Genomic DNA, 57,671 nt, shown 5'->3' with positions numbered 1-57,671 from the left:
TTTCGCACGCTGCCAACGTGCTGCAACAAAACCATATTCGGGTCGTTAACTTCTCCTTAGAAAGCGCGGTTCCGGAAACGATTTTCGAAAAGGTTTCATTTGATGAGTACTTTAAAAATCAGTAGTTATGCCAGACAGGGTTACACCATTTTCTTTCCTTTGTTTCTGTTTTTTAGTGCTATTTTTTGCGTATCAACTCGCGCAAATAACCTTCTTCATTTATCCATTTTGCTGTTTTTGCTTTCACAGCTGAACACAGACAACCGCCGGGCATTAGCGGAGAACCTGCGCCAGCAGTGGCCGGTCTATGGTCTGCTGGTCGTATTCTGCGTGTACTATGCGCTGAGCAATATTTGGGGCCAGACGCCGCAGCATATCGATTCCCCTCTGACCCACGGCACCTATACCATTTTCTATCTTCTGCTGCTGACAACGCTACTTGGTCATTCTCGCACCCGGCATCTGACGCTGCTGAGCATCGTGGCCGGGATCACGGTGCTGTCTATCTGGACGATGGTTATCGACTTCACCCTGGTCCTCAAGGAGCGCCTGGTGTCGCCGGATAATCCCGGCCCGACCAACGTTATCGACCTGGCGGGTTATTGCGGTATTGGGGTTCTTATTTGCGCCATGCTGCTGAAAGAAAAAGGCAGCCACCTTCTGTATGTGCCGATGGCTATCATGCTGGTGATGCTATTTCTGACCCAAAGCCGCGGCCCGATTATCGCCCTACTGGTGGCGTTTGTTTGCACCCTGCATCTGCACGTCTTTACCCGCCGTAATATCTTGATTGTCGCCGCGTTAGCGATGATTCTGGGACTGCTTTTCTTCTTCACCCCCACCGGAGACCTGCTACTGGCGCGCTTTGAGGAGCTGGGGACGCAAAGCGGTTTGCGCATCAGCATCTGGCATCATACGATCGAGGAAGTGGCCAGCCAGCCGTGGCTGGGGCGAGGTTTTGACTACGAGCTGAACTTTACCAACTACAGCGGCGAACATATCACCACCACCCACAGCGTCTATCTTGGCGCCCTGCTGAAAGGCGGCATCATTGGTCTGGCGCTGCTGTTGGCGGTGATTGCCGGAGGGCTATGGCAGGCATGGCGCAAACAGCAGGATGGCCGCTACGGACTGGCGATTTTTATCTATGCGCTGATTTTTATGGCTTCGCAGGGCATGTTTATCATCAGCAATCCTCGCGAAACCTGGCCGCTGTTTTGGCTACCGCTGGGTATTGCGCTGAGCGGCAGCCTGAAGGCGAAACGCTAAGCAAAGGGCCCGTTACGGGCCTTTTTTATGTCTGCTCGCGAGAGGCAACCAGGTCGTCCGCCTGCGCTTTAATCACCGGCCAGACGGCGTCAATCGTCATGTCGGCGACGTGGGTCTCTTCACAGACAATCTGTCTGGCCTTGTCATAACCCGGCGCCCAAATAGTATAGCCCGGCAAACCGGTATCTTTGAGCTTACGTTTGTTGTAAACCGCCACCATGGGCTTGTCGAACGCGCGGGCAATATGCACGATGGCGGTATCCGCCGTAATCACCAGATCGCACTGGCGAACGATCTCTACCGCTGAATTAATATTGCTATCAGGCAGATATAGCGCTTTATCCAGATTTAGCTGGCGAATTTTTTCGCTATGCCCAACCATGACGACGCTCACGGCATACGGAAGCGTATGCAGGCGGTCAATCAGAGTCGCCACCTGGTGATGACAAAAGTCTTTATCCGTTGAAGCGGTAAACGGGTTGATCGCAATACAGAGCGCGCGCGCTTTTTCCTGATTAAGTAAAAGCTTAACCCTTTCCCGTTCGTGAAGATCGCCGGGCAGATGATAGTGGTAACGATCGTGTTCTATACCAAATAGCCTGGCCACTTCTTTGTAGCGGGCGGAAATATGCCTGGCGCTGTCAAAAAAAGGGATGGAGTGATCGTAAAGCTTATATTCTTGTTTATTAAAACCAATAACGCAGCCAGGCCGCAAATCAGAGAGCAGTTTAAAACGTTCGTAGGTTTTAACATCATCAAAATCAACGACCGCGTCAAATCCCACCGCACGCAGCGCATTTAAGGGCATCCGCGGCTGATATAAATAGACCTGCTCAAGAAAATCCGCACCGGCAAGCATCTGTTTACAGACAGGCCCGGTAAGAACAGACACCTTATAGCCCCGGTCGGCCAAAAGCTTTGCGCAGCCGGTCGTCACGACCATATCCCCGACTTTGTCATCCAGGCGCAATAATAAAACATGCTGAATCTTCGCGGGATTAAAAGGCTGGCGTGCGCTTTTATTTCTGTAACGATAGTTAATCAAATTAAATTTAATTTCGCGGAAGAAGGCATTTTTCTTCCGCGTGAACTGCTTCACGATACGCATACGGTACCTGGTTGTGATCTTTTATCGCTGTGCGCGTTTCTGTTGGTAATATTCCGCCAACGTCATTCCCTTCACCTGCGGTGCCAGCCAGCTGAAAAAAGCGTCCAGATCGGCATATAAGCGCTCAATATCCTGCTCGTTTTTAAACGTCGGGCTGCCGCCAGGCATATACTCAGAAGAGTGGAGCATATATTCGACGTAGTCATTACCCTGAGTCAACGTTTGTTCGACCACTTTTTTCATCGTCTCCACGTTGCCGCCCATCGGACGCAGCCAGTGTACCGACGGCGAGCGGACTTTGCCGCGCAGGCGATCGTAACCCTGCTTCAGGCTATTCATCCACGCAGAATGCTTGTACTGAATGCTCATTGGCACTTCCAGCAGCGACGACTGGCCTTCACGACGAATATCGTTCTCGTCGAGAAAGTAGGCGTGCTGCGGGAAGTGACGATAATCGGTACCGCCGTCGCCCTGCGGCGCGCCTTTCGCCGTTTTCCAGTTCACCCTGGGAGTAACCGAGCAATCGACCAGATAGCCATACTCCACCAGCAGACGCGCGTAGCGCTCGTCAAACGCCCAGCGTCCGGCGCGATGGCTGACCATTTTAGTCTGGAAGGTATCCTCCAGCAGACGGGTCATATAGTCGACTTTGGCACGCATCGCCGCATCGCTGTACTCGATCAGATACGGTTTATGCCGCCAGTCGTCATCGGTAAGCGGGTCGGTCGGTGGGCTGTTCCAGGCATGCAGATGCATGCCGATTTCCGCCGTCCCCCGGGCAATCACATCTTTGGCGAATTCGATATAAACCGGGTCGATGGCCATTTCATAGTTGGTCAAATAAACCGGTTTGAAGCCATACTTTTCGCAAAGCTGCTGAAAACGCGGTAAATAGCGCGCATTCTCGGTGGTGATGCTGTCATGTTTTTGCCAGAGGTTATCGCCCTCTGTATCAATCGTGATGAGAAATGCGGGTTTGTGCACGAAAACGTCCTCAGGCCATACGTATCGGGTCATGGTAGAGCAAGACAAGGCTTCTCTCAATCTATCTGATCCCCTAGAATCGGAGCCCTGACCCTGAATGAAGAACAGAGAATGACGCCTGAAACCCGCACTTCCGGCCGCGTGAACCCGGCGCGAATCCTGGTTATTAAGCTTCGCCATCATGGCGATATGTTATTGATAACGCCGCTTATTCACTCGCTAAAACAGCAATACCCCGCCGCCTGCGTGGATGTGCTGCTTTATGAAGAAACCCGGGATATGCTCGCAGCGAATACTGAGATCCGCCATATTTATGGTATCGATCGGCGCTGGAAAAAACAGGGCACCGGCCATCAGCTCAAGATGGAATGGCAGCTGATCCGTACGCTCCGCCAGCAGCGCTACGATATGGTGCTCAATCTTGCCGATCAGTGGCCCAGCGCGATTATCACTAAACTGACCGGGGCGACCACCCGCATCGGCTTTGACTTTCCGAAGCGTCGTCATCCGGCCTGGCGTTTTTGCCATACCGCCCTCGCCTCAACCGAGCTGCACAACCAGCTGCATACCGTACAGCAGAATCTGTCGATTCTGGCGCCGCTTGGGCTGGATATTGATGATGCGCCGGCAACGATGGGCTACAGCGAACAGGACTGGCTCGCCAGCCGCGCGCTGCTGCCGGAAGGATTTCAGGACAACTATATCGTCATTCAGCCGACCTCCCGCTGGTTCTTTAAATGCTGGCGCGAAGCGCGGATGAGCGCCCTGATAAACGCGCTTTCTGAGGCAGGCTATCCGGTCGTGCTGACCTCCGGCCCCGACGCCAAAGAGAAGCAGATGATCGACGCGATTATGACGGGCTGTCCCAATGCTCGCCTGTACTCCCTCGCCGGGCAGCTCACCCTGCGCCAGCTGGCGTCTCTCATCGACCATGCCCGCCTGTTTATCGGCGTCGACTCCGTGCCGATGCATATGGCCGCCGCGCTGGGCACACCGCTGGTGGCGCTATTCGGCCCCTCCAAGCTCACTTTCTGGCGTCCATGGCAGGCGCAGGGTGAGGTAATTTGGGCGGGTGATTTCGGCTCGATTCCCGATCCTGACGACATAGATACCAACACCGAGGAACGCTATCTCGATTTAATCCCCACCGACGCGGTTATCGCGGCGGCGAAAAAGGTACTGGCATGAGTAAATTCAGGCTGGCTCTGGTACGCCAGAAGTATCGCCCGGACGGCGGTGCGGAACGATTTGTCTCCCGCGCGCTGGAGGCCCTCGACGACAGCGACCTTGAGCTGAACGTCATCACCCGCGAGTGGCAGGGGCCGGTGAAGCCCGAGTGGAACATCCACATCTGCAACCCGCGCAAGTGGGGACGGATCAGCCGCGAGCGTGGGTTTGCCGACGCCGCCCGCCAGCTGTGGCAGCGCGAAGCCTTCGATCTGGTACAAAGCCATGAGCGTATCCCCGGCTGCGACCTGTACCGCGCCGGAGACGGCGTACACCGCCGCTGGCTGCAGCAGCGCTCGCGCATTTTGCCCGGCTGGAAAAGCCGCCTGCTGTTTGCCGACCGCTACCATCGCTATGTAATGCAGGCCGAGCGCGAAATGTACCAGGACTCGCACCTGCGCGGCGTTATCTGCAACGCGGAGATGATTAAACGCGAGATTATTGCAGACTTCGGCCTGCCGGCGGAAAAAATCCACGTTATCTATAACGCCATCGATAACCAGCGTTTTCTGCCGCCGACGGAAGCGGCCTTTGTCGCGCTGCGTACCAAATGGAATCTGCCGCTCCAGGCGACCTGCCTGATTTACGTCGGCTCCGGCTTTGAGCGCAAGGGGCTGGATGCGGCGATCCGCGCCATTGCGCCGACCAACCGCTACCTGCTGGTAGTGGGCAAAGATAAAGAGCAAAGTCGTTATCAGCAGCTGGCGAAAACGCTGAACTGCGAGGAGCGGGTGCGCTTTTTCGGCATGCAGTCGGAAACCCTGCCGTTCTATCAGATGGCCGACGGCCTGCTGCTGCCGACGCTGTACGACCCGTTCCCCAACGTTATTCTCGAAGCGATGGCCTGCGGCCTGCCGGTCATTACCACTACCGGCTGCGGCGGCGCGGAGTTTATTGTTCAGGGCAGCAATGGCTACGTTTGCGATGCGCTGGATATCCAGGCGCTGCAGGAGTCGGTTAGCGCCCTTCCCGCCCGGGCGTTAGGCTCCGCGGAAGGCGAACGCGCCCGCGAGCGCATCATGGCCTGCACCAGCGAACGCCTCTCGGCGCAGCTGCTCTCCCTTTATCAGGATTTGGTGAAATAACGATGCGCATATTGTTTGTTATCGACGGCCTGCCCGGCGGCGGCGCGGAAAAAGTCGTGCTGACGCTGGCGGCGCACTTTCTCAGCCAGGGGGAACAGGTATCGCTTTTTTCCCTGCGCGACGTCTGCGATTATCCGCTGCCGGAAGGACTGGATTATCAGGTCATCGCCGACCGCTGCCGCAAACCGTGGCGCAAACTGACGGAACTCTCCCGGCGCGCGCGCCAGCTTGATGCGGCCATCGATAGCGCAGAACGGCAGGGCCGCTTCGATCTGGTGCTCTCGAATCTGCATAAAACTGACCGCATTGTCTCCCGCAGCCGCCTGCTGAACGGGCGAAACGTCTGGTATTGCCTGCACGGCGTATTCTCTACTTCCTATCTCGGCCATCGCACCGGTTTTGACCGCTGGCTGAAGCAGCAGAAGATCGGACGCGTTTACCAGGGACGCAACGTCGTCTCCGTCTCCGATGCGGTAGGTCAAGATCTGGTCGAGCAGTTCGCCATTCGCCCGGCCCAGCTGAAAACCATCTATAACCCGTTTGATATCGCCGCGCTGCGCGCAGCGGCTGAAGAGCCCAGCCAGCGACCCGACGGCGACTATATTATTCACGTGGGCCGCTTTCATCCCGGTAAACGCCACGACCGCCTGATTGAGGCGTATGCGCAAAGCGGTATCGATGCGCCGCTGGTACTGCTGGGACAGGGAAAACCGGAACAAGAGCAGCGCCTGCGCCAGCTGGCGCAGCAGCTACAGGTTGCCGATCGCGTCCTGTTTAAAGGCTTCCAGAAAAATCCGCTGCCGTGGATCAAAGGCGCGCGGATGCTGGTCCTGAGCTCCGATAGCGAAGGTTTTGGCAACGTGGTGGTTGAAGCGCTGCTGCTGGATACGCCGGTCGCCAGCACCCGCTGCCCGGGCGGCGTGACCGAGATCCTCACCGGCGAGCTGTCGCGCGGCCTGGCCGATCTCAACAGCCCGGCGCTGGCTCAGACGATGCAAAGCATTTACCATAGCCCCCCAGCCATCGACGCCTCGGCGCTGGAGAAATTCAGCGTGGCATCGATTTGTCAGCAGTATCGTCAGCTGCGCAGCGCCTGACGCCGTTATTCAACCAGGATCGAATGATTTATGAGTCAAACGCCTTTACTAAGCATCGTAGCCGCCGTCTATAACGGCGAAAAATTCCTTGCGCAATTCTTTGAGTGCCTTGAGCAACAGCAGCTGGAAAGCTATGAACTGATCCTGGTGAACGACGGGTCGACGGACGGTAGCCTTGCGGTTATCGACCAGTGGAAAGAGCGCCTGCAAAACGTGCTCGTACTGGAACAGGAAAACCAGGGCGTGTCGGTGGCGCGCAATACCGGGCTCGCCGCGGCGACCGGTAAATACCTGACCTTTCCGGATATCGACGATAAGCTTTACCCGGGCATGTACCGTACGCTTCTGGAAATGGCGGAAAAGGGCAATCTTGACGTCGCCACCTGCAACGGCCGCTACGTCTACGAGACGAAAAAAGATATCCATCCTATTTTCCCGCTGGACCGGCTACAGTCGACCGGCGTTTTGCCCGGCCACGTCTGGTTAAAACAGGCGCTGGATTCTCGTAAGTTCCTGCATGTCACCTGGCTCAATATTTACCGCCGCGAGTTTATCGCGGATCACCGCTTCCATTTTGAGCCGGGCCTGCGTCATCAGGATATTCCCTGGACCACGGAAGTGCTGCTGGCGGCAGAACGCGTGCAGTACACCAGCGAGCAGTTCTACGATTACTACATCCATTCGGAATCGGTGTCGCATAAGCCGGACAATGACGATACGCTGATGCGTTCAGCGCGCCACTATATGAAGATTCTTGAGATGCTGGACGCCATCAACCAGCGCTATCCGGACAAGGTTCGCAATATTTCCGCCTGCCGCTGGCAGATCGCTAAAGAGGGGCTGGGAATTATTCATACCTTCGATAGCATGAAAGATGAGTCAAAAAAGCATATTATCATTAAAGAGTTCTTTGACCGCGGTATCTGGAGCCTGATCTGGAAAAATGCCCATACGTTCCGTCTACGCTGGCGTCTTGGACGCCGCTATCTGCGCATCAAGCGCTATCGCGACGCGGCTTAATACTGAATCCCTTAGTTTCCGCCAAAGAGATAGCTTTACGCGGGTTAAATGCTTAGAATTTGCCCGCAAAAACATAAATACGGATAAATCGCTTGGAATTGCTTTATACCGCCCTACTTTACCTCATTCAGCCGCTGGTGTGGCTGCGACTGCTGTTACGCAGCCGTAAGGCCCCTGCCTATCGTAAACGCTGGAAGGAACGTTATGGCTTCTGCCAGAACAAGGTAGAACCGGGTGGCATCCTGCTGCATTCCGTTTCCGTGGGTGAAACGCTGGCGGCTATCCCGCTGGTGCGCGCGCTACGCCACCGCTACCCCTATCTGCCGATCACCGTCACGACCATGACGCCAACCGGCTCCGAACGCGCGATGTCCGCTTTCGGTAAAGACGTCCATCACGTCTATCTGCCTTACGATCTTCCCGGCGCAATGAACCGCTTCTTCAATACCGTTCAGCCAAAGCTGGTTATCGTCATGGAAACCGAACTGTGGCCGAACATGGTCGCCACGCTGCATAAACGCAAAATTCCGCTGGTTATCGCCAACGCCCGGCTGTCCGAACGCTCGGCGAAAGGCTATGCCAAACTGGGCAAATTTATGCGTCGGCTGCTGAGCCGCATTACCCTTATCGCCGCACAGAATGAAGAAGACGCCAGCCGCTTTATCGCCCTTGGCCTGAAACGCAATCAACTGGCGGTCACCGGCAGCCTGAAGTTTGATATTTCAGTCACGCCGGAGCTGGCCGCTCGCGCTATCACCCTGCGTCGCCAGTGGGCGCCGCACCGCCAGGTATGGATTGCCACCAGCACCCACGACGGCGAAGAGCAAGTCATTCTTCAGGCGCATAAAAAGCTGCTGGAGCGCTTCCCCAACCTGCTGCTGATCCTTGTCCCGCGCCACCCGGAGCGCTTCGGCGACGCCCGCGAGATGGTGCAGAAAGCGGGAATGAGCTACACCCTGCGCAGTACCGGCGAAATCCCGTCGAACAGTACCCAGGTGGTGATTGGCGATACCATGGGTGAGCTGATGCTGCTGTACGGCATTGCCGACCTCGCGTTTGTCGGCGGTAGCCTGGTGGAGCGCGGCGGTCATAACCCGCTGGAGCCCGCTGCTCATGCGATACCGGTACTGATGGGCCCGCACACCTTTAACTTCAAAGATATCTGCGCCAAGCTGCAGCAGGACGATGGACTGATTACCGTCACCGACGCCGACTCGCTGGTGACGGAGGTGTCAAACCTGCTGACCGATGAAGATTACCGTCTGTGGTATGGTCGTCACGCGGTGGAAGTCCTGCACCAAAACCAGGGCGCGCTCTCCCGTCTGCTACAGTTACTCCAACCCTATCTGCCGCAGCGGAGCCACTAATGTCGCCTCGACTCTCGGTCGTGATGATCGCCAAAAACGCGGCGGATCTGCTGCCTGATTGTCTGGCGTCGGTAAGCTGGGCCGATGAGATAGTGCTGCTGGATTCCGGCAGCAGCGACAACACCGTAGAATTAGCCCGCAGCATGGGCGTTCAGGTGCATGTCAATCGCGACTGGCAGGGCTACGGTATTCAACGCCAGCGCGCCCAGGACTACGCCACCTGCGATTACGTGCTGATGATCGATACCGACGAGCGCGTCACTCCGGAGCTTGCGCAGTCTATCCGCAGCGTGCTGGCCGCGCCGCAAACCGGCGCAATATACAGCATTGCCCGGCGCAACTATTTTCTTGGCCGCTTTATGCGCCACAGCGGCTGGTATCCCGATCGCGTGATGCGCTTGTACGAACGCGGCCGCTACCGCTATAACGATAATCTGGTCCACGAATCTCTCGATGCCCGAGGCGCGCCGGTTATCGAGCTCGCGGGCGATCTGCTGCATCTGACCTGCCGTGATTTCTCCGGCTTTCAGCAAAAGCAGCTGGCCTACGCCGCCGCCTGGGCGCAGGAGCGCCATCAGAGAGGCAAAAAGACCTCGCTGGCCGCTATCTTCGGCCATACGCTGGGCGCCTTTGTGAAAACGCTGCTGCTGCGCGGCGGCATTCTGGATGGGAAACAAGGCTGGCTACTGGCGGTGGTCAACGCGCAATACACGTTTAATAAATACACCGAGCTGTGGGCCCTGAGCCGCGGCTACTCGGAGAAAGTGTCATTATGAGCACAAAAGCGATCTATCCGGGAACCTTCGACCCTATCACCAACGGCCATATCGATATCGTCACTCGCGCGGCCAGCATGTTCGATAAGGTGCTGTTGGCTATCGCCGCCAGCCCGAGCAAAAAGCCGATGTTCACTCTCGACGAGCGCATCGCGCTGGCCACCCAGGCAACGGCGCATCTGGTCAACGTTGAGGTTATTGGCTTCAGCGATTTAATGGCCAATTTTGCCCGCGCGCAGCAGGCGAACATTTTAATTCGCGGCCTGCGGGCGGTGGCGGATTTTGAATATGAGATGCAGCTGGCCCATATGAACCGTCATTTAATGCCGACGCTGGAGAGCGTGTTTCTGATGCCGTGCAAAGAGTGGTCGTTTATCTCCTCTTCGCTGGTAAAAGAAGTGGCGCGCCACCAGGGCGACGTCTCCCACTTTCTGCCGGCAAACGTTCACCAGGCGCTGCTGAAGAAGCTGTAATCCTGCGCCATCGGGTCTCTTCCCGCAGGCGATGCTGCGCATCTGTCCGGGCTACCCAATCAAATCGCACGGACGCGTAGCCCGGCTAAGCGCAGCGCGAGCCGGGTTCACCGCAACCACCGCATATTATTTCTGGCACTGGCGACAATAAAACGTCGCCCGCTGGGCGTGTTTACTGCCGATAACCGGCGTCCCGCAAATGCGGCACGGCTCGCCCTTGCGGCCATACACCTGCAGCTCCTGGGCAAAATAACCCGGTTTACCGTCGCTTTGCAGGAAATCTTTCAGCGTCGTCCCACCCTGTTCAATGGAGCGCAGCAGGACCAGCTTAATCACTTTCACCAGCTGTTCGCACTCCTCGCGCGACAGCGAAGAGGCCAGCCTGTCGGGGTGAATACCCGCCGAAAATAGCGATTCGCTGGCGTAGATATTACCCACGCCGACCACCAGCTTGTTATCCATTAGCCAGGGCTTGATCGCAGTTTTCTTCTTCGCGCATTTCTGCTGGAGATAATCGGCGTTGAACTCATCGCTCAGCGGCTCCGGCCCCAGATGCGCCAGCACCGGATGCCCTTCCAGCTCTTTAGTCCACAGCCAGGCGCCAAAGCGTCGCGGATCGGTATAGCGCAGGACCTTGCCGTTACTCATCACCAGGTCCACGTGGTCGTGTTTTTCCGCCGGCAGATCTCCGCTGAGGATACGCAGGCTTCCCGACATGCCGAGATGGACGATAATCCAGCCGTCGGGCAGTTCGAGCAGCAGATATTTAGCGCGGCGGCGCACGCTGAGCACAGGAACGTCGCTCAGGCGATAGATCTCTTCGGAAACCGGCCAGCGCAGGCGCCCGTTGCGCACAACGGCGTGCAGGATGGTCGCACCAACCAGGTGAGGCTCAATGCCGCGGCGGCTGGTTTCTACTTCAGGTAATTCAGGCATTTTTTTCTCGAACAAAAACGGCTGGATGCTCTATCTTACCGCGTTCAGCGACGAGGTTCAGGGCAATTATTGTTCAGCTTGCTCTTCCGCCTGCCACAGGAGGGCTAAACTCCCGCCAGCGCCGACGGTGGCGTCGTTTTAATAACAAAAAACCCCGCCGAGGCGGGGTTTTTCTTTACAAGGAACCTAAAATTATTTGATTTTAGCTTCTTTGTATAAAACGTGCTGACGGACAACTGGATCGAACTTTTTCAGTTCCAGTTTTTCCGGCTTAGTACGCTTGTTCTTCGTGGTGGTATAGAAGTGACCAGTACCAGCAGAAGAAACCAGCTTGATTTTCTCACGAATACCTTTAGCCATGATTTATTTCCTCTAAGTACTTAGTACTTTTCGCCACGGGCACGCAGTTCGGACAGAACTGTATCGATGCCTTTCTTATCAATAACACGCATACCTTTAGCAGATACGCGCAGGGTGACAAAACGCTTCTCGCTCTCAACCCAGAAACGGTGAGAGTGCAGGTTCGGCAGGAAACGGCGTTTAGTCGCGTTCAGTGCGTGGGAACGGTTGTTACCGGTCACCGGACGCTTGCCAGTAACTTGGCAGACTCGGGACATGTCTATTCTCCAAAAATCAAATTAGCTCGAGCTTCGTATGGGGTATTGGCGCCTCGTCAGGCTTTACAGCCCGGTCATCGCATAGTTCTATTGAACTCTCGATTGCCAGGCCCAAATGCCAAACCCGAGATTCTCAAAGGTGGCGTAGTATACGCTGACTCTGCGATGTGCTCAAGTCCCGAACAGACAAAGATCCCGATGGATCGCATGATCGGGGCTAAATCCAGCCGCGTTCAGCAAAAGATACGTACGCTCCGCGGCCGATAACAAGGTGATCGAGCACACGTATATCCATGAATCGACAACATTTTATCACTCTTTCGGTAATCAATCTGTCGGCCTTACTCGGCTCAGGACTTCCGGATGGATGATTATGTGCCAGGATCACCGCGGCGGCGTTCACTTTGATGGCTTCGCGTACGATTTCTCGCGGATGCACCTCAACGTGGCTAAGAGTACCAGAAAAAAGTCGGCTATGTTTCAATACCCGGTTCTGATTGTCTAAAAAGATCACCATGAAGATCTCGCGCTCTTCGTCGGCCAGCTGGCTTTGCAGAAACTCCCGCGTCATCGACGGGGTGACCAATGAGGGCTCTTCCGTCATCCGCAGGCTGAAATAGCGTCGCGCCAGTTCAGCAATCCCTTTTAGCTGCGCATATTTCGCCAGACCAATGCCTTCAATCTCAGCGAACTGTGACTCTTCCGCCGAAAGCAGGCCGTACAGCGAGCCAAATCGCTGCAGCAGCTCTCGCGAAAATGTCATCACGTCCTGCGTGCGCGTACCGGTACGTAAAAACAGCGCTAACAGCTCGATATCCGATAAAACTTCGATACCGTAACGCTGCATCTTTTCCCTCGGCATGAGGGTTTCCTGTATCTCCATCGCGGCCTCTCCTTCCCACTCCCCGCTATCCTGACACAGCCTTTTTGCGCCGCCGACAGGCAAGTTTTATCCCTGCGTAGCGCCTCGCAAAGTGGATCGCCACCAGGCACACGATGCCGTGAGGATTGTGATAAGATGCGCGAATTCTGGTGTACCGCAACAGGAAAAAATCATGATGAGTCTGGCTGGTAAAAAGATCGTTCTCGGCGTGAGCGGCGGCATTGCTGCCTATAAAACGCCGGAACTGGTGCGCCGCCTGCGCGACCGCGGCGCGGATGTCCGCGTCGCCATGACGGAAGCCGCTAAAGCCTTCATTACGCCATTAAGTTTACAGGCGGTATCGGGTTATCCGGTTTCCGACAGCCTGCTCGACCCGGCCGCCGAAGCCGCAATGGGCCACATTGAGCTGGGGAAATGGGCCGATCTGGTTATTCTCGCTCCGGCGACCGCCGATTTAATCGCCCGAGTCGCGGCAGGCATGGCTAACGATCTCGTCTCGACGATTTGCCTGGCGACGCCGTCGCCCGTCGCGGTCGTGCCCGCCATGAATCAGCAAATGTATCGCGCCGCCGCCACCCAGCATAATCTTGAGGTGATTGCCTCGCGCGGTTTGCTGGTCTGGGGCCCGGACAGCGGCAGCCAGGCCTGCGGCGATGTTGGGCCGGGGCGGATGCTGGACCCGCTGACCATTGTGGATATGGCCGCGCAGCACTTCTCTCCTGTCAAAGATTTGCAACATCTCAGCATCATGATTACCGCGGGCCCAACCCGCGAGCCGCTGGATCCGGTGCGTTATATCACTAACCACAGTTCTGGTAAGATGGGCTTCGCGATTGCCGCCGCCGCCGCGCGTCGCGGGGCAAACGTCACGCTGGTAAGCGGCCCGGTTTCTCTACCTACGCCGCCGTTTGTACAAAGAATTGATGTCACCACGGCGCTGGAAATGGAAGCCGCGGTGCAAAACGGCGCCTCACGGCAGCATATTTTTATTGGCTGCGCAGCGGTCGCCGACTACCGTGCGGTCACCATTGCCGAAGAAAAAATCAAAAAACAAGGTGATGAACTCACCCTGAAAATGGTTAAAAATCCGGATATCGTCGCAGGGGTCGCCGCGCTTAAGGCCAACCGCCCTTACGTCGTTGGGTTTGCCGCCGAAACGAATAATGTGGAAGAATACGCACGGCAAAAGCGAGCCCGCAAAAATCTTGATCTGATCTGCGCTAATGATGTTTCACAGCCAAATCAGGGATTTAACAGCGACAGCAATGCATTACACCTTTTCTGGCAGGAGGGAGATAAGCGCTTACCACTTGAGCGCAAGGAACTCCTGGGCCAATTATTACTCGACGAGATCGTGACCCGTTATGATGAAAAAAATCGACGTTAAGATTCTGGACCCGCGCGTTGGTCAGCAATTTCCGCTGCCGACCTATGCCACCTCCGGTTCCGCCGGACTTGACCTGCGAGCCTGTCTCGATGACGCCGTAGAGCTGGCGCCTGGCGCTACGCTCCTCGTGCCAACTGGCCTGGCGATTCATATTGCCGATCCGTCTCTGGCAGCAGTGATTCTCCCGCGCTCCGGGCTGGGTCATAAACACGGCGTCGTCCTGGGTAACCTGGTCGGCCTGATTGATTCCGACTATCAGGGTCAGCTGATGGTTTCCGTCTGGAACCGCGGTCAGCAGAGCTTCACCATCGAACCCGGCGAGCGTCTCGCGCAAATGGTGTTCGTGCCCGTTGTACAGGCGGAATTTAACCTGGTGGAAGAGTTTGACGCCACCGATCGCGGCGAAGGCGGCTTCGGTCACTCAGGGCGTAAATAAGCCCGGCAATAGACAAAAATCTTCGGGGCGTCGCCGATTAACGGGCAGTCCCAAAGATGAAGTGGAACCTGCATCGCAAAGCGCACTAATGCAATAACATCACCGCAGGCAACAGCTTGCGGTCGCTTTGTGGATGCCTGCCTGACAAGTGCTTTTTTTCAGGGGTATTTTAAAACATGGCAGAAAAACAAACTGCGAAAAGGAATCGTCGCGAAGAAATACTTCAATCTCTGGCGCTAATGCTCGAATCCAGCGACGGGAGTCAGCGTATCACCACGGCGAAGCTGGCGGCCTCCGTTGGCGTATCCGAAGCGGCTCTGTATCGGCATTTCCCGAGCAAGACCCGCATGTTTGATAGCCTGATTGAGTTTATCGAAGACAGCCTGATTACGCGCATCAATTTGATTTTAAAAGATGAAAAAGACACCACCGCGCGCCTGCGTCTGATTGTGTTGTTGATTCTGGGGTTTGGCGAGCGTAATCCTGGGCTGACAAGAATTCTGACCGGCCACGCGCTGATGTTTGAACAGGACCGGCTTCAGGATCGCATAAACCAGCTTTTCGAGCGTATTGAAGTCCAGCTGCGTCAGGTGATGCGTGAAAAGAAAATGCGTGAAGGTGAAGGCTACTCCGTCGATGAAGCCCTGCTGGCCAGCCAGCTGTTGGCATTCTGCGAAGGGATGCTGTCGCGCTTTGTGCGCAGCGAGTTTAAATATCGCCCGACGGACGATTTTGACGCCCGCTGGCCGCTGGTCGCCGCCCAGCTGAAGTAACCCTCTCCTGTCTCTATGCAGCCCGAAAGGCTGCATCTCTCTTTTTTGATTATTCTGGGATAACGCCCAGAACAATTCGTAGAACTGCCAGATGTTTTCGGCTCTCGCTCTCTCATACCATCCTTTGATTGTATCTTTGCAATGGATAAGGAGAGGGCTGATGGCGACATCACGACGGGAATTGCTCAAACTGGGCGGTCTGGCAACCGCATCACTCGTGCTTAGTCAAAAAAGCTTCGCGGCCTGGGCGCCATCTGCACGTTATCCCGATCCGCGTATTATGGCGGTGGATGATAGCTTTCGCCGCTATATGCTTGCCAGCGCAAAAGTGGAGCAGATCGCCACCGGCTTTCGTTGGGCGGAAGGGCCGGTATGGTTTGGCGATACGCGTATGCTGCTCTGGAGCGATATTCCTGACAACGTCATTATGCGCTGGGATGAGGCCACCGGCGCTACCAGCGTATTTCGCCAACCGGCAAACTACGCGAACGGCCACGCCCGCGATCGGCAGGGACGGCTCATCAGCTGCGAACACGATACCCGACGAATTACCCGCACTGAATATGACGGTAGCATCACCGTACTGGCGGATAACTTCGAAGGCAAACCGCTGAACTCGCCAAACGACATCGTCGTGAGGTCAGACGGCAGCATCTGGTTCACCGATCCGCCTTTCGGTATCAGCGGATTCTATGAAGGGCATAAGGCCACGCCGCAGCTGCCGCAAAACGTTTATCGACTGGACCCGGAAAGCCGTAAACTGAGCGTCGTGCTGGGCGACGTCAAGGGGCCAAACGGCCTCTGTTTTTCCGCCGATGAAAAAACGCTCTACGTGGTGGAAAGCCGCGCTACCCCAAACCGGCTTATCCTGGCGTGGGATGTTGTCGATAACACATTGAAAAACAAAAGAGTGCATATTGACTGCGGTAACGGAACCGCTGACGGCATCGCCTGCGACATGGACGGGAACCTGTGGTGCGGGTGGGGTACGGGCAGCGAAGAGCTGGACGGCGTCCGCGTCTTCAATCCGCAGGGGAAAAACATCGGTATTATTCAGTTACCGGAACGCTGCGCCAACCTGTGCTTCGGCGGTGAACAGCGCAACCGCCTGTTTATGGCATCCAGCACGTCCATCTATTCGCTCTACGTCAATGCGCAAGGCGCAAAGCTGGTCTGAAAATATGCCCGGCGGACGTTGCCGGCCGGGCTGATATTTACACCCCGTACGCTTCGCGATAGGCGCGAACGGCTGCCAGATGTTCAGCCATTTCCGGCTTCTCTTCCAGATAGCTGATCAGGTCTTTCAGCGTCACGATGGAAATCACTTTACAGCTGTAGTCGCGCTCAACTTCCTGAATCGCTGAGATTTCGCCGCGTCCGCGTTCCTGACGATCCAGAGAGATCAGTACGCCGGCTAACTCGGCGCCGTTGGCCTGAATAATTTCCATCGATTCCCGAATCGCGGTGCCTGCGGTGATAACATCATCTACCAGCATCACGCGGCCCTGCAGCGCGCTCCCCACCAGATTTCCACCTTCGCCGTGGGTCTTTGCCTCTTTGCGGTTAAAGCAGTAAGGCAGATCGCGGTCATGATGTTCCGCCAGCGCGACCGCCGTGGTAGTGGCGATAGGGATGCCTTTGTAGGCCGGGCCAAACAGCAGGTCAAAATCAATCCCGGAATCCACCAGCGCTTCGGCATAAAAACGGCCTAACAGTGCCAGATCGCGCCCGGTATTAAACAGGCCGGCGTTGAAGAAATAGGGACTCTTGCGCCCGGATTTCAGCGTAAACTCGCCAAACTTAAGTACCTGCTTGTTAAGCGCAAACTCAATAAACTGGCGCTGATACGGTTTCATGGATTCGCTCCTCATCTTACTTTTCTACGGACAAAAAAAAGGCGACTTCTCAGTCGCCTTAAAAACTAGTTTTGCAACGCCGCCTTCTGCGTCGTGACAATGGATTCGATGCCCCCTCGGGCCAATGCCAGCAGGGTAAGGAGCTCTTCATGGGTGAACGGTTCGCCTTCTGCCGTACCCTGCACCTCAATGATGCGACCATCTTCGGTCATCACCACGTTCATATCGGTTTCCGCCGCGGAATCCTCAACGTATTCCAGATCGCAAATCGCTTCGCCATTCACGATCCCTACGGAGACTGCCGCCACCATTCCTTTCATCGGGTTAGTTTTCAGCTTACCGGCCGCAACCAGCTTATTCAGCGCATCCGCCAGCGCCACGCAGGCTCCGGTAATCGATGCAGTACGGGTGCCGCCGTCGGCCTGCAGCACGTCGCAGTCCAGAGTAATGGTGAATTCGCCCAGCGCTTTCAGGTCAACTGCCGCGCGCAGCGCACGCGCGATCAGGCGCTGGATTTCCATGGTGCGGCCGCCCTGTTTACCTTTGGCGGCTTCACGCGCGTTACGCGTGTGTGTAGAACGCGGCAGCATGCCGTATTCGGCAGTGATCCATCCCTGCCCCTGGCCTTTCAGAAAGCGCGGCACGCCTTCATCAATAGAAGCGGTGCACAATACTTTCGTGTCACCAAATTCGACCAGCACGGAGCCTTCTGCGTGTTTTGTGTAGTTACGGGTCAGGGTTACTGGACGCACTTGATTAGCGCTACGGCCTGCTGGACGCATGATGTTCTCCGGCTTGAAACGAATGTGGCTGCGCATTATACGGATAATGCGCGCTTATTCCTATCCTGATAAGGTCGCGAAAGCTATAATCCACCCCACTCTCCTTTAAAAACAGGAACGTCTATGATCCGCAGTATGACCGCCTACGCCCGGCGTGAAATCAAGGGTGAATGGGGTAGCGCCGCGTGGGAACTGCGCTCGGTAAACCAACGATATCTGGAAACTTACTTCCGCCTGCCGGAGCAGTTCCGTAGCCTGGAGCCCGTGGTGCGTGAACGTATTCGCTCCCGTCTGACCCGCGGTAAAGTCGAATGCACCCTGCGTTTTGAGCAGGACCCGAGCGCACAGGGCGAGCTGATTCTCAACGAAAAGCTGGCAAAGCAGCTGGTTAATGCCGCCAACTGGGTAAAAATGCAGAGCGACGAGGGCGAAATTAATCCGGTGGATATTCTGCGCTGGCCCGGCGTAATGTCGGCTCATGAGCAGGATCTGGACGCCATTGCCGCCGAAATCCTGGGCGCGTTGAACGGCGCGCTGGACGACTTTATCGTCGCCCGTGAAACCGAAGGCCAGGCGTTGAAAGCGCTTATTGAGCAGCGCCTGGACGGGGTCACCGCCGAAGTGGCTAAAGTACGCGCCCACATGCCGGAAATTTTACAGTGGCAGCGCGAGCGTCTGGTTTCCAAACTGGAAGACGCCGAAGTGCAGCTGGAAAATAACCGCCTTGAGCAGGAGCTGGTGCTGATGGCGCAGCGTATTGACGTTGCCGAGGAGCTGGATCGCCTGGAAGCGCATGTGAAAGAGACGTGGAATATCCTGAAGAAGAAAGAAGCGGTCGGTCGCCGCCTCGACTTTATGATGCAGGAGTTCAACCGCGAGTCGAACACGCTGGCGTCTAAATCGATTAATGCCGAAGTGACGAACTCCGCCATTGAACTGAAAGTGCTAATCGAACAAATGCGCGAGCAGATCCAAAATATCGAGTAACGATGACTCGCCCCCGCAAATCGTTTTTGAACAAAAGGTCATGGTAAATCATGGCCTTTTATTTTCGCTGCGTTTCAGAAGGAATCGTTCTTATCCAATATCCGGCAGGTTAAAAATGCCCCTGCCGCGCACAGCAGCGTGGGGGCCAGATAGCTGTGATCCATATGGGTGAATTCCATCACCAGCGCCACCGCCGTTATCGGCATCTGCATGGATGCGGCGAGAAACGCCGCCGCGCCAACCAGCGCAAAACTGCCGTAATCTCCGCCGGGAAGCAGCTGTTGCCAGAGCATACACAGCAGCAGGCTGGCCAAGCCGCCTACCGCCAGCCCCGGCGTCAGCAGGCCGCCTTCCGCACCGCCGCGCAGCACCGCCAGAATCACCACCATCTTCAGCACCAGCAGCATCGCCGCCCCGGGGAAACCCAGTGCATCGCTGAGAGCCAGCTGCATAGGTCCTTTACCGTTTCCCGGAAGCTGGGGGAAATAGAGGCTGAGGGCGGCAAGCAGAGAAAACGCCAGCAGACAGAAAACCGGCATCTGCCAGTTGCTTCGGACGTGCGAACGAGCGGTACTGGTCGCTTTGCGAAAGAGCCAGGCCCCGGCGCCGAGAATGGGGCCAGAGATAATCGCCCACCAGAGAAATGAATGCGGCAGGATGTCGGAAGTAAAATGGTATTGCGACTCATCGCCTAAGCCGAGGGTAGCCGTCCACGCGGCAATCGCCGATGTGATGATAGCCGCCAGCGTTTTTTCCCAGCTAAACGACAGCAGCATCACCTCAAGGCTGAATAACGCGCCGGCCAGCGGGACGTTATACACCGCCGCCAGACCCGCACCTGCGCCGCAGGCAATCAGCGTTCGGCTTTCATCTTCCAGCAGACCCAGCTTACGCGCCACCATCCCTGCCCCCAGCGCGCCCATTTCCCGCGGCGCGACTTCGCGACCAAGGGGTGAGCCCAGCGCCACGGTGACGATCTGCAACAGGGCATGAATCGTGGTGGTACCCGCAGGCATTGGCACGGAAGGATTGGCCACCGCTGACGCAATTGAAACCCGCTTCTGCCCATATCGCCCAAGCAGCCACCAGCCAAACCCGGCGACTGCACCGCCGGCGACGATTGCCATGATCCGACGCGACCAGGACGAATCCGTGACGCCCTGTAAAAATGACTCTGAGCCAACGAGCTGGCCGTGGCTGTAGCCAAACGCCAGGTGCTGAATCGCGTGTAAAATCAGCGCCAGAACCATGCCTGACAGGCCAGCCAGTATCCCCGTCAGCACAACGGCAAGCAGGCGGATGAGATAGTTTTTATTGTCAGCGGCGGCAGTCATTTTCTCAGACCTTGAAGGAGGAAACTAAAAGGATAAAAGCCCAGAGTTAAACATTAAGTATTCATACCGCTTTCAATATAGATGCGCATAAAAGGTTTAGTCATTATTTTTTCTAATCAATGGATGAAGAAACAGCAATTAAATAACCATTAAATAAAGCCAATATAAGCACATCTCGCATTAGTTTAATCTGGTTAAATGCGAATGCTTTAGAAAATCTCAGTCGTGATCCTGAGCACAAATCGTTAACCTTCCGCCATCATCGTGGGGGATTTATGCTGCTTCATATTCTTTATCTGATTGGGATCACGGCGGAAGCTATGACCGGCGCGCTGGCTGCCGGGCGCCGCCGTATGGATACGTTTGGCGTGATTATCATTGCGACAGCGACCGCCCTCGGAGGCGGTTCGGTGCGCGATATTCTGCTTGGTCACTATCCGCTTGGCTGGGTACAACACCCCGAGTACGTCATTATTGTTGCCGTTGCTGCGGTCCTCACCACGATTGCCGCGCCGGTCATGCCGCACCTGCGCCGTCTGTTTCTGGTACTTGATGCGCTCGGCCTGGTGGTGTTCTCAATTATTGGCGCCCAGATCGCGCTGGATATGGGCCAGGGCCCGGTAATCGCCTCCATTGCCGCGGTCATCACCGGCGTCTTTGGCGGCGTGCTGCGTGATATGTTCTGCAAGCGTATCCCGCTGGTGTTCCAGAAAGAGCTGTACGCCGGAGTATCGTTCGCTGCCGCGATTTTATATATCGCGCTTCAGCATTACGTCAGCAGTCACGATGTAGTCGTCATTTCCACCCTGCTGTTCGGCTTTACTGCTCGTATGCTGGCGCTGCGCTGGAAGCTGGGCCTGCCGGTATTTAACTACAACCACAGCGCGCATTAATACTTTCAGAACCCCGGAATGCGTTGCCCGCTCAGCCACTTCGCCAGCGCGGCAACATCCGGGTGATGTAAGAACGTCACCAGCTGCCGCGCCCTTTCAGCCCCGACGCCCGGCAGCCGTTGCCACTGCTCTTCGTTTCGATCCTGCATCTGCCGCCAGCTGTCCTCCTCCAGTCTGACAAAAGCCGTCTTCGGTATGGGCACTCCCATCGCCTGGATCCAGCGTAGAAAAGGCCGTTCGCGCGCAAGATTGAACTGATGCCACAGCCGCTGCCCGCGCTGCGCGGAGATACCTGGTATGGCTTGCAGCTGTTCCGGCGTAAAAGCCAGCCATGAAAAGAGATGCTCCATGCCGCGGGCATCGTGCAGTGTCCGCCACAGCGTCTCTCCCGCCCCGTCAATGTTGAGAATCGATCGGGATGAGAGCCAGACCAGCCGCGAGAGAAACTGCTCCGCGCACTCTGGCGTGGCGAAATAGCAGGTTAAGGCATTGTACCGTGCCGCCGGCGGCTGGGGTTTATTACGCTGCGCCGTGCGCCAGACGACCGAATCGATGCGCGGAATTCCCTGCCCGGCAAGGCTGATTTGCAGCTGATCGCCAATACCGATATCCAGAGTGGACCAGCGGGATACCGAGCCGACGTTCACCCGCTGCACGCGCTTATCGTCCAGCAGCTGCGGCTCCAGATGCGCCACTACCGCTATTTTACCGCTACGCCCGATGCTGAAGCTGATACCGCGAACCTCCATAACCCGTGAGGCAGGAGGATATTTCCAGGCGATAACCCAATCACCCTGTCCCGGTACCCAGAAGCGCCCGGCTGACTCTTTTCCCCGCCGCACCACTACGCCATCGCTGGCAAAAGGCAGCGGCGAAGTAAACCAACGCTGGCGCCACTGTTCCACCTGCTGCGCATTCGCGACAGGATGCGAAAAGCGCGCGCTGTAAACAAAGCCGCCCTGCCGCAGCAGCGCCAGCCGCTGTTGCATCTCCTGCGGACCATCGGGCCATGCCCAGATAAAGATGCCCAGTTGATTAAGTTCCGCCGCAGCCTGCTGGCGCATCATCATGCCGGCCACCTTTGCGCGCGCGTTCATGCCCCCCATCTGCTTTTGCACATGCCCCGCGCGAAGCAGGAACAGTTCTCCCTGCAGAACGCTATTGGCCAGTGCACCGTCAGAGACTTTAGGCACTGAGGGGATCTGTAAAACCCTGGCCGTCCAGTCTTCTCCGGCCAGACCATTCCCCCGGCTTATTGCCTGCACCAGGCGCCCCTGTCGATAGACCAGAGTCACTGCGACGCCATCGACTTTAGGCTGTACCCACAGGCCGGATTGACCGCGCATCCAGCGCGCCACCGCAGCGCGGTCCGGCAGTTTACGCACGCCGGTGTGCGCCACCGGATGCCTGACATCCCCCCTCAGCGGCGGAAGAGCATCGTGAGCGGGAGCCTCGCCGGTGAAGCAGCGCCGCCAGAACGCCAGCCGCTCCGCCAGTTGGTCATAGACTTCATCGCTAACCGCACTGTTCCCCTGCTGCCAGTAGGCGTTTTTCCATTCCGTTATCTGCTGGCTGAGGCGTTCCATTTCCTGTTCGGCCCTCGCCTGCGGCCACGCGGGGCAGGCTGCCTGCGCGTATCCCACCAGCATCCACAGCACCAGCGCCTGGATTCCTTTTTGCATCGCGATGCCCTCCTGATTATTCGCCGGGAATTGTGCCGCAGGCGTATTTTCATCGGCGATAGGGGATTTTTAAGGCTGCGAGCAGACGTCCAGGTTTTCTATGTTGTTTCTGCAATGCCCGGAGAAATCAGGGAAACGGCAAGCAAAATGAAAGAAAAAATGCAAAAAGTGTGACAGGGACTGCGTCACGCAGCGGCGGCGTGTATAATAGGCTCGTATGTAAGCTCTATTTCGACCATCACATACAAAAGACACTCATGGCTCAAGGCACGCTTTATATTGTTTCCGCCCCTAGCGGCGCGGGTAAATCCAGCCTGATTCAGGCTTTATTAAAAACCCAACCGTTGTACGACTCTCAGGTTTCTGTTTCGCATACCACACGCGCTCCGCGCCCGGGTGAAGTGCACGGTGAACACTATTTCTTTGTCAATCACGACGAATTCAGGACGATGATTGGCGAAGACGCTTTTCTTGAACATGCAGAAGTCTTTGGCAACTATTACGGCACCTCGCGCGAAGCTATCGAGCAGGTACTGGCGACCGGCGTCGACGTCTTCCTTGATATCGACTGGCAGGGCGCACAGCAAATCCGCAACAGAATGCCCGGCGCACGCAGCATTTTTATTCTGCCGCCGTCAAAAGATGAGCTTGATCGTCGCCTGCGCGGCCGCGGTCAGGATAGCGAAGAGGTTATCGCGAAACGTATGGCGCAGGCAGTTGCAGAAATGAGCCATTACGCGGAATATGATTACCTGATTGTGAATGATGATTTTGATACCGCGCTGAGCGATCTGAAAATTATTATTCGCGCCGAACGTCTGCGCATGAGCCGCCAAAAGCAGCGACATGGCGCTTTAATCACCAAACTGTTGGCAGACTGAACCCACATTCAGTATCATGCCCAGTCATTTCTTCACCTGTGGAGCATTTTAAGTATGGCACGCGTAACTGTTCAGGACGCTGTAGAGAAAATTGGTAACCGTTTTGACCTGGTACTGGTCGCCGCGCGTCGCGCTCGTCAGATGCAGGTAGGCGGAAAGGATCCGCTGGTACCGGAAGAAAACGATAAAACTACCGTTATCGCACTGCGCGAAATCGAAGAAGGTCTGATCAACAACAAGATCCTCGACGTTCGCGAGCGCCAGGAACAGCAAGAGCAGGAAGCCGCTGAATTACAAGCCGTTACCGCTATTGCTGAAGGTCGTCGTTAATCACACAGCGGGTCGCCCTTGTATCTGTTTGAAAGCCTGAATCAGCTGATTCAAAACTACCTGCCCGAAGAGCAAATCAAACGCCTTCGGCAGGCTTATCTCGTTGCACGTGACGCTCACGAGGGCCAGACACGTTCAAGCGGTGAACCCTATATCACGCACCCGGTAGCGGTAGCCTGTATCCTGGCCGAGATGAAGCTCGACCATGAAACGCTGATGGCTGCCCTGCTGCACGACGTGATAGAAGATACCCCCGCCACCTATCAGGATATGGAGCAGCTTTTTGGCAAAAGCGTTGCAGAACTGGTAGAGGGGGTGTCAAAACTTGATAAGCTAAAGTTTCGCGACAAGAAAGAGGCTCAGGCCGAAAACTTTCGCAAAATGATTATGGCGATGGTGCAGGATATTCGCGTCATCCTTATCAAGCTCGCTGACCGCACCCACAACATGCGTACGCTGGGCTCATTGCGCCCGGATAAGCGCCGCCGCATCGCCCGCGAAACGCTGGAAATCTACAGCCCTCTGGCGCACCGTTTAGGTATTCATCACATCAAAACCGAGCTCGAAGAGCTGGGCTTTGAGGCGCTGTATCCTAACCGCTACCGCGTTATTAAAGAGGTAGTTAAAGCGGCGCGCGGCAACCGTAAAGAGATGATTCAAAAAATCCTCTCCGAAATCGAAGGGCGTTTGCAGGAAGCGGGAATACCCTGTCGCGTTAGCGGTCGCGAAAAGCATTTGTACTCCATCTACTGCAAGATGGTGCTCAAAGAGCAGCGTTTTCACTCGATTATGGATATCTACGCCTTCCGCGTGATTGTCCATGATTCTGACACCTGCTATCGCGTGCTAGGCCAGATGCACAGCCTTTACAAGCCGCGTCCAGGCCGCGTCAAAGACTACATTGCCATTCCAAAGGCGAACGGCTATCAATCTTTGCACACCTCGATGATCGGCCCGCACGGCGTCCCGGTTGAGGTACAAATTCGTACCGAAGACATGGACCAGATGGCGGAAATGGGGGTTGCGGCGCACTGGGCTTATAAAGAGCACGGCGGCGAAAGCAGTACCACGGCGCAAATCCGCGCTCAGCGCTGGATGCAGAGTCTGCTGGAGCTCCAGCAGAGCGCCGGTAGCTCATTTGAATTTATTGAGAGCGTGAAATCCGATCTGTTCCCGGATGAGATTTACGTTTTCACCCCGGAAGGGCGCATCGTCGAACTGCCCGCTGGCGCGACGCCGGTGGACTTCGCCTACGCGGTGCATACCGATATCGGCCATGCCTGCGTCGGCGCGCGCGTCGACCGCCAGCCATATCCCCTGTCGCAGTCGCTCTCCAGCGGCCAGACGGTGGAGATCATCACCGCGCCGGGCGCTCGTCCGAACGCCGCGTGGCTGAACTTTGTCGTCAGCTCTAAAGCGCGCGCCAAAATTCGCCAACTGCTGAAAAACCTCAAGCGCGACGATTCCGTTAGCCTCGGGCGACGCCTGCTTAATCACGCGCTCGGCGGCAGCCGCAAGCTGGCCGAAATTCCGCCAGAGAACATTCAGCGCGAACTTGACCGTATGAAGCTGGCAACGCTTGACGATCTGCTGGCCGAAATTGGCCTCGGTAACGCCATGAGCGTCGTCGTAGCAAAAAACCTGCAGCAGGGTGAAACCACAGCCGTGCCTGTACAGCCGGCGCCTGTCGGCCATAACCATCTGCCGATTAAAGGCGCGGATGGCGTGCTGATCACCTTTGCCAAGTGCTGCCGTCCGATTCCCGGCGACCCGATTATTGCGCACGTCAGCCCGGGCAAAGGCCTGGTTATTCACCACGAGTCCTGTCGTAACATTCGCGGTTACCAGAAAGAGCCGGAGAAATTTATGGCGGTTGAGTGGGACAAAGAGACGGCGCAGGAATTTATCACCGAAATTAAGGTGGATATGTTCAACCATCAGGGTGCCCTGGCGAATCTTACCGCCGCAATCAACACCGCCTCTTCCAATATTCAAAGCCTGAATACGGAAGAGAAAGATGGCCGCGTTTACAGCGCCTTTATTCGCCTCACCGCGCGCGACCGCGTGCATCTGGCGAATATTATGCGCAAAATTCGCGTCATGCCGGATGTGATAAAAGTCACCCGTAACCGAAATTAGCTCTGACACAAAATCATTCGAATTGCATCAAGGCGGCAAGCGAATGACAAATCTGCCAGGAGCAGATTTGAACGCTGCTTACAGCGGCCCCGTAAGGGGCGAGGCCCAGGGATGGGCCGAGTAATCCGCAGCGATTAAAGAGTCATTCGAAGGATGAAGTGTAATGAATTTACAGCGTTATGCGCGTATCTGCGAGATGCTCGCCAGGCGTCAGCCTGACCTGACGGTCTGCATGGAGCAGGTCCATAAGCCTCATAACGTCTCTGCGATTATTCGTACCGCAGACGCCGTTGGCGTGCATGAAGTGCACGCCATCTGGCCCGGTAGCCGTATGCGTACCATGGCCTCCGCAGCCGCGGGCAGCAATAGCTGGGTGCAGGTGAAAACCCATCGTACTATTGGCGATGCCGTCACGCATTTAAAAGGCCAGGGCATGCAGATTCTGGCAACCCATCTCTCTGATAACGCCGTTGATTTTCGTGAAATCGACTATACCCGCCCCACCTGTATCCTGATGGGCCAGGAGAAAACCGGCATTACTCAGGAAGCGCTGGACCTGGCGGATCAGGACATCATTATTCCGATGATTGGCATGGTGCAGTCGCTGAACGTTTCCGTCGCCTCGGCGCTTATTCTGTATGAAGCCCAGCGCCAGCGGCAGAACGCCGGCATGTATCTGCGCGACAACAGCATGCTGCCGAAAGAAGACCAGCAGCGTCTGCTGTTTGAAGGCGGCTATCCGGTGCTGGCGAAGGTCGCAAAACGTAAAGGTCTACCCTACCCCCACGTCAACGAGCTGGGCGAAGTCGAAGCCGATGCCACGTGGTGGGCCACTATGCAGGCTGCAGGATAAAAACGATGCAAGGTCGCCTGTTAGATGCCGTCCCCCTTAATACCCTAACCGGCGTTGGCGCGGCACAGAGCAGCCGACTGGCGAAAATCGGCCTGCACACGGTGCAGGATCTGCTTCTGCACCTGCCGCTACGCTACGAAGACCGCACCCATCTGTATCAAATCGGTGAACTGCTGCCCGGCGTTTACGCCACCGTTGAAGGCGAAGTTCTTAACTGCAATATCACTTTCGGCGGCCGCCGGATGATGACCTGCCAGATAAGCGACGGCTCCGGCATCCTCACCATGCGCTTTTTTAACTTCAGCGCAGCGATGAAAAATAGCCTGGCAACCGGGCGTCGCGTGCTGGCCTACGGAGAGGCTAAGCGCGGTAAGCACGGGGCGGAGATGATCCACCCGGAATATCGGGTTCAGGGTGATATGAGTACCCCTGATTTACAGGAAACGCTGACCCCGGTTTATCCCACCACCGAAGGCATCAAGCAGGCTACGCTGCGTAAGCTCACCGACCAGGCGCTGGAGCTGCTTGAAACCTGCGCTATCGCCGAGCTGCTGCCGCCGGAGCTGGCGCAGGGGATGATGAGCCTGCCTGACGCCTTGCGCACGCTGCATCGCCCGCCGCCCTCTTTACAGCTTAGCGAGCTGGAAAGCGGCAAACATCCGGCTCAGCGACGCTTAATCCTGGAAGAGCTGCTGGCGCATAACCTCAGCATGCTGGCGCTGCGGGCAGGCGCTCAGCGCTACCACGCTCTCTCGCTCAGCGCTAACGACACGCTAAAAGACAAGCTGCTGGCCTCTCTCCCCTTTACGCCGACCGGCGCGCAGGCGCGCGTCACGGCTGAAATCGAGCGCGATATGGCGCTGGACGTGCCGATGATGCGTCTGGTGCAGGGGGATGTTGGCTCCGGTAAAACCCTGGTTGCCGCGCTGGCCGCCCTGCGCGCCATCGCGCACGGCAAGCAGGTGGCGCTGATGGCGCCGACAGAACTGCTGGCTGAGCAGCATGCCAATAACTTCCGCAGCTGGTTTGAACCGCTGGGCGTTGAAGTAGGCTGGCTGGCGGGCAAACAAAAAGGCAAAGCGCGCCTGGCGCAGCAGGAGGCTATCGCCAGCGGACAGGTGCAGATGGTGGTCGGTACCCACGCCATCTTTCAGGAACAGGTCCAGTTTAACGGCCTCGCGTTGGTGATTATCGACGAACAGCATCGTTTCGGCGTCCATCAGCGGCTGGCGCTATGGGAGAAAGGCCAACAGCAGGGCTTTCACCCGCACCAGCTGATTATGACCGCGACGCCGATTCCGCGGACCCTGGCGATGACCGCTTATGCCGATCTCGACACCTCGGTCATCGATGAACTGCCGCCGGGCCGTACGCCGGTTACGACGGTAGCCATCCCGGATACCCGCCGCAGCGATATTATCGACCGGGTACGGAACGCCTGTACTCACGAGGGTCGCCAGGCCTACTGGGTTTGTACGCTGATTGAAGAGTCGGATCTGCTGGAGGCCCAGGCGGCGGAAGCCACCTGGGAAGAGCTGAAGCTGGCGCTGCCGGAGCTGAATATCGGCCTGGTGCACGGGCGCATGAAATCTGCCGAGAAACAGGCGGTCATGAGCGCGTTCAAGCAGGGCGAGCTGCATCTACTGGTCGCCACCACGGTAATTGAGGTCGGCGTGGACGTGCCTAATTCCAGCCTGATGATCATCGAAAACCCTGAGCGTCTGGGGCTGGCTCAGCTGCACCAGCTCAGAGGGCGCGTCGGGCGCGGTGCGGTGGCCTCACACTGCGTGCTGCTCTATAAATCGCCGCTTTCTAAAACCGCGCAGAAGCGCCTGCAGGTTCTGCGCGATAGCAACGACGGCTTCGTCATTGCCCAGAAAGACCTGGAAATTCGCGGTCCCGGCGAGCTGCTCGGCACGCGCCAGACCGGCAACGCTGAATTCAAAGTCGCAGATTTAATGCGCGATCAGGCCATGATCCCCGAAGTTCAGCGCATCGCCCGTCATATACACGAAAGATATCCTCAGCAGGCCCAGGCGCTTATCGAGCGCTGGATGCCGGAAACCGAACGCTATTCCAACGCGTAGCGCGCACGTTATCCGCCACGCTGCGCATAATTTTTTATTCAGATGAGTGGATTATGAAACGAGAACTGGCCATCGAATTTTCGCGCGTCACCGAAGCCGCCGCGCTGGCAGGCTATAAATGGTTAGGCCGTGGTGATAAAAACACCGCCGACGGCGCCGCCGTCAACGCCATGCGCATTATGCTCAACCTGATCAATATCGACGGTACTATCGTGATTGGCGAAGGCGAAATCGACGAAGCGCCGATGCTGTATATAGGCGAACGCGTCGGTACCGGCAACGGTGATGCGGTAGACATCGCCGTCGATCCCATTGAAGGCACCCGCATGACGGCGATGGGCCAGGCCAACGCGCTGGCGGTGATGGCGGTAGGCGATAAAGGCTGTTTCCTGAACGCACCGGATATGTACATGGAAAAGCTGATTGTCGGTCCGGGCGCGAAAGGCACCATCGATCTGAACCTGCCGCTGGCGGAAAACTTGCAAAACATCGCCCGCGCGCTGAATAAGCCACTAAGTGAATTAACCGTTACCATCTTAGCCAAGCCGCGCCATGACGAGGTCATCGTTGAGCTGCAAAAACTGGGCGTGCGCGTATTTGCTATTCCCGACGGCGACGTTGCCGCCTCTATTCTGACCTGCATGCCGGATAGCGAAGTTGACGTTATGTACGGTATCGGCGGTGCCCCGGAAGGGGTCGTTTCAGCGGCGGTGATCCGCGCGCTGGACGGCGATATGCACGGTCGTCTGCTGGCGCGCCACCACGTTAAGGGCGACAGTGAAGAGAACCGCCGCATCGGCGAGAACGAGCTGGCACGCTGTCAGGCCATGGGCATCGAAGCAGGCAAAGTGCTGCGTCTGGACGATATGGCGCGCAGCGACAACGTCGTTTTCTCGGCGACGGGCATCACCAAAGGCGATCTGCTGGACGGTATTACCCGTAAAGGTAATATGGCCACCACCGAAACCCTACTGATCCGCGGTAAATCCCGCACTATCCGCCGAATTCAGTCGATTCATTATCTCGATCGCAAAGACCCGGATATCCAGCTACACATCCTGTAAAACATTTGATCAATAGAGCTTTCCAGCCTTTTCGGGCTGGAAATCTGCTCTCGTCGCGGTGAAGATACGCTAACAGGATTGAGAGGAGAGACGCTATGGCAAACTGGGTTACAGGCAAAGTCGTAAAAGTTCAAAACTGGACGGATGCACTGTTTAGCCTCATCGTTCACGCACCGGTTGAACCGTTCACCGCAGGGCAGTTTGCCAAACTGGGGCTGGATGTCGACGGTGAACGCGTGCAGCGCGCCTATTCCTACGTCAATGCTCCCAGTAATCCCGATCTTGAGTTCTACCTGGTGACGGTTCCGGAAGGCAAACTTAGCCCACGGCTGGCGGCGCTGAAGCCGGGCGATGAAGTGCAGGTGGTCAGCGAAGCGGCCGGCTTCTTCGTGCTCGAAGAGGTGCCGGATTGCGACACCCTGTGGATGCTCGCCACCGGCACGGCGATTGGCCCGTATCTGTCAATTCTCGAAGAAGGGAAGGACCTGGATCGTTTTAAAAATCTCGTACTGGTGCACGCCGCGCGCTATGCCGCGGATCTCAGCTATCTGCCGCAGATGCAGGCGCTGGAAGCGCGCTATGCGGGCAAGCTGCGCATCCAGTCGGTCGTCAGTCGGGAAACCGCGCCGGGCATGCTCACGGGACGTATCCCGTTCCTGATTGAAACCGGCGCGCTGGAAGAGGCCGTCGGCCTGCCAATGAACGCCGAGAGTAGCCACGTCATGCTGTGCGGTAACCCGCAGATGGTGCGCGACACTCAGCAGCTGCTGAAAGAGACCCGGCAGATGAGCAAGCATCTGCGCCGCCGACCGGGTCATATGACCGCCGAACACTACTGGTAATCAGGGCTCCGCTTTCCAGCGCACGTCCAGCGTCTCTTTGCCAAACTTATTTGCCCCCTGGGTGCCGACAAACGCCCCCAGGTCGATAAGCATCATCACGATAATCAGCGTCGGTATAAAACGCCCGACGCCCCACTGCCAGACGCCCGGCAACATCGACCAGTTACCCGCCAGCAGCATCCACGCCAGAATCATCAGCAGCGCCCAGAGGCCGGATTTCCCCCGGTCGTGCAGACGTTTAATGGTCACCGCCGCCGTCGGCCACAGCAGGCATACCAGAATAAACGCCGCGGTCTGTAAGTTGAGTAGGTTGCTGCCAGCCAGCGTGAACAGCGCGCTCATGGTCGCAATCCAGATAGCAATCCAGATCCAGAAGTCGCGACGTCCAATCCGCCCTTTAATTGAGAATAGCCACTGCTGTAGGGTCATGTTTTATTCCTTATCATCATCACCGACGTAGTTTACCCTGAAGGCGTGACTTTTTGACAAGCGTGACGGTTCTCGTTTTAATCGTCGGCAGACAAAAAAAGGAAAGATGGGCATGAAGAAGTGGGCAACTTTATATTTAATTGGGCTGACGGCGCTATCCGTCGGCCAAAATGCGTTGTCCGCCGAGCCTGACTCCGCCGCTACGGCGCCCTATCTTCTCTCCGGCGCGCCGGTGTTTGATATCTCCATCAGCGCGTTTCGGGAAAAATTCAATACCGATAACCCGAAGCTTTTGCTCAATGAGTTTCGCGCCGTCACCTCCAGTAAAGACCAGGCGAATTTGACCCGCGCCGCCACCAGGATCAACGACAATCTTTATGCCTCGACCGCGCTTGAGCGCGGTACGCTTAAAATTAAATCGATGCAGATAACCTGGCTGCCGATTCAGGGGCCGCAGCAGAAAGCGGCGAAAGCCCGGGCCCTCGAGTATATGAGCGCCGTCATGCGCGCGTTCGTGCCGACGCTCAGCCAGGCGCAGAGCCAACAGAAGCTACAAAAGCTGCTGGCCGCCGGAAAAGGCAAACGGTACTTTTCGGAAACCGAAGGCGCGGTGCGCTATGTGGTGGCGGACAACGGCGAAAAGGGGCTGACCTTCGCTGTTGAACCGATTAAGCTGGCGCTATCTGAAACGCTGGAAAACAACAATAAATGACAAAAAGCAAAGCCTTTCCAGTGATGAATCTCTATACTGTTTCACAGACCATGCTGCCCGCGGGGGCGGCTATATTCCTTAATTCGCTTTAAAGCGTGGAGAATAAAAATGCGACATCCTTTAGTGATGGGTAACTGGAAACTGAACGGCAGCCGCCACATGGTAAACGAACTGGTCGCGAACCTGCGTACCGAACTGGCAGGCGTTACCGGCTGTGCAGTTGCCATTGCTCCGCCTGAGATGTACATCGACCTGGCTAAACAAGCCGCTGCCGGCAGCCACATTCACCTGGGCGCGCAGAACGTTGATCTGAACCTGTCCGGCGCATTCACCGGCGAAACCTCTGCCGAAATGCTGAAAGACATCGGCGCTGAATACATCATCATCGGCCACTCCGAGCGTCGTACCTACCACAAAGAGTCCGACGAGTTTATCGCTAAGAAATTCGCGGTACTGAAAGAGCAGGGCCTGATCCCGGTACTGTGCATCGGTGAAACCGAAGCGGAAAACGAAGCGGGCAAAACCGAAGAAGTGTGCGCACGTCAGATCGACGCCGTTCTGAAAACCCAGGGCGCGGCGGCGTTCGAAGGCGCGGTTATCGCTTACGAACCGGTATGGGCGATCGGTACCGGCAAATCCGCTACCCCGGCTCAGGCTCAGGCAGTACACAAATTCATCCGCGATCACATCGCGAAAGCCGATGCGAAAGTGGCTGAACAAGTCATTATCCAGTACGGCGGTTCCGTTAACGCGGGCAACGCAGCAGAACTGTTCACCCAGCCGGACATCGACGGCGCGCTGGTTGGCGGCGCATCCCTGAAAGCGGACGCTTTCGCGGTAATCGTTAAAGCAGCAGAAGCCGCGAAAAAAGCGTAATTCGCTTTACAGGCTCTCCCCGGTCTCGCTTCGCAACCGGGGAGAGCCTGGTAGCCCGGACAGGTGCGCAGCGCCGCCTCCGGCAAAATCCCCGAACGAAACAGGCTACAGTTTGCCCAACGCCTGATACCACAGATAGTCCAGCGGCAGCAGAATTAAATAGCTCACCGCCGCCAGCGCAATACACAGCAGCATTCCCGCCCGTGCAGGTACTTTCCCTAGCCCCATCGCCACTACAATCGGTGACGCCTGATACGGCAACAGCGGCGTGGAGTATCCCAGCACCTGAATCATAATCACGCTCAGCAGCGGGAAGCCGGTCGCATCGGAGAAGCTCTGTGCGAAAGTGGTATACAGCGCCGGTACGCCGTTCGCGGTCATAATAAAGTTTAGCGCGCTGGTAATACCGGTCAGCGCGAGAAAGCTGGTAAACGGGCTCTCTTTATCCAGCGGCATAATCTGCAGCAGGGCATTCCCCACCACACCGCCGATCCCGGTCTGGGTCACGGTGATAGCCAGCCCCAAAATTCCGGCGACGTAAATACAGGTGCGGATGTTCACGCCGCTGGAAAACTCCTCGCCGCTGATAAAACCGACTCGCGGCAGCAGCGTTATCACCGCCGCCGCCAGCCCCGTCCAGGCTGGCCCTATGCCGTGCCAGCTCTCCGTCACCCAGAGCGTCAGCACCACGACCAGCAGCCAGGCAAGGCGCTTCTCATCGCGGCTCATCGGCGGCAGCGGCGACAGATCGCGCGGCGGATGCGGTTTCCCCGGGAACAGCCAGCATATCAGCACGATCAGCGCCGCCCCCTTGAGCCAGCCGAGCACCGGCGTATGCAGCAGTAAATAGGGCAGATAATTCAGATGGATACCGTACGATCCCTCCGCCGCGCCGCTCATCACCAGATTCGGGACGTTCGCCGGTAAAATAGTGGCAGACAGCTGGAAGGTACCGAACCCCACCGCCAGCGCCAGGCCAAACCAGGGGCGCGTTCCCTCTTCAATACCGGCACGCCTGGCCATTGCCGCCACAATCGGCATCAGCAGCGCGATGCGCCCCATATTGGACGGCATCACAAACGCCAGCGCATAGCTGAGCAGCACCACGCTGCCGACCATCAGCGGCCAGGAATCCGTCAGACGCGACGAAAGCGCCCGTGCCGCCCTGTCCGCCAGCCCGGTTTTGCGGATAGCGATCCCCAGCACAAAGCCGCTGAACACCAGCCAGAATGCCGACGACGCGAAGCCGCCGAAAATCACCTCCGGCGGCGCGATTTTAGCGATCATCGCTGCGGCAAAAAACAGCAGCGCGGTCATAAACTCCGGCAGGAGCGATGTCGCCCAAAGCAGGATAGTGAGGCCAACGATAATTGAAGGAAGGAACAGAGGATGGGACAACCAGAGCGACATACCTGTCTCCTGTCGGTTTTTTCAGCAAGAATACGACGGACAACAGGGCAGGTAAACGCCAGATATAGTGGGGGTTATGACAACTCTGGTGCGGGCAGATTAGTGATAATGAATTTCGCCAAAGTATTCCGACAGCACGTAATAGCGGCAATATTCGAAAGGGCTGTTATGCCCGGCCTGAAACGTCTGTCTGGCGACGGATAATAGTGGTTTATTCGCCGCAATCTGCAGCTTTTCGCACAGGTCGGCGGAAGGTAAGATCGCCTCCACCTTTTCAGTCGCCGAGTCACTGGTGACGTTTAATAGCGAATAAAGCGACGTATGTTCCAGCGCCTCTGGCGTGAGCTGCAGATTGGGAAAGAAGCTAAGATCGAGATAGATCTTTTCATGGTTAAACGGGCGATTGTTCAGGCAACGAATACGCGAGATATAGAGATAATGATGATGGGCGGGCAGGCTCAAACCATCTGCCTGAGCGTCACGCGCGCGACGCGGCGCGATCTCAAGAATACGGTTCTCTATCTCGACGCTGGCATCCTGAAGATCGCTGGTAATGCCGCGAAACGTGTGGCCGTAGCTTACTCCCTCCGGCACAGAGCACACTACCGATCCGCTTCCGCGCTGGGACGAAATAATGCCCGCATTGATTAATTCGCTCCAGGCCTGTTTAACCACGATGAGCGAGACGTTATAGGCTCTGGCAACCTCTTTTTGCGTCGGCAGCTGGCTGCCTAACGGCAAGGACCCATTCTGAATCTGCTGACAGATGATAAAAAATAGTTGCTTATAAAGCGGAGTAAAGCTCGTTTTATCAACCTGCAAACTGCGCACCTCACGTCTTCGCCAGCAGGGGACGTTTTACCGTCCCCGGCAGGGTGAATTCGCTACCCTGCGATTTGCCTGGCCAGTTGTGCCAAATCGAAATGATTCATACGATCCACGGTCGTTAAATAATCGGCGGGAAAAGCCTCCACGCCATGGAATGCGCCGGAAATCGCTCCAACCATGGTAGCGACAGTATCAGTATCATTGCCGATATTAACGCCGGAGATAATAGCATCTACGGCAGAATTCGGACAACACGCGAACAGGCCAAAGGCCGCCGGTACGGCTTCACTGACGTGCAGCCCGGAACCAATAATATCGGCAAGTTCCACCACCGCCGTTTCCCAATGACGATGCCGTTGACCGATAGCCACGGCCAGTTCGATGCGTCGGGCAACGGATGGGCCTGCCACCATCATCGCCCCTTGATCCTGCGCCAGCAGATAGCCTCTTTGCGCGCCATAAATACCGGCGGCAATAATGGTGTCCGCATTGGTCTGCGATCGTAACGCTTCGCTGGTTGCCGCCGCCATCGCCGCTGCGCCGGACATCGCCAGCACGTTATTATGCGTAAAGCGGCAAATCTGCAGCGCGCAGTGAATCGCCGCATCAATATCTCCCGGATGCAGTACCGCCGCAGGCCAAATCTTCATGGCGGCGCCGTTGGTGGCTTCCGCGTTTCCCTTATTAATAATCTGTACCGACTGCTTTTCGCCTTCAAGATCACCCTGCAAGGAGGCGCGATGGTCATTGAATATCGCTTTCATTGCCGCACGCGTTGTCGGGCCGGTAAAGTTGGCGTAGTAAGGGTAATCCAGCCACTGCTGGAAGGCCTCGCGCATCGCCTCATCGCTGACCTGGCGCTGGTGGCGCAGCAGCGCGTCCATAATGTATTTCGCCTGAATAAAATCATCCGTGCACATACCCGCTTCGTTACAGCGACCAAACGTATCCGCTGGCGGTTTTTGAAAGGTCGTCACCCAGCCGCCGAAATAGTCCTTAATTTGCTGCTGAGTCCGTACTTCCGTCGCCGCGCCCATCGCGTCCGCGGCGGCGGCACCCACCAGGCATCCCAGTATTTTGTTTTGATCAACGTGCATGATGACTCCTTATTTCACGGTCATGGCTTGTGCCAGCGAACGGCTGGACAGAAAAGTATTGAGCTGGTCGGGAAACGGCAGAGCAGTCATTGCCCCTTTTGCCGTCACCGCCATCGCTCCGCAGGCGTTGGCATTGCTGATCGCCTCCGCCAGCAGGGCATGATTCCAGTGGTTTTCGCGGGAAAGCGTGAACAGCAGGCCGCCAACAAAGGCATCACCGGCTCCGGTGGTATCGACGACCTCCACGCGCGGGGCAGGAAAAAGGAACTCTCCCTCGGCGGTGATAAGCAACGCTCCTTCGGCCCCCAACGAAATGATGGTGGTCTCGCAGCCCAGATCGCGCATGTAATACCGCGCATCCTGCCAGTGGCTGGCGCCGCTCAGCTGACACAGCTCATCTGCCGAGACTTTGCAGATAGACGCCAGCGCAGCGGAGCGGGCGATCAGCTCAGGGATCTCAGCGGCATTGCGCCACATCTTGCTGCGCAAGTTGACATCAAACAGAACGTAGCCGCCGGCCTCCCGCATTCTTCGCGCGCCCTCAAGGCATGCCTCGCGAGCGGGGCTGTCGGTGAGACCAATGGAGCTAAAGTAAAACCATTCGTATTTTCTGAACGTCGGCAGATCCTGAGGTGAAACGAAGGTATCAGCCCCCGGATGTACCAGATAGGTAAAGCTGCGCTCGCCGTCAGCCGTCAGATTGACGATCAGTACCGCGCTGGTCAGGCTCGCATCCAGCCGCAGCGAAGAGACATCGACGCCGTTATCCTGAAAAACCTGGCGCAGGAAACGCCCGGCGTCATCGTCGCCAAGGCAGCCGATAAAACCGCACGTTCCGCCCAGCCTGGCAACGCAGACCCCCACGTTCGCCGAAGCGCCTCCGGGACATTTCAGGTAGCTGTTCTGTTTTTCCGGTACGAGGTCTACGGAGGCGTCGCCGATCGCCCAAACCTTATTCATGGCATTCATTTACGCCTCCTTATGCCTGTTTTTGCGCAAGGGCTAGCTGAATATCACGATAATATTCGTTATTAATCAGATACTTTTTCATAAGCAGCCCAACCGCAAGATGGAAAAGGGCCGGAATGAGCGTCATCATCAGCGCAATACCGGTGAGCGAACGCGCGCTCTGTTCAACGTCGGCCTGATAGCCAAAGTGGCTCAGCAGAAATCCCAGTACGCCCCCCGCGATCCCCATACCAAACTTCTGGAAGAAGAGGATGCCGCCAAACGCGAGGCCGGATACCCGCAGCCCGGTTTTCTTTTCGCCATAATCCACCGCTTCGGCGATAGAGGACCAGAACACCGGCATTTGCATATCGCAGAAGAAATTAATAAGAAAATAGAACGTAAATGCCAGGATAAGATTTTCACGCCCGACGAAGAAATACATCAGCGCGCTTAGTACAAAGGTAATAATCTGGGTGTAGCGGAACATCTTAATCTTATCCCAGAATTTAGTTATCCAGGTGGTGGCGATCATCGCCAGAATAGAGGCGACAACACCGGTAGTCAGAAAAGGTGAAATCAGGCTATCGCCGCCATTAAGATAATATTTGGCATAATAGGCCGCGACGGAACCGCGAATAACGTAACCGCACATCAGCAGTAAAATAACAACCCCAAGAATAATCCACTGATCGTTACGTAACAGATACTTAAACTGCTTCCCTACCGATAGCGAAGTAATTTCCGGCTCGCTACGTTCACGAGTGGTGAGAAAACAGAAGATAAACAGCAGGGCCCCCATCGCGCCCATTAGCCCCATAGAAAACTGGTAACCCAGGGCCTTGTTGCCCTGCCCAAGCCAGACGGCAAGCATCGGGACGACAATAGTCACCAGAAAAGCGGCAATTTTGGTCATCACAAAGCGATAGCCGTTTGCGCTTAGCCGTTCCACGGGATCGCTGGTAATCACGCCAATCATCGAGATATAGGGAATAGTGATAGCGGTATAGACCAGGGTCATCAGAATATAGGTGCCATAGGCCCACGCCAGCTTAGCCATATAAACCATATCAGGCGTGATAAACATTAAATAAACGGCGAAGCCAAAAGGGATGGCAAACCACAGCAGCCACGGGCGATAGCGTCCCCAGCGCGTATTCAGCTTATCGGTAAGGACGCCCATGGCCGGATCGATAATGGCATCGATCATCCGCACAACCACGAAAAGTACGCCAACATCAGCGGCGCTCAGGCCGTAGATATCGGTATAAAAATAGGCGAGAAGCAGCTGCATGGCGATGATCACAACGTTTATCGCCATATCTCCTGCGCCGAAGCCGATTTTTTCCACGATAGAAAGTTTCATGTTGATATTCCTTTACGCTTAGCCGCGCAAATAGAGGAAACAATTAATGATGTCACTACATGAAATAAAAACGTTTTTATAAATAAGCCGCCTGTCCGACACGCAATGGAGGCTATGAAGAGAGTGTAACCATCCTCAAAAAGATATAAAGGTATACCTTTATATCTTTTGATCGGTTTCACATATTTTTATGCACCCGATCCTACCCCGGCGTTAAACCGGGATAAGAATCAAGGAGATAATGAATGGCGGGAACGTAAAGAAAATTAACGGGATGTCAGAATGGCGCAGCTATGGTCCTGAACCTCTTCTGCCGATGCGCGATTCAGCGTCAGCAGGTTACGCTCGGTTGCCAGCAGCAGCAGCGAGCCGTCGCTCTGCTTCGCCATCGCCAGCGCGAAACGGCCCATATGGTCTCGCGCTTCCGGCACCTCTTCAGCCAGCATCAGGAACGGACTGCGCTGCGCCAGTTCGGTTTCGGTTACGCGGCGCGCCAGATATTCATGGCCCATGAGCCCACCGGGCAGCGGTAACCAGCGGCTGCTGATAGCGGCAGCCTGGCTATCCAGCTGATGGCGCACATCAGGTCGCAGGCAGGAGATATGAATATGGAAATGATTTTGCGTGCGTCCGCTGCGCGAGTTGATGGCCAGCGAGACCGCCTCATCCGGTACGGCAGAACCACGGTGCTGGCTCATGATTTCGCGTCCCTGCCAGGCCTGCCAGAAGAAGTTCGGCGTCAGCGGTTCAAGCAGCAGCGGGCTTTCAGTGCCGTTGATACGGTAGGTTGGCATCAGCAAATACTGCAGCGGGCCATTGCGGTCCTTAAACAGGACATAGCCGCCCTTCAGGTTCACTTCCGCGCAGGGCGCGGGATTGTGATTCTGCTGTTGATGAGGGACGCACTGTTGCAGAACAATGTGACGCAACGCGTCACGGTTGCCGGAATGAAGCCAGTAGTAGCCGCCAGCCATCGCCGCCACAACCACTACCACCAGCGCTAAAAAAAGGTGTCGTACTCTTCGCATTATTTTTTCCTGTCTCAGCCAGAAACGGAAGAGTAGCGCAGTTTGATGACCAAATGAAAACGAGAGGAGGTACGGTGAGTTTTGCCGGAAGCGGTGCTTAACGCGCCTGAGCGGGCTACCAGACTACTCTGCCCCGGGTCGCGGCTTATGCCTTACCCGGGCGACAAGAGTTGTCGCCCCGCTACGCGCAGCACGAGCGGGGATAAGGAGAGGCTATTTAACGCTGGTTGATCTGGTCAAAGGTGCCGCCGTTGGAGAAGTGCTCTTTCTGCGCTTTAGTCCAGCCGCCAAACACGTCATCGATGGTGAACAGCTTCAGTTTCGGGAACTCATCCGCGTATTTTTTCGCGATTTCAGGGTCACGCGGACGATAGAAGTTCTTCGCCGCAATCTCCTGGCCTTCCGGCGAGTAGAGATACTTCAGATATGCTTCCGCCACCTGGCGAGTGCCCTTTTTGTCGACCACTTTATCCACCACGGAAACGGTCGGCTCGGCCAGAATCGATTCGCTCGGGGTGACGATCTCGAATTTGTCTTTACCCAGTTCGTTGGTCGCCAGCAGGGCTTCGTTTTCCCAGGCAATCAGCACATCGCCGATCCCGCGTTCCACAAAGGTGTTGGTCGAACCGCGGGCGCCGGAATCCAGTACTTCGACGTTCTTAAACAGCGCTTTTACGAACTCCTGCGCCTTAGCCTGGTCACCGTTATTCTGGTGCAGGGCATAGCCCCAGGCCGCCAGATAGTTCCAGCGCGCGCCGCCGGAGCTTTTCGGGTTCGGGGTAATCACCGACACGCCCGGTTTGATCAGGTCGTTCCAGTCATGAATCTGCTTCGGGTTACCTTTACGTACGAGGAACACGATGGTTGAGGTATACGGCGCGGAGTTATCCGGCAGACGCTTCAGCCAGTTTTTGTCGATTCGTCCACGCTCGGCGATCGCATCGACGTCATAGGCCAGCGCAAGGGTCACCACATCGGCTTCAATGCCGTTGATCACCGAGGTCGCCTGTTTGCCGGAGCCGCCGTGTGACTGACGAATCACCACGTTGTCGCCGGTTTCTTGCTTCCAGTGCGCGCTGAAGGCTTTGTTGTACTGTTCGTACAGCTCGCGCGTCGGATCGTAAGAAACGTTTAATAGCTGAATGTCTTTTGCCAGAACGCTGGCGGATGCCAGCAACAGAGTTAACCCCACGCCCCACTTATTCATCGCACCGCTCTCTTTATGTAGTGTTGTGATGGATTAAGCGTGCCAGAAAGCAGACTGATGATTAAAGAATAAAAAAAGATTGGCTATAACTTGTGAGTATATAGAGCGAGGTGAGTTTGCCTCCTCCCGAACGGGAGGAGGCGGGAAGCATCAGACTTCTTCCATACGGCCCAGCAGCGCCTGCAGACGATCCTGCCAGCCCTGCTGCTGTTCTTTAAGCTGACCGTTTTCACGCTCAAGCTCTTCACGGCTATGCTGGGCGCTTTGTACTTCCTGCGCCAGCGTATTGTTCTTTTCTTTCAGCTCTTCGATTTCCATCTGTAACAGAGTGATGGTATCAATCGCCTGCTGAACTTTAGATTCTAATTTCTCAAACACTTCTAATGACATCGTCATACCTCTCCTGAACTTGCAAGGCGTTGATAGAAACCGTCCGTTTCGTATACGCGTTGACGCCTTAACGAAAATTAGCGCACTACAGTGGTGATGTAGTCGATTGTATGAAGCCCCGCCGCCCCTGTCCAGCGACAACCCGCGTAGATTGCGGTTTGCAACACTTTTCAGTCTTTACCTGGTCCGTTCGCCGCTTTTACCCGGTACTTTTTCGTAATTGTTAATCACCCCGTTAAAAAAATGAGCGGTGAAACGCTCCTGCAAATGACCGAACACGCGTTTATGGCGCGAAAACGCTCATTTTCTTGACGAGGCACACACATTTGAATTTCGATATTTCTCGTTTTTGTTCGTTAACGATAAATTAACACTATGCCTACATGGCAGCGTGGTCGCCTGCGACCTTCACACATACAATAATCATCACTTCGCTTCAGGATTCGATTATGAGCCAAACATCAACACTAAAAGGCCAGTGCATCGCAGAGTTCCTCGGTACCGGGTTGTTGATCTTTTTCGGCGTTGGGTGCGTCGCTGCGCTTAAGGTCGCGGGAGCCAGCTTCGGTCAGTGGGAAATCAGCATCATCTGGGGTCTGGGCGTCGCCATGGCGATTTACCTGACCGCAGGGGTTTCCGGTGCGCACCTTAACCCGGCGGTGACCATCGCGCTGTGGCTGTTCGCCTGCTTTGACGGTCGTAAAGTTGTTCCTTTTATCATTGCGCAATTCGCTGGCGCCTTTTGCGCTGCGGCTTTAGTTTACGGGCTTTATTACAATCTTTTCTTCGATTTCGAACATACCCACAATATGGTGCGCGGTAGCGTCGAAAGTCTTGAGCTGGCAGGTATTTTCTCTACCTATCCAAACCCGCATATCAATTTTGTGCAGGCCTTCGCGGTAGAAATGGTGATTACCGCTATCCTGATGGGCGTCATTCTGGCGCTGACCGATGATGGCAACGGCGTGCCGCGCGGCCCGCTGGCGCCGCTGCTGATTGGTCTGCTGATCGCCGTCATTGGCGCATCCATGGGCCCGCTGACCGGCTTCGCCATGAACCCGGCGCGTGATATCGGACCGAAAGCCTTCGCCTGGCTGGCAGGCTGGGGCAACGTCGCTTTCACCGGCGGCAAAGATATTCCTTATTTCCTGGTGCCGCTGTGTGCGCCAATCGTCGGTGCTGCGCTGGGCGCATTCTGCTACCGCAAGCTGATTGGCCGCCACCTGCCTTGCGACACCTGCGTCGTTGAAGAGAAAGAAGCCGCATCTCCCTCTACGACACAACACAAAGCTTCGCTGTAATCTGACTACGGGACTCATACTATGACCGACAAAAAATATATCGTAGCGCTCGACCAGGGCACCACCAGCTCCCGCGCCGTGGTAATGGATCACGATGCCAATATCGTCAGCGTCTCTCAGCGAGAATTCGAACAAATTTATCCGCGTCCAGGCTGGGTTGAGCACGACCCGATGGAAATCTGGGCATCGCAAAGCTCTACGCTGGTTGAAGTGCTGGCAAAGGCCGATATCAGTTCCGATGAAATCGCCGCGATCGGCATTACCAACCAGCGTGAAACCGCCATCGTGTGGGAGCGCGAAACCGGTAAGCCGATTTATAACGCCATCGTCTGGCAGTGCCGCCGTACCGCCGAGATCTGCGAACAGCTCAAGCGCGACGGCATGGAAGAGTACATCCGTAAGGCAACTGGCCTGGTGGTTGACCCCTACTTCTCCGGAACCAAAGTGAAGTGGATCCTTGACCACGTCGAAGGTGCGCGCGAGCGCGCAAAACGCGGCGAGCTGCTGTTCGGCACAGTAGACACCTGGCTTATCTGGAAAATGACCCAGGGACGCGTTCACGTTACCGACTACACCAACGCCTCGCGTACCATGCTGTTCAATATCCACGAACTGGACTGGGACGACAAAATGCTCGACGCGCTGGATATTCCGCGCGCCATGCTGCCGGAAGTGCGCAAATCTTCCGAAGTGTACGGCCAGACCAACATCGGCGGTAAGGGCGGCACGCGTATTCCGATCGCCGGCATCGCGGGCGACCAGCAGGCGGCGCTATTCGGCCAGCTGTGCGTTAAAGAGGGGATGGCGAAAAACACCTACGGCACCGGCTGCTTTATGCTGATGAATACCGGCGAGAAAGCGGTGGCATCAACGCACGGCCTGCTGACGACTATCGCCTGCGGCCCGCGCGGTGAAGTGAACTATGCGCTGGAAGGCGCGGTATTTATGGCGGGCGCCTCCATTCAGTGGCTGCGCGATGAGATGAAGCTGATTAGCGACGCGTTCGATTCCGAATATTTCGCCACCAAAGTGAAGGATACCAACGGCGTGTACGTGGTTCCGGCGTTTACCGGGCTCGGCGCGCCTTACTGGGACCCGTATGCCCGCGGGGCGATCTTCGGCCTGACCCGCGGCGTCAATTCCAACCATATTATTCGCGCCACGCTGGAATCGATCGCCTATCAGACCCGCGACGTGCTGGAAGCGATGCAGGCTGACTCCGGGATCCGTCTGCACGCCCTGCGCGTTGACGGCGGCGCGGTCGCCAACAACTTCCTGATGCAGTTCCAGTCCGATATTCTCGGCACCCGCGTAGAACGCCCGGAAGTCCGCGAAGTCACGGCGCTGGGCGCAGCCTATCTGGCCGGTCTGGCGGTGGGCTTCTGGCAGAATCTGGATGAGCTGCAGGAGAAAGCCGTGATCGAGCGCGAGTTCCGTCCGGGAATTGAAACCACCGAGCGTAACTATCGCTACAGCGGCTGGAAGAAGGCGGTAAAACGCGCGCTGGCGTGGGAAGAGCACGACGAAGCGTAAGATTGTTGAGGTATTCCCGGCTGGCGGCGTAAACGCCTTAGCCGGGATACAACCCGCAGACCGCACACCCCGTAGCCCGGCTAAGCGCAGCGCGAGCCGGCGAGAAGCCACGCCGAGTCATGAATCCCGGAGTATCCCCGGGTTGCGGCGTATACGCCTTACCTGGGCTACAGCCCGCAGACCGCATAATCCCGTAGCGCACCACCTCCGGGTTTTTATCAGCCAAATACCGGCAGCAGCAGATAGAGCTTAATCACCAGCGCGTTAACGATATCGATAAAGAACGCCCCCACCATCGGCACCACCAGAAACGCCATATGCGACGGACCGAAACGATCGGTAATCGCCTGCATATTGGCAATCGCCGTCGGCGTCGCGCCGAGGCCGAAACCACAGTGGCCGGCGGCCAGCACCGCGGCATCGTAGTTTTTACCCATCATTCGATAGGTCACAAACACCGCATACAGCGCCATTGCTATCGTCTGCACCGCCAGAATGGCAATCATCGGCAGCGCCAGCGACGCCAGCTCCCACAGCTTCAGGCTCATCAGAGCCATCGCCAGGAATAGCGACAAGCTGACGTTACCTAGCACCGACACCGCGCGGTCGAATACGCGGTACAGGCCAAGTGCTGACAGGCTATTGCTGAGGATAACGCCGATAAACAGCACGCAAACGAAGGTAGGCAGTTCGAATACGGTCCCCGCCAACAGTTGCGCAACGATCTTCCCTACCGTCAAACAGATGGCGATCAGTGCGATGCTCTCAATCAGCACCAGCGACGTGATCATGCGCCCCATATCCGGCTTTTCAAACGCGGTCGGCGCGAGCTGATCGTCCGGCGTGCCGTCCGGTGATGAAGAGTGTTTGACCAGATAGCGCGCCACCGGCCCGCCGATCAGGCCGCCAAGAACGAGACCGAAGGTTGCGCAAGCCATAGCCACTTCGGTGGCGTTGACAAAGCCATAGCGCTCAATAAACAGTTTACTCCACGCCGCGCCGGTACCGTGGCCGCCGGAAAGGGTAATCGAACCGGCCAGCAGCCCCATCAGCGGGTCGAGGCCCAGCAGCTTCGCCATGCCGATACCGAGGGCGTTTTGCAGCAGCAGCAGCCCCACCACCACGATCAGGAATGTCCCCACCACTTTGCCGCCAGAGCGCAGGCTGGCGAGGTTGGCATTCAGGCCGATAGTGGCGAAGAAAGCCAGCATCAGCGGGTCTTTCAGGCTCATATCGAAATCAATTTCGATATCCATGCTTTTCTTTAATACCAGCAGCGCCAGAGCGACCAGCAGACCGCCCGCCACGGGCTCAGGAATAGTGTATTTCTTCAGGAAAGGGACGGTTTGAACGAGTTTTCTACCTAGTAGCAACACTAATGTTGCGGCAACGAGCGTCGATAAGGTATCGAGATGAAACATAAAAAGAGCTCCTTATAGGCGCATGATCCATTCACACGCGACGAAATTCCCGGTGTCGATTGCTTCTCATCATGAGTAATCGGGAAGGGATTTTAAGCAGAAGTACGGAAAAAAGGACAGGAAAAGATATTTTGTAGGGATAATGATGCGATCAAGCATACAAAATGTTAATAAATATTTGACACCTATTCCCTGCATAAATATTTGCCGCTAAAGAGTGGCAAACGTTTGCTTTTGGTCTACAGTCCGATAAAATCCCCGCTTTGCCACCTTTGGGATTGTTGTGATGTCCGTTAACACCGCAGAATCAGAAAATGCGCAACCGGTTGCGCATAAGCAAACCAGCGAATTAATCTACCGCCTTGAAGACCGCCCGCCGCTACCGCAAACGCTGTTCGCCGCGTTCCAGCACCTGCTGGCGATGTTTGTCGCGGTTATCACTCCGGCGCTGTTAATTTGTCAGGCTCTGGGCCTCCCGGCTCAGGATACACAACACATCATCAGCATGTCCCTGTTCGCCTCCGGCGTGGCATCCATCATTCAAATTAAAGCCTGGGGCCCGGTGGGTTCTGGTCTGCTTTCGATTCAGGGCACCAGCTTTAACTTCGTCGCTCCGCTGATTATGGGCGGAACCGCGCTGAAAACCGGCGGCGCCGATGTTCCGACCATGATGGCCGCGTTGTTCGGCACCCTGATGCTGGCCAGCTGCACGGAGATGGTTCTCTCGCGCGTTCTGCATCTCGCCCGCCGCATAATCACTCCGCTGGTCTCCGGCGTAGTGGTAATGATTATCGGCCTGTCGCTGATTCAGGTTGGCCTGACCTCCATCGGCGGGGGCTATGCCGCCATGGCCGACCACACCTTCGGCGCGCCAAAAAACCTGCTGCTGGCGGGGATCGTGCTGGCGCTGATTATTATCCTTAACCGCCAGCGCAACCCGTATCTGCGCATCGCTTCGCTGGTTATCGCGATGGCGGCCGGATACCTGGCGGCATGGCTACTCGATATGCTGCCGACCAATACCGCACCGACGGAAAGCAGCCTGATTATGGTTCCCACGCCGCTGTACTACGGACTGGGCATCGACTGGAATCTGCTGCTGCCGCTGATGCTGGTGTTTATGATTACCTCGCTGGAAACCATCGGCGATATCACCGCCACCTCTGACGTTTCCGAGCAGCCGGTTTCCGGCCCGCTATATATGAAGCGTCTGAAGGGCGGCGTGCTGGCCAACGGTCTGAACTCGTTTGTTTCGGCGGTATTCAACACCTTCCCGAACTCCTGCTTTGGCCAGAACAACGGCGTGATTCAGTTGACCGGCGTCGCCAGCCGCTATGTTGGTTTTGTGGTCGCGCTGATGCTGATCGTGCTCGGCCTGTTCCCGGCGGTGAGCGGCTTCGTGCAGCATATTCCTGAGCCGGTGCTCGGCGGCGCAACGCTGGTGATGTTCGGCACCATTGCCGCCTCCGGCGTGCGTATCGTTTCCCGCGAGCCGCTGAACCGCCGCGCGATCCTGATTATCGCCCTGTCGCTGGCCGTCGGCCTTGGCGTTTCCCAGCAGCCGCTGATCCTGCAGTTCGCCCCTGACTGGCTGAAGAATCTGCTCTCCTCCGGTATCGCCGCCGGCGGTATCACGGCGATTGTTCTGAATCTGATTTTCCCGCCAGAGAAAAACTGATCCTCTCTGATGCTCCGGCCGCGCAACGTCGGCCGGAGCGCAAACATCATCAACCTCACATCATCTCATTACACAATTCCTGTCTTGAGGATTGCGCATAATTCGGGCATAACAGCCTTATGTGCCTCGCTCAGGATCGAAGATCATGAAATTTCTCAGAAAGCTGATTCTCTGGCTGCTGATTGCTCTGCTGGTGGTGATTATTGCCGCTTATTTCCTGCTGCAAACCCAGTGGGGAGGGCGTCAGGCCAGCGCCTGGCTAAGCGACGGTACCGGCTGGAAGGTCTCTTTCAACAAAATGGACCATAATTTCTCTTCGCCACTGCACCTGCAGTTGCAAAACGTCACCCTCGGTCGCGACGGCAAACCCGCCACGCTGGTGGCGCAAACCGTGGATATCGGATTTAGCAGCCGCCAGTTTAGCGACCCGCTGCATGCTGACGAAATCATTCTCAGCGACGGTACGCTAAACTTCTCCCCTTCTTCCGCAGCGCTGCCGTTCGCCGCCGATCGTCTCCGGTTGCGCAATATGGCGTTCAACAGCCCGGAGAGCGACTGGGATCTGAGCGCGCAGCGCGTCACCGGCGGCGTCAGCCCGTGGGCGCCGGAAGCGGGTAATGTGCTGGGCAAGAAAACGCAAATTCAGATGAGCGCCGGGTCGATGACGCTCAACGGTATTGAAGCCAGCAACGTGCTGATTCAGGGGAATATCGATAACGGCGAAGTGACGCTCTCGACCCTCGGGGCGGACGTCGCTCGCGGAACGCTCACCGGCACGGCGAAACGCAGCGCCGACGGCGGCTGGCAGGTCGATAATTTGCGCCTCAACGAGATCCGTCTGCAAAGCGATAAATCACTCGCCGACTTTTTCACGCCGCTGACCACCCTGCCCTCGCTGCAGATTGGCCGCCTTGACGTGACCGACGCCAGCCTGCAGGGGCCTGACTGGGCGATCGCTGGCCTCGACCTTAATCTGCGCAACCTGACCCTGAGCCGCGGCGACTGGCAAAGCCAGGATGGCACGCTGTCGATGAACGCCAACGAGTTTATTTACGGTTCGCTGCACTTCCTCGACCCAATCCTTAACGCCGGATTCTCCCCGCAGGGTATCGCGCTGCGCCAGTTCACCTCACGCTGGGAGGGCGGGATGGTGCGCACGTCCGGCAACTGGCTGCGCGCCGACCATGCCCTCGTGCTGGACGACACCGCGTTCGCCGGACTGGAATATACGCTGCCGACCAACTGGAAGCAGCTATGGATGGCGCCGCTTCCCGAGTGGCTGCAAAGCCTGACGCTGAGAAAGTTCAGCGCCAGCCGCAACCTCATTATCGATGTTGAACCGGCGTTCCCGTGGCAAATCACCGCGCTCGACGGCTACGGCGGCGAGCTGCAGCTGGTGAAAAACCGCAGCTGGGGCGTGTGGAACGGTAGCGCGACGCTGAACGCCGCCGCCGCGACCTTTAATCGTATTGATGTCCGCCGCCCGTCGCTGAAGCTGAGCGCCAATGCCTCAACGGTGAACGTTAACGAGCTCAGCGCCTTTACCGAGCGTGGGATCCTGCAAGCCACCGCGGCGGTGTCGCAGCTTCCGCAGCGTCAGGTCAACCTGAGCCTGAGCGGTCGCGGCGTGCCGCTAAATATTTTGCAGGCCTGGGGCTGGCCAGCGCTGCCGATATCCGGCGATGGTAATCTCCAGCTAACGGCGACCGGCAGCGTGCTGCCAGATGCGCCGCTGAAGCCAACCGTTAACGGTCAGCTCAGCGCAGTCAATATGGAGAAACAGCAGGTAGCGCAGGTCATGCGCAACGGTGAAGTTACCAGCGCTCAGGCTCCTTCTGCTCCGATAATTTCTACCCCCTAGTTTCCCCTCACCCTAACCCTCTCCCCGCCGGGGAGGGGGAACCGCCCTCTGCACTCTTTATTTTTTATGCCCACACCGATCGACCCCCTCTCCCTTTCAGGGAGAGGTTTGGGGTGAGGGTCATATAATATCCTTAATGGTGAAACCTGTTGCCATTTAGCGGCTATTTGTACCTATTTTCCGCAACCTGTTCCTTTCAAATAGCGGACTTGCTATAACAAAAATACTGGAAGCGAAAAAAATAATTAAAGTCCCTGAACCTACAAAAATAAAGGAACGACCATGTCTGTAATACGTCAACGTATTCTGGAGAATATGCAAAAATTCTCCAGAGCAATGATCGGTGCAGTATTGTTCTTGCCGGTCATCGGCTTAATTTTGGCACTCAGCTCAGTCTTAACCAACCCAACATTAATTTCGGAGACCAGCTTTTTACACCAGCTTGGACAGCTACTCGGCGATACCTTCTGGCCTTTATTCGGCAATCTGGGATTACTCTTTTGCGTCGGCATCAGCTATGGCCTGGCAAAAGATAAAAAAACCGAAGTCGCGCTGGTTTCAGTGATGTGTTTTATTATGTTTCTTGGCGCTAACCACTCCTGGCTGGAGCATACTCACGGCCTGGCGGAAAAAATTAACGGCGAATATTACGGCACCGGGCAAACCCAACTGCTGGGCTTTGTGGTGGTCGATATGGGGGTTTTCCTCGGCATTATTCTCGGCTGCACCATCGCCTGGGTGCATAACAAAGTATCGACTATTGAGCTACCCGGCGCGCTCTCCATGTACGGCGGGGCCAAGCTGACGCTGGTGGCGATGACGCCGGTCATCATTTTCTACGCCATCGCTTTTACCTGGATCTGGCCGTTTATGACCCACGGCATCGCGGCGCTGACCGGCTTTATGAAAAACGCCGGCGTGGCGGGGGTCTTCGTTTACGGCTTCTTTGAAAAATTCCTCATCCCCACCGGCCTGCACCACTTCGTCTGGTCGCCGTTCCAGCTCACGCAAATCGGCGGCACGCTGAACGTCGACGGGCAGATAGTCTCCGGAACCCAGGCGATTTTCCTCGCCTATATGCGTCACCCGGATCTGACGCCGGTGATGAACGAGGCGCTGCGTTTCTCACAGCAGGGGATGACCACCATCTTCGGCCTGGCCGGCGCCTCGCTGGCGTTCTACCATACGGCGAAACCGGAGAAAAAAATGATGGCTAAAGCGATTCTGCTACCGGCCATTATCACTTCCATGCTCACCGGTATCACCGAGCCGATTGAGTTTACCTTTCTGTTCGTTTCCCCGCTGCTGTGGGTGATCCATGCTACCTTAACCGCAGCTTCGCAGGCGATTTGCGACATCTTTACCGTCCGTCCGTGGGGTGCCTCGGGGCTGATTGAGTTTCTGATTTACAACCTGCCGCTGCCGGTCGCCCTGACCCGCTGGCCCGGCTACGTGCTCATCGGGATCGGCCAGTTCGCCGTCTACTACGTTATCTTCCGCACGCTGGTCGTTAAGTTGAATCTCAAAACGCCGGGCCGTGAAGACGATGAAAACGTGAAGTTATATAGCAAAGCTGATTATCGTAAAAAAATGGGCGAACCGCAGTCGGTGACCAACGAGATTATTAATGGCTTAGGCGGCAAAGCGAATATTATTTCCGTCGACAACTGTTTTACCCGCCTGCGCGTCGCTATTCACAATATGGATTTAGTTGATGATGCAATATTAAAAAGCACCGGTGCAAACGGCGTAGTACGAAATCGAAATGAAGTTCAGGTTATTTACGGCGTCAAAGTGGGACAGGTCCGTTCCCGGGTTGATAGCTGGCTAGCAGAAAATTAATTAGGAGTTGTTTATGAAATTAACCGTATTAGGCGGGGGCGGCGTTCGCTCTGCGTTCCTGGCAAAATCTCTGGCATATAACGCGCACCGCATTGGTTTAACGGAAGTTGTATTTCTCGACAGCTCCGCTGAGAATCTGGCAATTTTTGGCGAAATCGCCCGCTATGTGTTTAATACGATTCGCCCGGATATTCACTTCAGCGTAACCAGCGACCCGGTGCCGGCACTCAAAAATAGCCACTATGTCATCACCACCCTGCGGGTAGGCGGCGATGAGAGTCGCATTCGCGACGAGCGTATCGCCCTGCAGCACAACACCCTGGGCCAGGAGACCACCGGCGCTGGCGGTTTCGCCATGGCGATGCGTTCCATTCCGGCGATTCTTCACTACTGCCGCCTGATTGAAGAGCACGCCGCCGGAGACGCTATTCTTTTTAACTTCACTAACCCGTCAGGGCTGGTCACCGAGGCGATTATCAAATCCGGCTTTAAGCGCCGGGTGTACGGCATCTGCGACGCGCCGTCGGAGCTGATTCGCGAGCTGCCGGCAATCCTCGGCTGCGACGAGCGCGATCTCGGCGTTGAGTGCTACGGGTTGAACCACTTCTCCTGGTTTACCCACTTCACCGTAAGCGGCGAGGATGTCACCGAGCGCCTGATTACCAGTCCTGAGCTGTATCGTAAGACGGCGATGCAGTATTTTTCGCCGGAGCTGGTTCAGCTATGCGATAAGCAACTGCTTAATGAATATCTTTACTACTACTACTATCGAGAAGTGGCTTTAAAAGCGATTCAGAACGCAGCGGAAACCCGCGGCGAGCAGATTGCCCGTATCAACCACGATATGCGCGAAGAGCTGCGGACCGTGGATGTGAAAGCCAACCCGGAAGCGGCGTTTACCATCTGGATGAAGCACTATCTGCGCCGGGAAAATAGCTATATGCAGAACGAGTCGCAGCAGGAAAAATTCCATACCCGCGAGCCGTTAACCTTAAAGCAGTTTATCGAGGAGCCGGATACCGGCGGCTACGCAGGGGTGGCGCTGGATATTCTGGAGGCGGTCAACAGCACCACCACCAAGCGTATTGTGGTGTCGATGCCCAACAACGGCACGCTGGACTTCCTGCGCCAGGACGACGTGATTGAGATCAGCTGCGATCTCAGTAAAGAGGGCCTGAAGCCGGTGACGCCGAAGCATGTGCCGACAGCGCAGAAAAACATGATCGCCAGCGTGAAGGAGTATGAGCGGCTGGCGGTGGCGGCGATTCTGCAGCGGGATAAGTCACTGGCGGTACGGGCGCTGATGGCGCATCCGCTGGTCGGCTCTTATTCGCTGGCAAAAGCGCTTGTTGAAGCTTATCTCGATGATAAGCAGTTCGCCGACTGGCAATAATCCCACCCTCGCGCCACCGCACTCCTCCCGGTGGCGCTGCGCTGACCGGGCTACGGGTTCACCACCGCCTGCGGGGCGGTAGCCCGGACAGGCGCCTCAGGCGCCGCCTCCGGGGCTCCCCGTGTGTGTAAACCACATCTTCAGCAGCCGCTCAAACCCGAGTATGCAGTAGCCAAAAAACGGGTTGCTCCAGTAAATATCATCATCGAATTTCTGCGGGTCGTGAATAATAAACGCCGTATCCGCCGCCTGCGCCAGCGGGCTTTGATAATCGCCGGTGAAGCAGACCAGATTAATCTTCTTCCCTTCCAGCGCCTTCACCCAGTTCAGCGCCGAACTGCTGCGCCCGGATTTGGAAATAATCCAGATCGAATCAAATTTGGCGGCGTTCTTCTGCTCAAGAATTTCGTAATCCGGCCACAGCGCCAGGCTGGCGTTTACCCCGGTCACCAAAAATTTATTGTAAATATACTGGGCGATCAGCTGCGAAAAGCCGCTGCCGTGAATCAAAATGCGATGATGTTGCAGGCTTTCCAGTAGAGGAGTTATCCGCTCTATCGGCTGAATGCTCATGTAGTCGATATCGTTGGTGACATCGAGTTTCGGCATGGTGATATTGAATTTAATAAAATAGACCAGCTCCAGCCAGCCGCTGAATTTCAGTTTCTTCGCCAACCGCACTAGCGAGGAAGGGTTGCTATAACAGTGTTCCGCGACGGCGCGGATCCCCTCGCGCACACATTGCTCAGGGTCATTCTGAATAAAACGCAGCACGGTCATTTCGGTTTTGCTTAGCTTAACGTCACGAAAAATGTTTTCTAAATCCATTCCGGGCTCCTCTCAGCGGTAAACTACGCTATCACCTGACGGCGCGAGTGTCTGTGGGGTGAATCACCAGAATGAAATGAACGTTACTTTTTCAGAAGAAATGGAATAAAAAAACCCTCTCCGCAAACGAAGAGGGCATAGCCTGTAGCCCCGGTAAGCGTCGCGCCACCGGGTTACCTGTCCGCAGACGGCTGTGGATCCGTAGCCCGGCTAAGCGCAGCGCGAGCCGGGGAGCAGCAGCGCAGATGCATCAGGTTCGGCACATTCCCCGGAGGCGGCGCCTGTCGCGCCTTGTCCGGGCTACGGGTCCGCAGATGGCTGTGAACCCGTGCTTCAGGAAGCAAAACTTACAGCGTGATGGTCAACGCATTGCCCTGCGCGGTCACCACCACGCCCAGCTCACTGCCTGCCTGAGCACCGCCCTGCACGCTAGCTACCTGCTGGATATTGCGCAGGCACAGCGTCCAGCCGCTGGCCTCGCCGTCACCGCTGACGGTAATGACATTGCCCTGGCGTTTCGCCTTCAGGGTAAAGACCACCGACCCGTCCGCTGCCGGCACCTGGCTGACCGCTTCGCGCCCATCTTCGAGATTAAACAGCTGGAAGGCGGTGCCTTCATTCCACGCGTAGTCCGGTTTCTGGTCATTGTTGCCCAACGCCAGCAGGGTGTTGTCACGCACGTACACCGGTAGGCTCAGCACATCATGATTCTGCTTATGCCAGCGGCTGCCCTGCGCTTCATCGTTGTGCCACAGATGGGTCCAGCGGCCTTCCGGCAGCCAAAACTGGACGTCGCCCGCTTCGCTAAACACCGGCGCCACCAGCACCGAATCCCCCAGCATGTACTGCCGGTCCAGATAGTCGCAGGCCGGGTCGTGCGGGAACTCCAGCATCATCGAACGCAGCATCGGCGTACCGAACTCGTTGGCCAGCGCCGCCTGACGGTACAGATACGGCATCATGCGGCATTTCAGCTGCGTGAAGTGGCGCACCACGTCGCAGGACTCGTCATCGTAGGCCCATGGCACACGATAGGATTTGCTGCCGTGCAGACGGCTGTGGCTCGACAGCAGGCCGAAGGCGCACCAGCGCTTGTAGACGTGGGCGGGCGCGGTGTTTTCGAAGCCGCCGATATCGTGGCTCCAGAACCCAAAACCGGACATGCCGATCGACAGGCCGCCGCGCAGGCTTTCCGCCATCGATTCATAGTTGGCGTAGCAGTCGCCGCCCCAGTGCACCGGGAACTGTTGCGCGCCCACCGAGGCGGAACGAGCGAACAGCACCGCTTCTTTCTCGCCAACGGTCTCTTTCAGCACGTTCCACACCAGCTCGTTATAGATGAAGGCGTAGTGGTTGTGCATTTTCTGCGGATCGGAACCATCAAACCACTGCACGTCGGTCGGAATACGCTCGCCGAAGTCGGTTTTGAAGCAGTCTACGCCCATCGCCACCAGGCCTTTCAGCTTGTCGGCATACCACTGGCAGGCTTGCGGATTGGTGAAGTCATAAATCGCCAGGCCCGGCTGCCATTTATCCCACTGCCACAATGAACCATCCGGACGTTTCAACAGATAGCCTTTCTCCTGGAGCTCTTTAAACACCGGTGAACGCTGGCCGATATACGGGTTGATCCACACGCAGACCTTCAGTCCTTTCTCTTTCAGGCGTTTAATCATCCCTTCCGGGTCAGGGAAGGTCACCGGATCCCACTCAAAATCGCACCACTGGAAGGCTTTCATCCAGAAACAGTCGAAATGGAACACGTGCAACGGCAGGTTGCGCTCTGCCATACCGTCAATAAAGCTGTTAACCGTCGCTTCATCGTAGTTGGTGGTAAACGAGGTGGTCAGCCACAGGCCGAAGGACCAGGCTGGCGGCAGCGCTGGACGCCCGGTAAACCGGGTATAGCGGTTCAGCACCTCTTTCGGAGTCGGGCCGTCGATGACGAAGTACTCCAGGTATTCCCCTTCGACGCTGAACTGCACCTTCGAGACTTTTTCGGAGCCGATTTCGAAAGAGACGCGCTCAGGATGATTCACCAGCACGCCGTAGCCGCGGTTAGTCAGGTAGAACGGGATATTTTTATACGACTGTTCGGTACTGGTGCCGCCGTCTTCGTTCCAGGTTTCGACCGTCTGGCCGTTACGCACCAGCGCGGTAAAGCGCTCGCCGAGGCCATAAACGGTGTCGCCGACGCCGAGATCCAGACGCTCGAACATATAGTTGCGATTCGTTTTGGTATCCTGCACGTAGCCGTCATTTTTCAGCTGGCTACCGGTAATACGCACGCCGTCACGCAGAAAATCCAGCGACCAGAAATCGCCTTTCGTGACGCGTGCGGTCAAATTGCCGCTTTTCAGCTCGGCATATTCAGCGCCATTATTAATCTCCACGTTCACGTCTTTCAGCACGTTCAGCGGGTAATGCGGGCCGTTGTTCAACGCGCCCTGGAAGTGCTCCATGCGTACGCCGATCACTCCTTCCTGTGGGGAGAAGAAGCGCACGGTAAAGAGCGGAACGTCCAGTTGGGCGGCGCGTTCGCGAACTTCGCGAGACGCCACATAGACGACCATCTCGTTACCTTGCTGCTCAACCTCATAGACCTGCACGGGTTGGATCAGATTGAGCCCTGGTTGAATAAGCCAGTTTCCATCACTGATTTTCATGAATAGCTTCCTCTTAGTTTTGCAATTCTTTGCCTGTCGGCGCTGAAGTGAAGTCGTGTTCGTTGCGGCGCGCGCCCTGAGCCAGTTCCGCCATCATCTTTTTCAGGAACGGCGTTTTCAGGGTGTAGTAGCGTTTCGCGATAACCGCGCTCAGCAGGTAGCAGACCGCCGGAGCAAGGGTGAACAATGAGATGATGATGGTGATAGTGGCGCTGTTCTGGGTTTTGGCCGCGGCATCGTAACCGCCGCCCGCCAGCATCCAGCCAATCAGCGCGCCGCCCAGCGCCAGGCCCAGCTTGAGCACGAACAGGGTGCCTGCAAAGCTGATGCCGGTCAGGCGTTTGCCGTTACACCATTCGCCGTAGTCGACGGTGTCGGACATCATTACCCACTGAATCGGCGTCACCAGCTGATGCAGCACGCCAATTACGAAGATAAAGGCGAACATGGTGATTTCGGCGTCCATCGGCACGAAGAACATCGCCACGCTCAGCGCCGCCAGCAGAGCATTGGTCCACCAGAAAACGCTGACTTTGCATTTCCAGTCGGTAAGCGGCTTCGCCAGCGCCGAGCCAATCAGGTTGCCGACGCAGTAGGTGGTGAGGAAGGCGGTGAACAGACCCGCGGATCCCATAATCCAGGTGGTGTAGTACATCATCGCGCCGCCGCGAACGCAGACCGCGAGAATATTGAGAATGGTCAGCAGGCCAACCACTCGCCACTGATCGTTGCGCCAGATATCACGCAGGTCTTCCCGCATCGAGGTAGAGCTCGGCGGCGCTTCGACGCGCTCTTTGGTAGTGAAGAAGCAAAACGCCAGCATCAGGAACGCGATCACCGAGAGCACCGCGATGCCGCCCTGGAAACCAAACGCTTTATCTTCGCCGCCGATAAAGTTCACCAACGGCATCATCAGGACGGTGGAGAGCATGCCGCCCGCCGTCGCCAGCACAAAGCGCCAGGACTGCAGGGAGATGCGCTGCGTCGGATTGTCGGTAATGACTCCGCCCAGCGCGCAGTAGGGGATGTTGACCACGGTGTAGAGCAGGGTCAGCAGCGTGTAGGTGACCGCGGCGTATATCAGCTTGCCGTTATGACTCAGGTCCGGCGAGCTGTAGGCCAGTACGCACACGAGACCGAACGGAATCGCTCCAAACAGTATCCACGGGCGGAATTTTCCCCATCGGCTACGGGTACGGTCGGCCAGCAGCCCCATGCAAGGGTCGGATATCGCGTCCAGCGCGCGGGCCAGCAGGAACATGGTACCGACATAGCCGGCAGGGATACCAAAGATATCGGTATAGAAAAACATCATATACAACATGACGTTATCGAAAATGATGTGGCTAGCGGCATCGCCCATGCCGTAGCCAATCTTCTCTTTGACGGACAAAATATGATCTTTCATCGCACACTCTTCTCTCAGCGCTACCGCGGGTTGGTACCGGTTACATGCTTTGTAAACCATCCGCGCTGTAAGATGAATTGCGATATCTCATAATCAAATTACGTTTCTTGTTTTATGTGATCCCGGTAGCCTGAAAGAGTGTGTAAAAGTGTAAGCCACGGATTTTGCAAGGGAATGTTTCAGAAGGTTCTGTAAAGTCCAGTTTTCACAGTAAAAAAGTGCCTTGGGGGATGTGGTTAATGCAGGAAAGTAGCTATAATGCGCCCGCCTCCATGTAGCAA

At 56.4% G+C, this 57,671-nt stretch carries 53 protein-coding genes (1 of these 53 cut by a window edge); 30 read left to right on the top strand and 23 right to left on the bottom strand.

Annotation, left to right across the window (positions count from 1 at the left end):
- Nucleotides 1-125, top strand: partial view of a hypothetical protein gene (locus ABLV11_RS20450; protein ID WP_004106872.1) — the 3' end only. The gene continues 784 nt to the left of window position 1, outside the view; the window shows 125 of its 909 coding nt (coding positions 785-909); its start codon lies off the left edge, out of view; it ends in the stop codon at nt 123-125.
- A complete protein-coding gene (locus ABLV11_RS20445; protein WP_023321773.1) occupies nt 103-1,269 on the top strand; it encodes an O-antigen ligase family protein in 1,167 nt (388 codons plus the stop codon). Before ABLV11_RS20450 ends, ABLV11_RS20445 begins: the two co-directional genes overlap by 23 nt.
- A 25-nt stretch (nt 1,270-1,294) precedes the next feature.
- Here the strand turns inward: ABLV11_RS20445 and ABLV11_RS20440 are convergent, their stop codons facing one another.
- The gene (locus ABLV11_RS20440; RefSeq protein WP_023321774.1) at nt 1,295-2,377 is read right to left on the bottom strand and encodes a glycosyltransferase family 9 protein; all 1,083 of its coding nucleotides are present in this window, start codon (nt 2,375-2,377) and stop codon (nt 1,295-1,297) included.
- Nucleotides 2,378-2,398: 21 nt separating this feature from the next.
- Complete coding sequence (locus ABLV11_RS20435; RefSeq protein WP_023321775.1) at nt 2,399-3,361, bottom strand: polysaccharide deacetylase family protein; 963 nt, start codon at nt 3,359-3,361, stop codon at nt 2,399-2,401.
- Between the two features lie 111 nt (nt 3,362-3,472).
- Here ABLV11_RS20435 and rfaQ point away from each other — a divergent pair, with 111 nt between their 5' ends.
- The 7 genes from rfaQ to coaD all read left to right on the top strand — a co-directional run bounded on the left by rfaQ (nt 3,473) and on the right by coaD (nt 10,406).
- A complete protein-coding gene (gene rfaQ, locus ABLV11_RS20430) occupies nt 3,473-4,549 on the top strand; it encodes a putative lipopolysaccharide heptosyltransferase III (protein WP_126488030.1) in 1,077 nt (358 codons plus the stop codon).
- Entirely contained in the window at nt 4,546-5,673 is a 1,128-nt protein-coding gene (locus ABLV11_RS20425) for a glycosyltransferase family 4 protein (protein WP_049593706.1), read from the top strand. The genes rfaQ and ABLV11_RS20425 overlap by 4 nt, the downstream gene beginning before the upstream one ends.
- A 2-nt stretch (nt 5,674-5,675) precedes the next feature.
- Complete coding sequence (locus ABLV11_RS20420; RefSeq protein ID WP_053064480.1) at nt 5,676-6,770, top strand: glycosyltransferase; 1,095 nt, start codon at nt 5,676-5,678, stop codon at nt 6,768-6,770.
- Nucleotides 6,771-6,800: 30 nt separating this feature from the next.
- Nucleotides 6,801-7,790 (top strand): glycosyltransferase, encoded by a 990-nt coding sequence (locus ABLV11_RS20415; protein ID WP_004106893.1) that lies wholly within the window; start codon nt 6,801-6,803, stop codon nt 7,788-7,790.
- Nucleotides 7,791-7,882: 92 nt separating this feature from the next.
- The gene (waaA, locus tag ABLV11_RS20410) at nt 7,883-9,157 is read left to right on the top strand and encodes a lipid IV(A) 3-deoxy-D-manno-octulosonic acid transferase (RefSeq protein WP_126488028.1); all 1,275 of its coding nucleotides are present in this window, start codon (nt 7,883-7,885) and stop codon (nt 9,155-9,157) included.
- Nucleotides 9,157-9,933 carry a glycosyltransferase family 2 protein gene (locus ABLV11_RS20405; RefSeq protein ID WP_126488026.1) on the top strand — a complete coding sequence of 259 codons (777 nt, stop codon included), beginning with the start codon at nt 9,157-9,159 and terminating at the stop codon, nt 9,931-9,933. Before waaA ends, ABLV11_RS20405 begins: the two co-directional genes overlap by 1 nt.
- Complete coding sequence (gene coaD, locus ABLV11_RS20400; protein ID WP_004106901.1) at nt 9,930-10,406, top strand: pantetheine-phosphate adenylyltransferase; 477 nt, start codon at nt 9,930-9,932, stop codon at nt 10,404-10,406. The genes ABLV11_RS20405 and coaD overlap by 4 nt, the downstream gene beginning before the upstream one ends.
- A 126-nt stretch (nt 10,407-10,532) precedes the next feature.
- Here coaD and mutM read toward each other — a convergent pair whose 3' ends face one another.
- The 4 genes from mutM to radC form a co-directional block, all read right to left on the bottom strand.
- Nucleotides 10,533-11,342 (bottom strand): bifunctional DNA-formamidopyrimidine glycosylase/DNA-(apurinic or apyrimidinic site) lyase, encoded by an 810-nt coding sequence (gene mutM / locus ABLV11_RS20395; RefSeq protein ID WP_004116441.1) that lies wholly within the window; start codon nt 11,340-11,342, stop codon nt 10,533-10,535.
- Nucleotides 11,343-11,534: 192 nt separating this feature from the next.
- Nucleotides 11,535-11,702, bottom strand: a complete 168-nt coding sequence (rpmG, locus tag ABLV11_RS20390; RefSeq protein WP_003024094.1) for a 50S ribosomal protein L33 — start codon at nt 11,700-11,702, stop codon at nt 11,535-11,537.
- A gap of 20 nt (nt 11,703-11,722) precedes the next feature.
- Nucleotides 11,723-11,959, bottom strand: coding sequence for a 50S ribosomal protein L28 (gene rpmB / locus ABLV11_RS20385; RefSeq protein WP_002436699.1), 237 nt, complete (start codon nt 11,957-11,959; stop codon nt 11,723-11,725).
- Between the two features lie 217 nt (nt 11,960-12,176).
- Nucleotides 12,177-12,842: a DNA repair protein RadC gene (gene radC, locus ABLV11_RS20380; protein ID WP_004106905.1), complete on the bottom strand. Its 666-nt coding sequence runs from the start codon at nt 12,840-12,842 to the stop codon at nt 12,177-12,179.
- A gap of 175 nt (nt 12,843-13,017) precedes the next feature.
- On the opposite strand from radC, the gene coaBC reads away from it, so the two are divergent.
- The 4 genes from coaBC to ABLV11_RS20360 all read left to right on the top strand — a co-directional run bounded on the left by coaBC (nt 13,018) and on the right by ABLV11_RS20360 (nt 16,615).
- Nucleotides 13,018-14,229 (top strand): bifunctional phosphopantothenoylcysteine decarboxylase/phosphopantothenate--cysteine ligase CoaBC, encoded by a 1,212-nt coding sequence (gene coaBC, locus ABLV11_RS20375; protein WP_032727074.1) that lies wholly within the window; start codon nt 13,018-13,020, stop codon nt 14,227-14,229.
- Nucleotides 14,207-14,665, top strand: coding sequence for a dUTP diphosphatase (gene dut / locus ABLV11_RS20370; RefSeq protein WP_004106909.1), 459 nt, complete (start codon nt 14,207-14,209; stop codon nt 14,663-14,665). The genes coaBC and dut overlap by 23 nt, the downstream gene beginning before the upstream one ends.
- A 176-nt stretch (nt 14,666-14,841) precedes the next feature.
- The gene (gene slmA, locus ABLV11_RS20365; protein WP_004106912.1) at nt 14,842-15,438 is read left to right on the top strand and encodes a nucleoid occlusion factor SlmA; all 597 of its coding nucleotides are present in this window, start codon (nt 14,842-14,844) and stop codon (nt 15,436-15,438) included.
- A 160-nt stretch (nt 15,439-15,598) separates the two neighbouring features.
- Nucleotides 15,599-16,615 (top strand): SMP-30/gluconolactonase/LRE family protein, encoded by a 1,017-nt coding sequence (locus tag ABLV11_RS20360; RefSeq protein WP_004106915.1) that lies wholly within the window; start codon nt 15,599-15,601, stop codon nt 16,613-16,615.
- 37 nt (nt 16,616-16,652) lie between these two features.
- On the opposite strand, the gene pyrE is transcribed toward ABLV11_RS20360, so the two are convergent.
- The gene (gene pyrE / locus ABLV11_RS20355) at nt 16,653-17,294 is read right to left on the bottom strand and encodes an orotate phosphoribosyltransferase (protein WP_004106918.1); all 642 of its coding nucleotides are present in this window, start codon (nt 17,292-17,294) and stop codon (nt 16,653-16,655) included.
- A 65-nt stretch (nt 17,295-17,359) separates the two neighbouring features.
- Nucleotides 17,360-18,076: a ribonuclease PH gene (rph, locus tag ABLV11_RS20350; protein ID WP_004106921.1), complete on the bottom strand. Its 717-nt coding sequence runs from the start codon at nt 18,074-18,076 to the stop codon at nt 17,360-17,362.
- A 123-nt stretch (nt 18,077-18,199) separates the two neighbouring features.
- Here rph and ABLV11_RS20345 point away from each other — a divergent pair, with 123 nt between their 5' ends.
- Nucleotides 18,200-19,063, top strand: a complete 864-nt coding sequence (locus ABLV11_RS20345; protein WP_004106922.1) for a YicC/YloC family endoribonuclease — start codon at nt 18,200-18,202, stop codon at nt 19,061-19,063.
- 74 nt (nt 19,064-19,137) lie between these two features.
- Here ABLV11_RS20345 and ABLV11_RS20340 read toward each other — a convergent pair whose 3' ends face one another.
- Nucleotides 19,138-20,397, bottom strand: a complete 1,260-nt coding sequence (locus tag ABLV11_RS20340) for a chloride channel protein (protein ID WP_070556432.1) — start codon at nt 20,395-20,397, stop codon at nt 19,138-19,140.
- A gap of 275 nt (nt 20,398-20,672) precedes the next feature.
- Between ABLV11_RS20340 and ABLV11_RS20335 the strand changes: the two genes are divergently transcribed.
- The gene (locus tag ABLV11_RS20335) at nt 20,673-21,290 is read left to right on the top strand and encodes a trimeric intracellular cation channel family protein (RefSeq protein ID WP_004106924.1); all 618 of its coding nucleotides are present in this window, start codon (nt 20,673-20,675) and stop codon (nt 21,288-21,290) included.
- Nucleotides 21,291-21,295: 5 nt separating this feature from the next.
- Here the strand turns inward: ABLV11_RS20335 and ligB are convergent, their stop codons facing one another.
- A complete protein-coding gene (ligB, locus tag ABLV11_RS20330) occupies nt 21,296-22,972 on the bottom strand; it encodes an NAD-dependent DNA ligase LigB (RefSeq protein WP_004106925.1) in 1,677 nt (558 codons plus the stop codon).
- A gap of 257 nt (nt 22,973-23,229) precedes the next feature.
- On the opposite strand from ligB, the gene gmk reads away from it, so the two are divergent.
- The 7 genes from gmk to fpr all read left to right on the top strand — a co-directional run bounded on the left by gmk (nt 23,230) and on the right by fpr (nt 31,168).
- On the top strand, nt 23,230-23,853 hold the full coding sequence (gene gmk, locus ABLV11_RS20325) for a guanylate kinase (protein ID WP_004106926.1): 624 nt from the start codon (nt 23,230-23,232) through the stop codon (nt 23,851-23,853).
- A gap of 54 nt (nt 23,854-23,907) precedes the next feature.
- On the top strand, nt 23,908-24,183 hold the full coding sequence (gene rpoZ / locus ABLV11_RS20320; protein WP_004106927.1) for a DNA-directed RNA polymerase subunit omega: 276 nt from the start codon (nt 23,908-23,910) through the stop codon (nt 24,181-24,183).
- A gap of 18 nt (nt 24,184-24,201) precedes the next feature.
- Nucleotides 24,202-26,322 (top strand): bifunctional GTP diphosphokinase/guanosine-3',5'-bis pyrophosphate 3'-pyrophosphohydrolase, encoded by a 2,121-nt coding sequence (gene spoT, locus ABLV11_RS20315; protein ID WP_004106928.1) that lies wholly within the window; start codon nt 24,202-24,204, stop codon nt 26,320-26,322.
- Nucleotides 26,323-26,485: 163 nt separating this feature from the next.
- Entirely contained in the window at nt 26,486-27,175 is a 690-nt protein-coding gene (gene trmH / locus ABLV11_RS20310) for a tRNA (guanosine(18)-2'-O)-methyltransferase TrmH (RefSeq protein ID WP_004106929.1), read from the top strand.
- A 5-nt stretch (nt 27,176-27,180) separates the two neighbouring features.
- Entirely contained in the window at nt 27,181-29,262 is a 2,082-nt protein-coding gene (gene recG, locus ABLV11_RS20305) for an ATP-dependent DNA helicase RecG (RefSeq protein WP_004106930.1), read from the top strand.
- A gap of 53 nt (nt 29,263-29,315) precedes the next feature.
- Nucleotides 29,316-30,326: a class II fructose-bisphosphatase gene (gene glpX, locus ABLV11_RS20300; protein WP_016809637.1), complete on the top strand. Its 1,011-nt coding sequence runs from the start codon at nt 29,316-29,318 to the stop codon at nt 30,324-30,326.
- Nucleotides 30,327-30,421: 95 nt separating this feature from the next.
- Nucleotides 30,422-31,168: a ferredoxin--NADP(+) reductase gene (fpr, locus tag ABLV11_RS20295; RefSeq protein ID WP_004106932.1), complete on the top strand. Its 747-nt coding sequence runs from the start codon at nt 30,422-30,424 to the stop codon at nt 31,166-31,168.
- Here fpr and ABLV11_RS20290 read toward each other — a convergent pair whose 3' ends face one another.
- Nucleotides 31,169-31,597 (bottom strand): DUF805 domain-containing protein, encoded by a 429-nt coding sequence (locus ABLV11_RS20290; RefSeq protein ID WP_004106933.1) that lies wholly within the window; start codon nt 31,595-31,597, stop codon nt 31,169-31,171.
- A 112-nt stretch (nt 31,598-31,709) separates the two neighbouring features.
- Here ABLV11_RS20290 and ABLV11_RS20285 point away from each other — a divergent pair, with 112 nt between their 5' ends.
- Together ABLV11_RS20285 and tpiA are read left to right on the top strand one after the other, a co-directional pair.
- Entirely contained in the window at nt 31,710-32,309 is a 600-nt protein-coding gene (locus ABLV11_RS20285) for a DUF1454 family protein (protein WP_004106936.1), read from the top strand.
- Between the two features lie 108 nt (nt 32,310-32,417).
- Complete coding sequence (gene tpiA / locus ABLV11_RS20280; protein WP_004106939.1) at nt 32,418-33,185, top strand: triose-phosphate isomerase; 768 nt, start codon at nt 32,418-32,420, stop codon at nt 33,183-33,185.
- Nucleotides 33,186-33,290: 105 nt separating this feature from the next.
- Here the strand turns inward: tpiA and ABLV11_RS20275 are convergent, their stop codons facing one another.
- The 8 genes from ABLV11_RS20275 to zapB all read right to left on the bottom strand — a co-directional run bounded on the left by ABLV11_RS20275 (nt 33,291) and on the right by zapB (nt 41,465).
- The gene (locus ABLV11_RS20275) at nt 33,291-34,595 is read right to left on the bottom strand and encodes an SLC13 family permease (RefSeq protein ID WP_004116479.1); all 1,305 of its coding nucleotides are present in this window, start codon (nt 34,593-34,595) and stop codon (nt 33,291-33,293) included.
- A 99-nt stretch (nt 34,596-34,694) separates the two neighbouring features.
- A complete protein-coding gene (locus ABLV11_RS20270; RefSeq protein ID WP_004106944.1) occupies nt 34,695-35,417 on the bottom strand; it encodes a GntR family transcriptional regulator in 723 nt (240 codons plus the stop codon).
- A 62-nt stretch (nt 35,418-35,479) separates the two neighbouring features.
- Nucleotides 35,480-36,520: an ADP-ribosylglycohydrolase family protein gene (locus tag ABLV11_RS20265; RefSeq protein WP_004106952.1), complete on the bottom strand. Its 1,041-nt coding sequence runs from the start codon at nt 36,518-36,520 to the stop codon at nt 35,480-35,482.
- A 9-nt stretch (nt 36,521-36,529) separates the two neighbouring features.
- Nucleotides 36,530-37,489 carry an aminoimidazole riboside kinase gene (locus ABLV11_RS20260; protein WP_126488020.1) on the bottom strand — a complete coding sequence of 320 codons (960 nt, stop codon included), beginning with the start codon at nt 37,487-37,489 and terminating at the stop codon, nt 36,530-36,532.
- Nucleotides 37,490-37,499: 10 nt separating this feature from the next.
- Nucleotides 37,500-38,834 carry an MFS transporter gene (locus ABLV11_RS20255; RefSeq protein WP_017145229.1) on the bottom strand — a complete coding sequence of 445 codons (1,335 nt, stop codon included), beginning with the start codon at nt 38,832-38,834 and terminating at the stop codon, nt 37,500-37,502.
- Between the two features lie 266 nt (nt 38,835-39,100).
- Entirely contained in the window at nt 39,101-39,862 is a 762-nt protein-coding gene (locus ABLV11_RS20250; RefSeq protein WP_017145228.1) for a CDP-diacylglycerol diphosphatase, read from the bottom strand.
- A gap of 217 nt (nt 39,863-40,079) precedes the next feature.
- Entirely contained in the window at nt 40,080-41,069 is a 990-nt protein-coding gene (locus ABLV11_RS20245; RefSeq protein ID WP_004106966.1) for a sulfate ABC transporter substrate-binding protein, read from the bottom strand.
- Nucleotides 41,070-41,219: 150 nt separating this feature from the next.
- Nucleotides 41,220-41,465 (bottom strand): septal ring assembly protein ZapB, encoded by a 246-nt coding sequence (gene zapB / locus ABLV11_RS20240; protein WP_009652751.1) that lies wholly within the window; start codon nt 41,463-41,465, stop codon nt 41,220-41,222.
- A gap of 443 nt (nt 41,466-41,908) precedes the next feature.
- On the opposite strand from zapB, the gene ABLV11_RS20235 reads away from it, so the two are divergent.
- Together ABLV11_RS20235 and glpK are read left to right on the top strand one after the other, a co-directional pair.
- Nucleotides 41,909-42,760 (top strand): MIP/aquaporin family protein, encoded by an 852-nt coding sequence (locus ABLV11_RS20235; protein WP_004106970.1) that lies wholly within the window; start codon nt 41,909-41,911, stop codon nt 42,758-42,760.
- Between the two features lie 21 nt (nt 42,761-42,781).
- A complete protein-coding gene (glpK, locus tag ABLV11_RS20230) occupies nt 42,782-44,293 on the top strand; it encodes a glycerol kinase GlpK (RefSeq protein ID WP_004106971.1) in 1,512 nt (503 codons plus the stop codon).
- Between the two features lie 218 nt (nt 44,294-44,511).
- Here glpK and gltS read toward each other — a convergent pair whose 3' ends face one another.
- Entirely contained in the window at nt 44,512-45,714 is a 1,203-nt protein-coding gene (gene gltS / locus ABLV11_RS20225) for a sodium/glutamate symporter (protein ID WP_004116504.1), read from the bottom strand.
- Nucleotides 45,715-46,000: 286 nt separating this feature from the next.
- Between gltS and ABLV11_RS20220 the strand changes: the two genes are divergently transcribed.
- From ABLV11_RS20220 to ABLV11_RS20205, 4 genes are all read left to right on the top strand, one after another.
- On the top strand, nt 46,001-47,392 hold the full coding sequence (locus tag ABLV11_RS20220; RefSeq protein WP_004106976.1) for a uracil-xanthine permease family protein: 1,392 nt from the start codon (nt 46,001-46,003) through the stop codon (nt 47,390-47,392).
- Nucleotides 47,393-47,537: 145 nt separating this feature from the next.
- The gene (locus ABLV11_RS20215) at nt 47,538-49,253 is read left to right on the top strand and encodes an AsmA family protein (protein ID WP_224330012.1); all 1,716 of its coding nucleotides are present in this window, start codon (nt 47,538-47,540) and stop codon (nt 49,251-49,253) included.
- Between the two features lie 282 nt (nt 49,254-49,535).
- Nucleotides 49,536-51,095, top strand: a complete 1,560-nt coding sequence (locus ABLV11_RS20210; protein WP_004106980.1) for a PTS transporter subunit EIIC — start codon at nt 49,536-49,538, stop codon at nt 51,093-51,095.
- Between the two features lie 13 nt (nt 51,096-51,108).
- Complete coding sequence (locus ABLV11_RS20205) at nt 51,109-52,488, top strand: glycoside hydrolase (RefSeq protein ID WP_004106983.1); 1,380 nt, start codon at nt 51,109-51,111, stop codon at nt 52,486-52,488.
- 96 nt (nt 52,489-52,584) lie between these two features.
- On the opposite strand, the gene ABLV11_RS20200 is transcribed toward ABLV11_RS20205, so the two are convergent.
- From ABLV11_RS20200 to ABLV11_RS20190, 3 genes are all read right to left on the bottom strand, one after another.
- On the bottom strand, nt 52,585-53,316 hold the full coding sequence (locus ABLV11_RS20200) for a MurR/RpiR family transcriptional regulator (RefSeq protein ID WP_017145224.1): 732 nt from the start codon (nt 53,314-53,316) through the stop codon (nt 52,585-52,587).
- Nucleotides 53,317-53,663: 347 nt separating this feature from the next.
- Nucleotides 53,664-55,982: an alpha-xylosidase gene (gene yicI / locus ABLV11_RS20195; RefSeq protein ID WP_004116514.1), complete on the bottom strand. Its 2,319-nt coding sequence runs from the start codon at nt 55,980-55,982 to the stop codon at nt 53,664-53,666.
- A gap of 13 nt (nt 55,983-55,995) precedes the next feature.
- Nucleotides 55,996-57,390 carry a glycoside-pentoside-hexuronide family transporter gene (locus ABLV11_RS20190; protein ID WP_004106990.1) on the bottom strand — a complete coding sequence of 465 codons (1,395 nt, stop codon included), beginning with the start codon at nt 57,388-57,390 and terminating at the stop codon, nt 55,996-55,998.
- Between the last annotated feature and the right edge of the window lie 281 nt (nt 57,391-57,671).

It is taken from the genome of Klebsiella sp. GW_Kp181 (assembly GCF_040062315.1).
Taxonomy (GTDB): Bacteria; Pseudomonadota; Gammaproteobacteria; order Enterobacterales; family Enterobacteriaceae; genus Klebsiella; species Klebsiella oxytoca.
The sequence above is the reverse complement of the archived record's forward strand: the minus strand, read 5'-3'. Positions and strand labels throughout refer to the sequence as shown.

Coding starts and splice junctions, on each gene's coding strand:
- rph (WP_004106921.1), bottom strand. CDS start 18,076: ATGCGTCCAGCAGGCCGTAGCGCTAATCAAGTGCGTCCAGTAACCCTG.
- glpK (WP_004106971.1), top strand. CDS start 42,782: ATGACCGACAAAAAATATATCGTAGCGCTCGACCAGGGCACCACCAGC.
- ligB (WP_004106925.1), bottom strand. CDS start 22,972: ATGCAAAAAGGAATCCAGGCGCTGGTGCTGTGGATGCTGGTGGGATAC.
- ABLV11_RS20285 (WP_004106936.1), top strand. CDS start 31,710: ATGAAGAAGTGGGCAACTTTATATTTAATTGGGCTGACGGCGCTATCC.
- rpmB (WP_002436699.1), bottom strand. CDS start 11,959: ATGTCCCGAGTCTGCCAAGTTACTGGCAAGCGTCCGGTGACCGGTAAC.
- ABLV11_RS20445 (WP_023321773.1), top strand. CDS start 103: ATGAGTACTTTAAAAATCAGTAGTTATGCCAGACAGGGTTACACCATT.
- coaBC (WP_032727074.1), top strand. CDS start 13,018: ATGAGTCTGGCTGGTAAAAAGATCGTTCTCGGCGTGAGCGGCGGCATT.
- trmH (WP_004106929.1), top strand. CDS start 26,486: ATGAATTTACAGCGTTATGCGCGTATCTGCGAGATGCTCGCCAGGCGT.
- ABLV11_RS20190 (WP_004106990.1), bottom strand. CDS start 57,390: ATGAAAGATCATATTTTGTCCGTCAAAGAGAAGATTGGCTACGGCATG.
- ABLV11_RS20425 (WP_049593706.1), top strand. CDS start 4,546: ATGAGTAAATTCAGGCTGGCTCTGGTACGCCAGAAGTATCGCCCGGAC.
- ABLV11_RS20440 (WP_023321774.1), bottom strand. CDS start 2,377: ATGCGTATCGTGAAGCAGTTCACGCGGAAGAAAAATGCCTTCTTCCGC.
- ABLV11_RS20290 (WP_004106933.1), bottom strand. CDS start 31,597: ATGACCCTACAGCAGTGGCTATTCTCAATTAAAGGGCGGATTGGACGT.
- yicI (WP_004116514.1), bottom strand. CDS start 55,982: ATGAAAATCAGTGATGGAAACTGGCTTATTCAACCAGGGCTCAATCTG.
- ABLV11_RS20215 (WP_224330012.1), top strand. CDS start 47,538: ATGAAATTTCTCAGAAAGCTGATTCTCTGGCTGCTGATTGCTCTGCTG.
- gmk (WP_004106926.1), top strand. CDS start 23,230: ATGGCTCAAGGCACGCTTTATATTGTTTCCGCCCCTAGCGGCGCGGGT.
- ABLV11_RS20235 (WP_004106970.1), top strand. CDS start 41,909: ATGAGCCAAACATCAACACTAAAAGGCCAGTGCATCGCAGAGTTCCTC.
- ABLV11_RS20205 (WP_004106983.1), top strand. CDS start 51,109: ATGAAATTAACCGTATTAGGCGGGGGCGGCGTTCGCTCTGCGTTCCTG.
- ABLV11_RS20345 (WP_004106922.1), top strand. CDS start 18,200: ATGATCCGCAGTATGACCGCCTACGCCCGGCGTGAAATCAAGGGTGAA.
- gltS (WP_004116504.1), bottom strand. CDS start 45,714: ATGTTTCATCTCGATACCTTATCGACGCTCGTTGCCGCAACATTAGTG.
- ABLV11_RS20405 (WP_126488026.1), top strand. CDS start 9,157: ATGTCGCCTCGACTCTCGGTCGTGATGATCGCCAAAAACGCGGCGGAT.
- ABLV11_RS20335 (WP_004106924.1), top strand. CDS start 20,673: ATGCTGCTTCATATTCTTTATCTGATTGGGATCACGGCGGAAGCTATG.
- glpX (WP_016809637.1), top strand. CDS start 29,316: ATGAAACGAGAACTGGCCATCGAATTTTCGCGCGTCACCGAAGCCGCC.
- ABLV11_RS20265 (WP_004106952.1), bottom strand. CDS start 36,520: ATGCACGTTGATCAAAACAAAATACTGGGATGCCTGGTGGGTGCCGCC.
- rpmG (WP_003024094.1), bottom strand. CDS start 11,702: ATGGCTAAAGGTATTCGTGAGAAAATCAAGCTGGTTTCTTCTGCTGGT.
- zapB (WP_009652751.1), bottom strand. CDS start 41,465: ATGACGATGTCATTAGAAGTGTTTGAGAAATTAGAATCTAAAGTTCAG.
- ABLV11_RS20360 (WP_004106915.1), top strand. CDS start 15,599: ATGGCGACATCACGACGGGAATTGCTCAAACTGGGCGGTCTGGCAACC.
- pyrE (WP_004106918.1), bottom strand. CDS start 17,294: ATGAAACCGTATCAGCGCCAGTTTATTGAGTTTGCGCTTAACAAGCAG.
- ABLV11_RS20340 (WP_070556432.1), bottom strand. CDS start 20,397: ATGACTGCCGCCGCTGACAATAAAAACTATCTCATCCGCCTGCTTGCC.
- radC (WP_004106905.1), bottom strand. CDS start 12,842: ATGGAGATACAGGAAACCCTCATGCCGAGGGAAAAGATGCAGCGTTAC.
- fpr (WP_004106932.1), top strand. CDS start 30,422: ATGGCAAACTGGGTTACAGGCAAAGTCGTAAAAGTTCAAAACTGGACG.
- recG (WP_004106930.1), top strand. CDS start 27,181: ATGCAAGGTCGCCTGTTAGATGCCGTCCCCCTTAATACCCTAACCGGC.
- tpiA (WP_004106939.1), top strand. CDS start 32,418: ATGCGACATCCTTTAGTGATGGGTAACTGGAAACTGAACGGCAGCCGC.
- slmA (WP_004106912.1), top strand. CDS start 14,842: ATGGCAGAAAAACAAACTGCGAAAAGGAATCGTCGCGAAGAAATACTT.
- ABLV11_RS20420 (WP_053064480.1), top strand. CDS start 5,676: ATGCGCATATTGTTTGTTATCGACGGCCTGCCCGGCGGCGGCGCGGAA.
- ABLV11_RS20220 (WP_004106976.1), top strand. CDS start 46,001: ATGTCCGTTAACACCGCAGAATCAGAAAATGCGCAACCGGTTGCGCAT.
- ABLV11_RS20245 (WP_004106966.1), bottom strand. CDS start 41,069: ATGAATAAGTGGGGCGTGGGGTTAACTCTGTTGCTGGCATCCGCCAGC.
- ABLV11_RS20200 (WP_017145224.1), bottom strand. CDS start 53,316: ATGGATTTAGAAAACATTTTTCGTGACGTTAAGCTAAGCAAAACCGAA.
- ABLV11_RS20250 (WP_017145228.1), bottom strand. CDS start 39,862: ATGCGAAGAGTACGACACCTTTTTTTAGCGCTGGTGGTAGTGGTTGTG.
- ABLV11_RS20415 (WP_004106893.1), top strand. CDS start 6,801: ATGAGTCAAACGCCTTTACTAAGCATCGTAGCCGCCGTCTATAACGGC.
- ABLV11_RS20255 (WP_017145229.1), bottom strand. CDS start 38,834: ATGAAACTTTCTATCGTGGAAAAAATCGGCTTCGGCGCAGGAGATATG.
- ABLV11_RS20210 (WP_004106980.1), top strand. CDS start 49,536: ATGTCTGTAATACGTCAACGTATTCTGGAGAATATGCAAAAATTCTCC.
- coaD (WP_004106901.1), top strand. CDS start 9,930: ATGAGCACAAAAGCGATCTATCCGGGAACCTTCGACCCTATCACCAAC.
- rfaQ (WP_126488030.1), top strand. CDS start 3,473: ATGACGCCTGAAACCCGCACTTCCGGCCGCGTGAACCCGGCGCGAATC.
- ABLV11_RS20275 (WP_004116479.1), bottom strand. CDS start 34,595: ATGTCGCTCTGGTTGTCCCATCCTCTGTTCCTTCCTTCAATTATCGTT.
- mutM (WP_004116441.1), bottom strand. CDS start 11,342: ATGCCTGAATTACCTGAAGTAGAAACCAGCCGCCGCGGCATTGAGCCT.
- ABLV11_RS20260 (WP_126488020.1), bottom strand. CDS start 37,489: ATGAATGCCATGAATAAGGTTTGGGCGATCGGCGACGCCTCCGTAGAC.
- rpoZ (WP_004106927.1), top strand. CDS start 23,908: ATGGCACGCGTAACTGTTCAGGACGCTGTAGAGAAAATTGGTAACCGT.
- dut (WP_004106909.1), top strand. CDS start 14,207: ATGATGAAAAAAATCGACGTTAAGATTCTGGACCCGCGCGTTGGTCAG.